This window comes from Acidovorax sp. GW821-FHT10E04, from assembly GCF_059415185.1.
Genome location: NZ_JBWKMT010000010.1, coordinates 1 through 57,671, shown reverse-complemented (window position 1 = coordinate 57,671; position 57,671 = coordinate 1). Strand labels below are relative to the sequence as shown.

48 protein-coding genes and 1 riboswitch (1 of these 49 running past the window's edge) are annotated in these 57,671 nt (G+C 68.3%); of the genes, 33 read left to right on the top strand and 15 right to left on the bottom strand.

The genetic code is table 11. The features are described from left to right. From rsmH to AC07OC_RS25050, 18 genes are all read left to right on the top strand, one after another. Positions 1-175, top strand: partial view of a 16S rRNA (cytosine(1402)-N(4))-methyltransferase RsmH gene (gene rsmH, locus AC07OC_RS25135; RefSeq protein ID WP_218293290.1) — the final stretch only. Its footprint begins 752 nt before the window's first position; the window shows 175 of its 927 coding nt (coding positions 753-927); its start codon lies beyond the left edge, outside the window; the stop codon is at positions 173-175. 132 nt (positions 176-307) lie between these two features. Continuing rightward, complete coding sequence (gene ftsL / locus AC07OC_RS25130; RefSeq protein WP_218340441.1) at positions 308-643, top strand: cell division protein FtsL; 336 nt, start codon at positions 308-310, stop codon at positions 641-643. After that, on the top strand, positions 640-2,385 hold the full coding sequence (locus tag AC07OC_RS25125) for a peptidoglycan D,D-transpeptidase FtsI family protein (protein ID WP_218293292.1): 1,746 nt from the start codon (positions 640-642) through the stop codon (positions 2,383-2,385). Before ftsL ends, AC07OC_RS25125 begins: the two co-directional genes overlap by 4 nt. After that, on the top strand, positions 2,382-3,890 hold the full coding sequence (locus tag AC07OC_RS25120; RefSeq protein WP_218340440.1) for a UDP-N-acetylmuramoyl-L-alanyl-D-glutamate--2,6-diaminopimelate ligase: 1,509 nt from the start codon (positions 2,382-2,384) through the stop codon (positions 3,888-3,890). Before AC07OC_RS25125 ends, AC07OC_RS25120 begins: the two co-directional genes overlap by 4 nt. Next, complete coding sequence (locus AC07OC_RS25115; protein WP_218340439.1) at positions 3,887-5,368, top strand: UDP-N-acetylmuramoyl-tripeptide--D-alanyl-D-alanine ligase; 1,482 nt, start codon at positions 3,887-3,889, stop codon at positions 5,366-5,368. Before AC07OC_RS25120 ends, AC07OC_RS25115 begins: the two co-directional genes overlap by 4 nt. Before the next feature lie 66 nt (positions 5,369-5,434). Beyond that, positions 5,435-6,613 carry a phospho-N-acetylmuramoyl-pentapeptide-transferase gene (mraY, locus tag AC07OC_RS25110; RefSeq protein ID WP_218293295.1) on the top strand — a complete coding sequence of 393 codons (1,179 nt, stop codon included), beginning with the start codon at positions 5,435-5,437 and terminating at the stop codon, positions 6,611-6,613. Continuing rightward, on the top strand, positions 6,610-8,607 hold the full coding sequence (murD, locus tag AC07OC_RS25105; protein ID WP_494602501.1) for a UDP-N-acetylmuramoyl-L-alanine--D-glutamate ligase: 1,998 nt from the start codon (positions 6,610-6,612) through the stop codon (positions 8,605-8,607). The genes mraY and murD overlap by 4 nt, the downstream gene beginning before the upstream one ends. Continuing rightward, a complete protein-coding gene (gene ftsW / locus AC07OC_RS25100) occupies positions 8,604-9,875 on the top strand; it encodes a putative lipid II flippase FtsW (protein ID WP_218340437.1) in 1,272 nt (423 codons plus the stop codon). Before murD ends, ftsW begins: the two co-directional genes overlap by 4 nt. Continuing rightward, positions 9,872-10,939: an undecaprenyldiphospho-muramoylpentapeptide beta-N-acetylglucosaminyltransferase gene (gene murG, locus AC07OC_RS25095; protein WP_218340436.1), complete on the top strand. Its 1,068-nt coding sequence runs from the start codon at positions 9,872-9,874 to the stop codon at positions 10,937-10,939. Before ftsW ends, murG begins: the two co-directional genes overlap by 4 nt. Next, positions 10,936-12,369, top strand: a complete 1,434-nt coding sequence (gene murC / locus AC07OC_RS25090) for a UDP-N-acetylmuramate--L-alanine ligase (RefSeq protein ID WP_218340435.1) — start codon at positions 10,936-10,938, stop codon at positions 12,367-12,369. The genes murG and murC overlap by 4 nt, the downstream gene beginning before the upstream one ends. Further along, positions 12,366-13,352, top strand: a complete 987-nt coding sequence (locus AC07OC_RS25085; protein ID WP_218293300.1) for a D-alanine--D-alanine ligase — start codon at positions 12,366-12,368, stop codon at positions 13,350-13,352. Before murC ends, AC07OC_RS25085 begins: the two co-directional genes overlap by 4 nt. Continuing rightward, on the top strand, positions 13,349-14,155 hold the full coding sequence (locus AC07OC_RS25080) for a cell division protein FtsQ/DivIB (protein ID WP_218293301.1): 807 nt from the start codon (positions 13,349-13,351) through the stop codon (positions 14,153-14,155). The genes AC07OC_RS25085 and AC07OC_RS25080 overlap by 4 nt, the downstream gene beginning before the upstream one ends. 107 nt (positions 14,156-14,262) lie before the next feature. Continuing rightward, positions 14,263-15,492, top strand: a complete 1,230-nt coding sequence (ftsA, locus tag AC07OC_RS25075) for a cell division protein FtsA (protein ID WP_008903721.1) — start codon at positions 14,263-14,265, stop codon at positions 15,490-15,492. A 175-nt stretch (positions 15,493-15,667) separates the two neighbouring features. Further along, positions 15,668-16,909, top strand: a complete 1,242-nt coding sequence (gene ftsZ, locus AC07OC_RS25070) for a cell division protein FtsZ (protein WP_218293302.1) — start codon at positions 15,668-15,670, stop codon at positions 16,907-16,909. A gap of 404 nt (positions 16,910-17,313) precedes the next feature. Then, positions 17,314-18,237, top strand: coding sequence for a UDP-3-O-acyl-N-acetylglucosamine deacetylase (gene lpxC, locus AC07OC_RS25065; RefSeq protein ID WP_218340434.1), 924 nt, complete (start codon positions 17,314-17,316; stop codon positions 18,235-18,237). Between the two features lie 82 nt (positions 18,238-18,319). Continuing rightward, positions 18,320-18,496 (top strand): hypothetical protein, encoded by a 177-nt coding sequence (locus tag AC07OC_RS25060; protein ID WP_218293304.1) that lies wholly within the window; start codon positions 18,320-18,322, stop codon positions 18,494-18,496. 44 nt (positions 18,497-18,540) lie between these two features. Continuing rightward, positions 18,541-18,664: riboswitch (TPP riboswitch) on the top strand. A gap of 141 nt (positions 18,665-18,805) precedes the next feature. After that, the gene (gene thiC / locus AC07OC_RS25055; RefSeq protein ID WP_218340604.1) at positions 18,806-20,686 is read left to right on the top strand and encodes a phosphomethylpyrimidine synthase ThiC; all 1,881 of its coding nucleotides are present in this window, start codon (positions 18,806-18,808) and stop codon (positions 20,684-20,686) included. Between the two features lie 178 nt (positions 20,687-20,864). Next, positions 20,865-22,523 carry a methyl-accepting chemotaxis protein gene (locus AC07OC_RS25050; protein WP_218293305.1) on the top strand — a complete coding sequence of 553 codons (1,659 nt, stop codon included), beginning with the start codon at positions 20,865-20,867 and terminating at the stop codon, positions 22,521-22,523. Positions 22,524-22,649: 126 nt separating this feature from the next. On the opposite strand, the gene AC07OC_RS25045 is transcribed toward AC07OC_RS25050, so the two are convergent. The 10 genes from AC07OC_RS25045 to gspG form a co-directional block, all read right to left on the bottom strand. Continuing rightward, complete coding sequence (locus AC07OC_RS25045) at positions 22,650-24,038, bottom strand: GspE/PulE family protein (protein ID WP_218340433.1); 1,389 nt, start codon at positions 24,036-24,038, stop codon at positions 22,650-22,652. Between the two features lie 13 nt (positions 24,039-24,051). Beyond that, positions 24,052-26,676: a type II secretion system secretin GspD gene (gspD, locus tag AC07OC_RS25040; protein WP_218340432.1), complete on the bottom strand. Its 2,625-nt coding sequence runs from the start codon at positions 26,674-26,676 to the stop codon at positions 24,052-24,054. 4 nt (positions 26,677-26,680) lie between these two features. Next, on the bottom strand, positions 26,681-27,490 hold the full coding sequence (gspN, locus tag AC07OC_RS25035) for a type II secretion system protein N (RefSeq protein WP_494602496.1): 810 nt from the start codon (positions 27,488-27,490) through the stop codon (positions 26,681-26,683). A gap of 78 nt (positions 27,491-27,568) precedes the next feature. Then, on the bottom strand, positions 27,569-28,117 hold the full coding sequence (locus tag AC07OC_RS25030) for a type II secretion system protein M (protein WP_218293308.1): 549 nt from the start codon (positions 28,115-28,117) through the stop codon (positions 27,569-27,571). Further along, positions 28,114-29,412 (bottom strand): type II secretion system protein GspL, encoded by a 1,299-nt coding sequence (gene gspL / locus AC07OC_RS25025; protein ID WP_218293309.1) that lies wholly within the window; start codon positions 29,410-29,412, stop codon positions 28,114-28,116. The genes AC07OC_RS25030 and gspL overlap by 4 nt, the downstream gene beginning before the upstream one ends. Positions 29,413-29,495: 83 nt before the next feature. After that, positions 29,496-30,506, bottom strand: coding sequence for a type II secretion system minor pseudopilin GspK (gspK, locus tag AC07OC_RS25020; protein ID WP_218340430.1), 1,011 nt, complete (start codon positions 30,504-30,506; stop codon positions 29,496-29,498). 80 nt (positions 30,507-30,586) lie between these two features. Beyond that, the gene (locus AC07OC_RS25015) at positions 30,587-31,213 is read right to left on the bottom strand and encodes a PulJ/GspJ family protein (protein ID WP_218293311.1); all 627 of its coding nucleotides are present in this window, start codon (positions 31,211-31,213) and stop codon (positions 30,587-30,589) included. A gap of 178 nt (positions 31,214-31,391) precedes the next feature. Then, complete coding sequence (gene gspI / locus AC07OC_RS25010) at positions 31,392-31,778, bottom strand: type II secretion system minor pseudopilin GspI (protein WP_218293312.1); 387 nt, start codon at positions 31,776-31,778, stop codon at positions 31,392-31,394. Next, positions 31,775-32,293, bottom strand: a complete 519-nt coding sequence (locus tag AC07OC_RS25005) for a prepilin-type N-terminal cleavage/methylation domain-containing protein (RefSeq protein ID WP_255591235.1) — start codon at positions 32,291-32,293, stop codon at positions 31,775-31,777. The genes gspI and AC07OC_RS25005 overlap by 4 nt, the downstream gene beginning before the upstream one ends. 31 nt (positions 32,294-32,324) lie before the next feature. After that, on the bottom strand, positions 32,325-32,816 hold the full coding sequence (gene gspG / locus AC07OC_RS25000) for a type II secretion system major pseudopilin GspG (protein ID WP_370627810.1): 492 nt from the start codon (positions 32,814-32,816) through the stop codon (positions 32,325-32,327). A 9-nt stretch (positions 32,817-32,825) separates the two neighbouring features. On the opposite strand from gspG, the gene AC07OC_RS24995 reads away from it, so the two are divergent. After that, positions 32,826-33,281: a type II secretion system protein N gene (locus AC07OC_RS24995; protein WP_218293313.1), complete on the top strand. Its 456-nt coding sequence runs from the start codon at positions 32,826-32,828 to the stop codon at positions 33,279-33,281. Between the two features lie 43 nt (positions 33,282-33,324). On the opposite strand, the gene AC07OC_RS24990 is transcribed toward AC07OC_RS24995, so the two are convergent. From AC07OC_RS24990 to ilvA, 3 genes are all read right to left on the bottom strand, one after another. Next, a complete protein-coding gene (locus tag AC07OC_RS24990; RefSeq protein ID WP_218340429.1) occupies positions 33,325-33,915 on the bottom strand; it encodes a histidine phosphatase family protein in 591 nt (196 codons plus the stop codon). Continuing rightward, the gene (gene cobS / locus AC07OC_RS24985) at positions 33,912-34,718 is read right to left on the bottom strand and encodes an adenosylcobinamide-GDP ribazoletransferase (protein WP_218340428.1); all 807 of its coding nucleotides are present in this window, start codon (positions 34,716-34,718) and stop codon (positions 33,912-33,914) included. The genes AC07OC_RS24990 and cobS overlap by 4 nt, the downstream gene beginning before the upstream one ends. 86 nt (positions 34,719-34,804) lie before the next feature. Continuing rightward, the gene (ilvA, locus tag AC07OC_RS24980) at positions 34,805-36,367 is read right to left on the bottom strand and encodes a threonine ammonia-lyase, biosynthetic (protein ID WP_494602492.1); all 1,563 of its coding nucleotides are present in this window, start codon (positions 36,365-36,367) and stop codon (positions 34,805-34,807) included. 359 nt (positions 36,368-36,726) lie between these two features. Here ilvA and AC07OC_RS24975 point away from each other — a divergent pair, with 359 nt between their 5' ends. Then, entirely contained in the window at positions 36,727-37,176 is a 450-nt protein-coding gene (locus tag AC07OC_RS24975; protein WP_218340426.1) for an OsmC family protein, read from the top strand. 70 nt (positions 37,177-37,246) lie between these two features. On the opposite strand, the gene coq7 is transcribed toward AC07OC_RS24975, so the two are convergent. After that, complete coding sequence (gene coq7, locus AC07OC_RS24970) at positions 37,247-37,864, bottom strand: 2-polyprenyl-3-methyl-6-methoxy-1,4-benzoquinone monooxygenase (RefSeq protein ID WP_218340425.1); 618 nt, start codon at positions 37,862-37,864, stop codon at positions 37,247-37,249. 316 nt (positions 37,865-38,180) lie between these two features. Between coq7 and AC07OC_RS24965 the strand changes: the two genes are divergently transcribed. From AC07OC_RS24965 to AC07OC_RS24925, 9 genes are all read left to right on the top strand, one after another. After that, on the top strand, positions 38,181-39,239 hold the full coding sequence (locus AC07OC_RS24965) for a porin (RefSeq protein ID WP_218293319.1): 1,059 nt from the start codon (positions 38,181-38,183) through the stop codon (positions 39,237-39,239). A 411-nt stretch (positions 39,240-39,650) separates the two neighbouring features. Continuing rightward, the gene (locus AC07OC_RS24960; RefSeq protein WP_218293320.1) at positions 39,651-41,231 is read left to right on the top strand and encodes an ABC transporter substrate-binding protein; all 1,581 of its coding nucleotides are present in this window, start codon (positions 39,651-39,653) and stop codon (positions 41,229-41,231) included. 141 nt (positions 41,232-41,372) lie between these two features. Further along, positions 41,373-42,353 carry an ABC transporter permease gene (locus tag AC07OC_RS24955; RefSeq protein WP_218293321.1) on the top strand — a complete coding sequence of 327 codons (981 nt, stop codon included), beginning with the start codon at positions 41,373-41,375 and terminating at the stop codon, positions 42,351-42,353. A 148-nt stretch (positions 42,354-42,501) separates the two neighbouring features. Beyond that, positions 42,502-43,719 (top strand): M20 aminoacylase family protein, encoded by a 1,218-nt coding sequence (locus AC07OC_RS24950; protein ID WP_218293322.1) that lies wholly within the window; start codon positions 42,502-42,504, stop codon positions 43,717-43,719. An 85-nt stretch (positions 43,720-43,804) separates the two neighbouring features. Continuing rightward, entirely contained in the window at positions 43,805-45,388 is a 1,584-nt protein-coding gene (locus tag AC07OC_RS24945) for an ABC transporter substrate-binding protein (RefSeq protein ID WP_218293323.1), read from the top strand. A 133-nt stretch (positions 45,389-45,521) separates the two neighbouring features. Then, entirely contained in the window at positions 45,522-46,433 is a 912-nt protein-coding gene (locus AC07OC_RS24940) for an ABC transporter permease (RefSeq protein WP_218293324.1), read from the top strand. A 26-nt stretch (positions 46,434-46,459) separates the two neighbouring features. Next, positions 46,460-47,449, top strand: coding sequence for an ABC transporter ATP-binding protein (locus AC07OC_RS24935; RefSeq protein WP_218340424.1), 990 nt, complete (start codon positions 46,460-46,462; stop codon positions 47,447-47,449). Continuing rightward, the gene (locus AC07OC_RS24930; RefSeq protein ID WP_218293326.1) at positions 47,446-48,498 is read left to right on the top strand and encodes an ABC transporter ATP-binding protein; all 1,053 of its coding nucleotides are present in this window, start codon (positions 47,446-47,448) and stop codon (positions 48,496-48,498) included. The genes AC07OC_RS24935 and AC07OC_RS24930 overlap by 4 nt, the downstream gene beginning before the upstream one ends. A gap of 356 nt (positions 48,499-48,854) precedes the next feature. Then, a complete protein-coding gene (locus AC07OC_RS24925; protein ID WP_218293327.1) occupies positions 48,855-50,711 on the top strand; it encodes a hypothetical protein in 1,857 nt (618 codons plus the stop codon). Between the two features lie 129 nt (positions 50,712-50,840). Here the strand turns inward: AC07OC_RS24925 and AC07OC_RS24920 are convergent, their stop codons facing one another. Beyond that, positions 50,841-51,686 (bottom strand): MurR/RpiR family transcriptional regulator, encoded by an 846-nt coding sequence (locus AC07OC_RS24920; protein ID WP_218293328.1) that lies wholly within the window; start codon positions 51,684-51,686, stop codon positions 50,841-50,843. 287 nt (positions 51,687-51,973) lie between these two features. Between AC07OC_RS24920 and AC07OC_RS24915 the strand changes: the two genes are divergently transcribed. Genes AC07OC_RS24915 through tal form a run of 4 tightly spaced genes read left to right on the top strand, consistent with a single transcriptional unit; the run spans position 51,974 to position 57,329 of the window. Then, positions 51,974-53,002, top strand: coding sequence for an ABC transporter substrate-binding protein (locus tag AC07OC_RS24915; protein WP_218340423.1), 1,029 nt, complete (start codon positions 51,974-51,976; stop codon positions 53,000-53,002). Positions 53,003-53,005: 3 nt separating this feature from the next. After that, positions 53,006-55,264: an ABC transporter permease gene (locus AC07OC_RS24910; protein WP_218340422.1), complete on the top strand. Its 2,259-nt coding sequence runs from the start codon at positions 53,006-53,008 to the stop codon at positions 55,262-55,264. Between the two features lie 24 nt (positions 55,265-55,288). Beyond that, positions 55,289-56,371 carry an ABC transporter ATP-binding protein gene (locus tag AC07OC_RS24905; RefSeq protein WP_218293331.1) on the top strand — a complete coding sequence of 361 codons (1,083 nt, stop codon included), beginning with the start codon at positions 55,289-55,291 and terminating at the stop codon, positions 56,369-56,371. Between the two features lie 7 nt (positions 56,372-56,378). Beyond that, positions 56,379-57,329 carry a transaldolase gene (gene tal / locus AC07OC_RS24900; RefSeq protein WP_218340421.1) on the top strand — a complete coding sequence of 317 codons (951 nt, stop codon included), beginning with the start codon at positions 56,379-56,381 and terminating at the stop codon, positions 57,327-57,329. Positions 57,330-57,671: the final 342 nt, after the last annotated feature.

Genomic DNA, 57,671 nt, shown 5'->3' with positions numbered 1-57,671 from the left:
GTTCATCGCCAAACACTCCAAGGAGGTCTACGACCGCCGTGCGCCCTTTGCCGCGCCCCAGGCCATGAAGCTCGTGGCCCTGGACCGCATCAAGCCCGGTGCCGCCGAAGTGGCGGCCAACCCCCGTTCGCGCAGCGCCATCATGCGCGTGGCCGAGCGCACCGAGGTGCAGTGATGAAGCGCCCCCTGAGCCGCCTCGCGCCTTCCCCCTCCAGGGGGACGACGCCCTCGCTGCGCAACGGCCCTGGCCCGGTGTCCCTGGGTGGGGCCGTGGCGGTTTCATGCTGCGGCATGGCAGGCAGCTGACATGACAAGGCTCAACGTCGTCTTGCTGGTGGCCGTGCTGGCCAGCGCGATCTATCTCGTGCACACCCAGTACGAGTCGCGCCGCCTGTTCACCGAACTCGACCGCGCCACCGCCGAGGCGCGCCGCCTGGAAACCGAACACCAGCGCCTGCAGGTGGAAAAGCGTGCGCAGGCCACGCCGCTGCGCGTGGAGAAGATCGCGCGCGCGCAGCTCAACATGCGCACGGCCACGCCGGCCATCACGCAGTATGTGTCCGACCCCCAAGGAGTGGCCGCCGCCACGGCCGCCGCGGCCACCAGTGCGGCGCCGTCCCGGACCGAAGGAGCGCAGCCATGAGCCGCAGCGTGCTCTACACCTCCAGCCCGCTGCTGGCGAGCAAGACGCCCGTCTGGCGCAGCAAGTTCATCGTGGCGGCGATCGCGCTGGGTTTCATGGGGCTGGCGGGGCGCGCTGCCTACGTGCAGGTGTTTGGCAACGCCTTCTTCCAGCGCCAGGGCGAAGTGCGCTTCGCGCGCACGCTGGAGCTGCCGGCCAACCGCGGCAAGATCGTGGACCGCAATGGGCTGATCCTGGCGTCCAGCGTGCCGGCGGCCAGCATCTGGGCCATTCCGGAAGACGTGGAGCAGGACAGGCCCGAGGTCCGCGCCAAGCTCAAGCAACTGGCCAAGCTGCTCGACATGCCATTGGCCGAGTTGCAGCGCAAGCTGGCCGATGAAGACAAGACCTTCGTCTGGATCAAGCGCCAGCTCGACTGGGATGTGGGCCGGGAGATCGCGGCACTGGACATCAAGGGCATCTACCAGCGCAAGGAGTACAAGCGCCAGTACCCCGAAGGGGAAGCCGCGGCCCACGTGGTGGGTTTCACCAACGTGGAAGACCACGGGCAGGAAGGCATGGAGCTGGCCTTCGACAAGGAGCTGGCGGGCAAGGCGGGCTCGCGTCGCGTGATCAAGGACCGCCTGGGCCGGGTGGTCGAGGGCGTGGGCGAGACCGTGCCTCCGGTCGATGGCAAGGACATGCAGCTGTCCATCGACAGCAAGGTGCAGTTCTTTGCCTACCAGAAGCTGCGGGACCAGGTCGCGCTGCACAAGGCCAAGGCGGGCAGCGTGGTGGTGCTCGATGCCCACACGGGCGAGCTGCTGGCGCTGGCCAACTACCCGAGCTATGTTCCCGACAAGCGCCAGAACCTCACGGGCGAGCAGCTGCGCAACCGCGCGCTCACCGACGTTTTCGAGCCCGGCTCGACCATGAAGCCGTTCACCATCGGCCTGGCGCTGGAATCGGGGCGCGTGCGGCCCGACACCATCGTGGACACCAATCCGGGCCGGATCAATATCACGGGCTCCACCATCTCCGACACCAGCAACCACGGCGTGCTCACGGTGGAAGGGGTGATCCAGAAGTCGAGCAACGTGGGCACCACCAAGATCGCCATGCAGATGCCCGCGCGCGAGATGTGGGAGACCTTCTCGGCCGCGGGCTTCGGCCAGAAGCCGCAGCTGCATTTTCCTGGCGTGGTGACGGGGCGCCTGCGCCCCTACAAGACCTGGCGCCCGGTGGAGCAGGCCACCATGTCCTACGGCTACGGCCTGTCGGCCAGCCTGTTCCAGATGGCGCGCTCGTACACGGTGTTCGCCAATGGCGGCCGCGTGATTCCGGCCACCATGTTCAAGACCTCCGAGCCCGCCCTGGGCGTGCCCGTGTTCTCCGAACGCACCGCCGACCAGGTGCGCAAGATGCTGCAGATGGCCGCGGGCCCCGGCGGCACCGGCCAGAAGGCGCAGACCCTGGGCTACTCGGTGGGCGGCAAGTCCGGCACCGCGCGCAAGCAGGTGGGCAAGAACTACGCCTCGGGCAAGTACCGGGCATGGTTCACCGGCATGGCGCCCATCGACAAGCCGCGCATCATCGTGGCCGTGATGATCGACGAGCCCAGCAACGGCGTGTTCTACGGCGGTGCCGTGGCCGCGCCCGTGTTCAGCGAAGTCGTGCAGCAGACGCTGCGCATGATGGGCGTGCAGCCGGACATGGCGGTCAAGCCGCAGATCGTGGCCAAAGAGGTGGAGGAATCGCTATGACAACGGCCTTGCCTTTGCTCGCCTCGGTGCACGACGCCGTCGCCTGGCTGCGCGAGCGGGTCACCGGCACGCTGCAGACCGACAGCCGGCAGGTGCGCCCCGGCGACGGCTTCATCGCCTGGCCCGGCGCCGCCACCGACGGCCGCGCCCACATCGCGGACGCGCTGTCGCGCGGCGCCGTGGCCTGCCTGGTGGAGCATGAAGGCGTGGAGGCATTTGCGCTCGAAGGCCTGCCGGTGGCGGCGCTCCATGGCCTGAAGGCGGCCACCGGCCTCATCGCGGCCGACTGGTTCGGGCAGCCCACGCAGCGCCTGGATGTGTTGGCCGTGACGGGTACCAATGGCAAGACCAGCACGAGCTGGTGGCTGGCCGAGGCACTTAATGTGCTATCAAAAAATGAGCTTATTCCGCAAGGTGGATGTGCGCTGGTAGGCACTTTGGGTATGGGCACACCGCCCGCACTCACCAGCACCGGCATGACCACGCCCGACCCGGTGCGGCTGCAGCGCGCGTTCCAGCAGTTCACCGATGCCGGCCGCACGGCCTGCGCCATCGAGGCCTCGTCCATCGGGCTGGCCGAGCACCGCATGGCGGGCACGCGCATCCGCGTCGCGCTGTTCACCAACTTCACGCAGGACCACCTGGACTACCACCCCGGCATGGCCGCCTACTGGCAGGCCAAGAGCATGCTGTTCGACTGGCCCGGCCTGCAGGCCGCGGTGGTCAACATCGACGACCCGCGCGGTGCCGAGCTGCATGCCTCGCTGGCGGACCGGCTGCTGGACCTGTGGAGTGTTTCCATCACCGGCCCCGCGCGGCTCGCGGCGCGCGACATCGCCATGGGCGAGGGTGGCCTCTCCTTCACGGTGGCCGAGGGCGTGCACACGCATGTGCTGCAGACGCGCGTGATCGGGCAGTACAACGTCTCCAACCTGCTGGGTGTGCTGGCCGGGCTGCGCGCCTTGGGCGTGCCGCTGGAGCACGCGCTCTACGCCTGCGCCCAGCTCTCGCCCGTGCCCGGCCGCATGGAGCGGATCCACCACCCCGGGCAACCCCTGGTGGCCGTGGACTACGCCCACACGCCCGACGCGCTGGACAAGGCCCTGCAGGCGCTGCGCCCGGTGGCCCGGGAGCGCGGCGGCAAGCTCTGGTGCGTGTTCGGCTGTGGCGGCGACCGCGATGCGGGCAAGCGCCCCCTGATGGGCGCCGTGGCGCAGCAGCAGGCCGACCTCGTGGTCGTGACCAGCGACAACCCGCGCAGCGAAGACCCCGCGGCCATCCTGCACCAGATTCTGCAAGGCACCATCGCCAGCAACGTGGTGCGTGCCGAGCCCGACCGTGCCATCGCCATCGCCCTGGCCGTGGCCGAGGCCGCGCCCGCCGATGTGGTGCTGATCGCCGGCAAGGGCCATGAAGACACCCAGGAGACGGCGGGCGTGCGCGTGCCGTTCTCCGACATGGCCCATGCGCAGAGCGCGCTGCAGGCCCGCGGAGCACGCCCATGAGCGCCACCCCGGCCGTGATGATGACCCTGCAGCAGGCGCTGGCCCTGGTGCAGCCGCGCATTCCCGCCGCGCGCCTGGTGGGCGATGGGGCCACGCCGCTGGCCCGCGTGCACACCGATACGCGCAGCTTGCAGGCGGGCGACCTTTTCGTGGCGCTCAAGGGCGAACGCTTTGACGCCAACGCTTTCCTGGCCGATGCCCGCGCCGGTGGCGCCGCCGCCGCCATCGCCCATGGCGGCCTGCAAGCCGCCGGCCTGCCCGGCATCGAGGTGCCGGACAGCCTGGCCGCGCTGGGCGCGCTGGCCGCGGGCTGGCGCGCGCAGTTTGGCCTTCCGTTGATCGGCGTGACGGGCAGCAACGGCAAGACCACGGTGACGCAGATGATCGCGTCCATCCTGCGCGCCTGGAAAGGCGAGGCCGCGTTTGCCACGCAGGGCAATTTCAACAATGACATCGGCGTGCCTTTGACACTGCTGCGCCTGCGTGCCGGCCATGCGGCGGCCGTGATCGAGATGGGCATGAACCACCCGGGCGAGATCGCCACGCTGGCCGCCATGGCGCGTCCCACGGTGGCACTGGTCAACAACGCGCAACGCGAGCACCTGGAGTTCATGCACACGGTGGAGGCGGTGGCGCGCGAGAACGGCTCCGTGTTGGCCAGCCTGCCCGCCGACGGCGTGGCGGTGTTTCCTTCGGGGGATGCCTACACCGCCCTCTGGCGCTCGATGGCGCCGGGGCGCCGCACCGTCACCTTTGGCGAAGGCGGCGATGTGGCCTGCGCACAGGCTGCGTGGGGCCAGGGTGCCTGGGCCGTCACGCTGGCCACGCCGCGGGGCGAGGTGGCCACCCAGCTGCACATTGCCGGGCGCCACAACGTGGCCAACGCGCTGGCGGCCGCGGCCTGCACGCTGGCGGCGGGCGCACCGCTGGCCGCCATTGCGCAGGGGCTGAACGATTTCGTGCCGGTCAAGGGCCGCTCGCGCGCCTTCAGCGTGCGCATCGCGGGCCGCGAGGTCACCGTGGTGGACGACACCTACAACGCCAACCCCGACTCCATGCGCGCCGCCATCGACGTGCTGGCCGAACTGCCCGGCCCGCAGCTGCTGGTGCTGGGCGATATGGGCGAGGTGGGCGACCAGGGGCCGCAGTTCCATGCGGAGGCCGGTGCGCATGCGCGCGCGGCCCGCATCCCCTGCCTCTTTGCGCTGGGAGACCAATCGGTGCACGCCACCACGTCCTTTGGCGAGGGCAACGGCGGTGTGGCCCGGCATTTCAACGATAGGGGCGCGCTGCTGGATGCGGTGCGCCAGGCCCTGCCCACGGTGGGCAGCGTGCTGGTCAAGGGATCTCGATTCATGAAGATGGAACAGGTGGTGGAGGCGATCGCCTCTGCCGCGCAAGCGCAGGACAACCAGGAACAACAAGAGCGACAACCGCCGACGCAGGCACGGGAGGGACACCATGGCGCAACGCATTGAGAGCGTGCTGGAAGCAGCAGTCGGAGCCTGCGTCCGTGCGGCGCGGCCGCCCGTGGGAGGTGCCGCATGCTGCTGATGCTGTCGCAATGGCTGCAGGGCCTGTCGCCCGAGTTCGGCTTTTTCCGCGTGTTCCAGTACCTCACGTTCCGGGCGGTGATGGCGGCCATGACGGCGCTGCTCATCGGCCTCATCGCGGGGCCCAAGGTGATCCGCGTGCTCACCTCGCTCAAGATCGGCCAGCCCATCCGGGGCTATGCCATGCAGACGCACCTGTCCAAGAGCGGCACGCCCACCATGGGCGGCGTGCTCATCCTGCTGTCGATCGCGATCTCGACCCTGTTGTGGTTCGACCTGTCCAACCGCTTCGTGTGGATCGTGCTCATCGTCACCCTGGGCTTTGGCGCCATCGGCTGGGTGGACGACTGGCGCAAGGTGGTCAACAAGGACCCCGAGGGCATGCGCTCGCGCGAGAAGTATTTCTGGCAGTCGGTCATCGGCCTGATCGCCGCGCTGTACCTCGTGTTCAGCATCTCGGAAAGCTCCAACGCCAAGGTGTGGGAGCTGTTCGTGGGCTGGGTGCAATCGGGCTTCTCGCTCGATTTGCCGCCCAAGGCGGGGCTGCAGCTGCCGTTTTTCAAGGAAATCAGCTACCCGCTCGGAGTGCTGGGCTTCGTGATCCTGACCTATCTCGTGATCGTGGGCTCCAGCAATGCCGTGAACCTGACAGACGGGCTGGACGGCCTGGCCATCATGCCCGTGGTGATGGTGGGCTCGGCGCTGGGCGTGTTCGCCTACGTCACCGGCAGCTCGGTGTATTCCAAGTACCTGTTCTTTCCGCACATCCCGGGCTCGGGGGAGCTGCTGATCTTCTGCGCGGCCATGGCGGGCGCGGGCCTGGCCTTCCTGTGGTTCAACGCGCACCCCGCGCAGGTGTTCATGGGCGACGTGGGCGCGCTGGCGCTGGGCGCGGCGCTGGGCACCATCGCCATCATCGTGCGCCAGGAGATCGTGCTGGCCATCATGGGCGGCATTTTCGTGGTCGAGGCGCTGTCCGTGATGCTGCAGGTGACCTGGTTCAAGTTCACCAAGAAGCGCTACGGCGAAGGCCGGCGCCTGCTCAAGATGGCGCCGCTGCACCACCATTTTGAAAAGAGCGGCTGGAAGGAGACCCAGGTGGTCGTGCGCTTCTGGATCATCACCATGCTGCTGTGCCTCATCGGCCTGTCCACATTGAAACTGCGATGAACCCGGACGATCCCCTCATCCCGGCGGCACCAGCCGATCCTCCCGTGGCGGCCACGGGCATGGATGCGCCTGCCGGAACGCCGGAGGTGGAGCTGCCACCAGAGCGGTCCACGGCGGATGTGGTGCCGGGCGACCCAGGCGTGACCGACGTGGCCGGGCCCGGCGCGCTGTCCGCCGCCGAACCCATGGACGCCACGGCCGGCGCGACGGAACCTGCGGCAAGCGCCGATGGCACGGCCGGGGCTCCCGGGCCCGCCACAGGCGCACGCGCAGCCAACGCGGCGGCCAATGCCTGGGACCCTGAAAAGCCGCCCGCGGTCTCCGCCGCCAAGGCCGCCGCCGATTTCGTGGCGCAGATTTTTGCCGAGGTGGCGGCCCCAGAGGCCGCGTCTGCGCTGCCGCAGGTGGCTGATGAAGAAGAAGCCACGCAGGACGCTCCAGCCGATGGGCCCGCCGAGCCCCTGGGCCGGCCCGGCGAAGGCCTGCGTCCGCTGCTGGGCCAGAAGATCCTCATCCTGGGCCTGGGCGCCTCGGGCCTGGCCATGGCGCGCTGGTGCGTGCGCTGTGGCGCCGAGGTCACCGTGGCCGACACGCGCGCCGCGCCGCCGCAGCTCGCGGTGCTGCAGCAGGAGCTGCCCCAGGTGCGTTTTGTGGCCGGTGCCTTCGACGCCAGCCTGGTCGAGGGCCAGGACCTGCATGCGGTCTACCGCTCACCGGGTTTGAGTCCCCAGACAATTGCTCCTGTTTTAGTAGCTGCCAGCGCCTGTGGAATAAGCGCTGGTGGTGAATTGAGCTTGTATTCCATGGCGCTGGGCGCGCTCAAGGCCTCGCACGGCTACGCCCCGGCGGTGCTGGCGATCACGGGCACCAACGGCAAGACCACGGTGACCTCGCTCACGGGGCAGCTCGTGGAGCGCTCGGGCCAGAGCGTCGCCGTGGCCGGCAACATCGGCCCCACGCTGCTCGACACGCTCGCCAGCCACATCGACGCGGGCACGCTGCCCGAGGTGTGGGTGCTGGAACTCTCAAGCTTCCAGCTCGACGGCGTGACCGGGTTCGAGCCCACGGCGGCCACCGTGCTCAACATCACGCAGGACCACCTGGACTGGCACGGCGACATGGCGGCCTATGCGGCGGCCAAGGCGCGCATCTTCGGCCAGGCCGGGCTCATGATCCTGAACCGCGAGGACGCGGCCGTGATGCAGATGTTGCCGCCGCCGGTCAAGGTCAAGCTGCAAAAGCCCCAGGTGCGCGAGCACCTGACGTTTGGCGCAGACATGCCCCAGCGCCCCGGCGACTTCGGCATCGAGGTGGTGAGCGGCATGCCCTGGCTGGTGCGCGCCATGGATGCGGACGAAACCCGCAAGCGCGGCCGCAACGAGGCCGCAGAGGACCTGCACATCCAGCGCCTGATGCCCGCTGACGCGCTGCGCATCCGGGGCCGCCACAACGCCGTGAACGCGCTGGCCGCACTGGCGCTGGCATCGGCGGCAGGCTGCACGCTGGCGCCCCTGCTGTACGGGCTGCGCGAGTACCGGGGCGAGCCGCACCGCGTGGAGCCCGTGGCCATCATCCACGGCGTCGAGTACTTCGACGACAGCAAGGGCACGAACGTGGGCGCCACGGTGGCGGCCCTCACCGGCCTGGGCGCGGAGCGCCGCATCGTGGTCATCCTGGGCGGCGATGGCAAGGGCCAGGATTTTTCTCCGCTGGCCGCGCCCGTGGCGCGCCATGCGCGCGCGGTGGTGCTGATCGGGCGCGATGCGCCGCAGATCCGCGCCGCGCTGCAGGACAGCGGCGTGGCACTGGTCGACGCCGAGACCCTGCCGCAGGCCGTGGAACTGGCCTCGCAGCGCGCCCATGCGGGCGATGCGGTGCTGATGTCGCCCGCCTGCGCGAGCTTTGACATGTTCAGAGGCTACGAGCACCGCGCCCAGGTCTTCTGCGACACGGTGCATGCCCTGGCGGACGATGCGACAGGAGGCGCGGCATGAGTGCACCGGCCAGCAGCTTCCTGCAGCGCGTGGCGGGCTGGTTCGGCGGCCTGCCCGGCAAGGCCGTGGACGTGCTGCCGGTGCGCGTGGGCGGCACCGACTACCGGCCCCGCACCACCAGCACGCCGGCAAGCGTGCTCGGGTTCGACCAGGCGCTGCTGTGGGTGGTGGTGGCGCTGCTCGCCTGGGGGCTGGTGATGGTGTATTCGGCCTCCATCGCGATGCCGGACAACCCGCGTTTTGCCAACTACGCCTCCACCCATTTCCTCACCCGCCATGTGATGTACCTCGTGGTCGGGTTCGTCGCGGCGCTGCTGGCCTTCCAGGTGCCCATGGCGCTGTGGGAGCGCATGGCGCCCTGGCTCTTCGTGGTGGCGCTGCTGCTGCTGGTGGCCGTGCTGATTCCCGGCGTGGGCAAGGTGGTCAATGGCGCGCGGCGCTGGCTGTCGCTCGGGCCCATCGGCTTTCAGCCCTCCGAGGTGGCCAAGTTCGCCGTGCTCATCTACGCGGCCGACTACATGGTGCGCAAGATGGACGTGAAGGAGCGGTTCTTCCGCGCCGTGCTGCCCATGGGGGCGGCCGTGGCCATCGTGGGCGTGCTGCTGCTGGCCGAACCGGACATGGGGGCCTTCATGGTGGTGGCGGTGATCGCCATGGGCATCCTGTTCCTGGGCGGCGTGAACGCCCGCATGTTCTTCCTGATCGCGGGCGTGCTGGTGGCGGCCTTCGGCATCATGATCGCCAGCTCCCCCTGGCGGCGCGAGCGCGTGTTCGCCTACCTGGATCCGTTCAGCGAGGAGCACGCCCTGGGCAAGGGCTACCAGCTCTCGCACTCGCTGATCGCCATCGGGCGCGGCGAGATCTTTGGCGTGGGCCTGGGCGGCAGCGTGGAAAAGCTGCACTGGCTGCCCGAGGCCCACACCGACTTCCTGCTGGCCGTGATCGGCGAGGAGTTCGGCCTGGTGGGCGTGGTCACGCTCATCGTGCTGTTCCTGTGGATGACGCGCCGCATCATGCACATCGGCCGCCAGGCCATCGCCCTCGACCGCGTGTTCGCGGGCCTCGTGGCGCAGGGCGTGGCGATCTGGATCGGCTTCCAGGCCTTCATCAACATGGGCGTGAACCTGGGCGCGCTGCCCACCAAGGGGCTCACGCTGCCGCTGATGAGCTTCGGCGGATCCGCCATCTTGATGAATCTGGTGGCATTGGCCGTGGTCTTGCGTGTGGACTATGAAAACAAATTGTTGATGAGGGGAGGGCGCGTATGACGCAAAAGACCGCCCTCATCATGGCCGGCGGCACCGGCGGCCACATCTTCCCCGGACTGGCCGTCGCCGAGGAACTGCGTGCACGCGGCTGGCGCGTGCACTGGCTGGGCGCGCCGGGCAGCATGGAGTCGCGCATCGTGCCGCAGCACGGCTTCGCGCTGGAGCTCATCGACTTCTCGGGCGTGCGCGGCAAGGGACTCGTCACGCTGGCTTTGCTGCCGCTGCGCCTGCTGCGCGCGTTCTGGCAGGCGCTGGCCGTGGTGCGGCGCGTGAAGCCGGATGTGGTGGTGGGCCTGGGCGGCTACATCACCTTTCCGGGCGGCATGATGGGCGTGCTGGCCGGCAAGCCCCTGGTGCTGCACGAACAGAACTCCGTGGCCGGCATGGCCAACAAGGTGCTGGCGGGCGTCGCGGACCGCGTGTTCACGGCCTTCCCCGATGTGTTCAAGAAGGGCCAGTGGGTGGGCAACCCGCTGCGCACCGCCTTCACCCGGCAACCCGGCCCGGCCGAACGTTTTGCGGGCCGCTCCGGCCCGCTGCGCCTGCTGGTGGTGGGGGGCAGCCTGGGCGCACGGGCCCTCAACGAGATCGTGCCGCAGGCCGTCGCGCTGATGCCCGCCGAACAACGCCCCACCGTGGTTCACCAAAGCGGCGCGACGCAGATCGACGCGCTGCGCGCCCACTATGCGGCCGCCGGGGTCGATGCGGAGCTGACGCCATTCATCGACGACACCGCCAGCGCGTTTGCGGAGGCCGACATCATCGTCTGCCGCGCGGGGGCGAGCACCGTGACCGAAATCGCGGCCGTGGGCGCGGCGGCCGTGTTCGTGCCATTCCCTTCCGCCGTGGACGACCACCAGACCACCAACGCCCAGTTCCTGGTGAACGCCGGCGGCGGCTGGCTGGTGCAGCAACGCGACCTGACGCCCGAGGGGCTGTCCGGGATGCTATTGAATATGCAGCGTTCCACCCTGGTGGGTGTGGCGCTTAAAGCTAAAGACATGCAAAAAACCAACGCCACCCGCGAGGTGGTGACTGCCTGCGAGGAGCTTGCAACACCATGAAGCACGCCATTCGCCATATCCATTTCGTCGGCCTGGGCGGCGCCGGCATGAGCGGCATCGCCGAGGTTCTGTTCAACCTGGGCTACCGCATCTCCGGCTCCGACCTGGCCGACAGCGCCACGCTGCGCCGCCTGGAGGGCCTGGGCATCAAGACCTGCCTGGGCCACGCGGCGGCGCACATCGAAGGCGCCGATGCCGTGGTCACGTCCACGGCCGTCACGCCCGACAACCCCGAGGTGCTCGCAGCCCGGGAAAAGAAGATCCCGGTCGTACCCCGCGCGCTCATGCTGGCCGAGCTGATGCGCCTGAAGCAGGGCATCGCCATTGCCGGCACGCACGGCAAGACCACCACCACCAGCCTCGTGACCAGCGTGCTGGCCGAGGCGGGCCTGGACCCCACCTTCGTGATCGGCGGGCGACTGAACAGCGCGGGGGCCAACGCCAAGCTGGGCAGCGGCGACTACATCGTGGTCGAGGCCGACGAGTCGGATGCCTCGTTCCTGAACCTGCTGCCCGTGATGGCCGTGGTGACCAACATCGACGCCGACCACATGGACACCTACGGGCACGACTTCGGCCGGCTCAAGGGCGCGTTCGTCGACTTCCTGCACCGCATGCCGTTCTACGGCACGGCCGTGCTGTGCGTGGACAGCCCGGCCGTGCGCGACATCCTGCAAAGCGTGACCTGCCCGATCACGAGCTACGGCTTTTCCGAAGATGCCCAGGTGCGTGCCATCAATGTGCGCGCCGAGGCGGGGCAGATGCGCTTCACCGTGCAGCGGCGCAACGGCGTCACCTTGCCGGACCTGGACATCGTGCTCAACCTCGCGGGCGAGCACAACGTGCTCAACGCGCTGTCGGCCATCGCCATCGCCGTGGAGCTGAACATCCCCGACGAGGCCGTGCAGCGCGCGCTCGCCGGCTTCAAGGGGGTGGGGCGGCGCTTCCAGAGCTACGGCAACCTTCCCGCCCGGGATGGCGGCCAGTTCACCGTGATCGACGACTACGGCCACCACCCGGTGGAGATGGCCGCCACGTTGGCAGCGGCGCGCGGCGCCTTCCCGGGCCGCCGCCTGGTGCTGGCCTTCCAGCCCCACCGCTACAGCCGCACGCGCGACTGTTTCGAGGATTTCGTGAAGGTCATCGGCCATGCCGACACCGTGCTGCTGACCGAGGTGTACGCCGCCGGCGAGGCGCCCGTGGTGGCGGCCGACGGCCGTTCACTGGCGCGCGCGCTGCGCGTGGCCGGCCGCGTGGAGCCGGTGTTCATCGACAACGTGGCCGACCTGCCGCAGGCCATCGCCGACAACGCGAAGGACGGCGACGTGGTGATGTGCATGGGCGCGGGCTCCATCGGCGCCGTGCCCGGCAAGGTGGTTGATTTGCTACAAAATAATGAGCTTAAGGCGCTGGAGGGGAGCGCGCTATGACCCTTTTTGATTCGAATTTTGATGTGAAGTCCCTGGGCAAGGTGGCCGTGCTGATGGGCGGCGACTCGGCCGAGCGCGAGGTGTCGCTGATGTCCGGCAGCGGCGTGCTGCAGGCCCTGCGCTCGCGCGGCGTGGACGCGCATGCGTTCGACCCCGCGCAGAACCCGCTGGGCGATCTCAAGCGCGACGGCTATGCCCGCTGCTTCATCGCGCTGCACGGCCGCCATGGCGAAGACGGCACGGTGCAGGGCGCGCTCGAACTGCTGGGCATCCCCTACACGGGCCCGGGCGTGATGGCCTCGGCCATCGCGATGGACAAGGTCATGACCAAGCGGGTGTGGCTGGCCGAGGGCCTGCCCACGCCGCGCTACGTGTGGCTGGCGCCCGACCGCCAGCAGCGCGAGGTGGTGCGCACCGTGCCCGACGAGCTGGGCCTGCCGCTCATCGTCAAGCCGCCGCGCGAGGGCTCGTCCATCGGCGTGACCAAGGTGCGCGGCTATTCGGACATGCAGGAGGCCGTGCAGCTCTCCGCGAAATACGACCCCGATGTGCTCTGCGAGGAATTCATCGACGGCGAGGAAGTCACCTGCGCCGTGCTGGGCCAGGGCGCCGGCGCGCGCGCGCTGCCCGTGATCCGCATCGTGGCGCCCGACGGTGCCTACGACTACCAGAACAAGTATTTCACCGACGACGTGAAATACCAGTGCCCGAGCGGCCTGCCCGAAGCGGAAGAGCGCGAGATCCAGCGCATCGTGCTGGACGCCTACCGCAGCCTGGGCTGCCGGGGCTGGAGCCGCGCCGACCTGATGCTGCGCGCCAGCGACCGCAAGCCCTTTCTGCTGGAGATGAACACCTCGCCGGGCATGACGGGCCACTCCCTCGTGCCCATGGCCGCGCGCGCTGCGGGCATCAGCTACGAGGAGCTGTGCCTGCGCATCCTGGCCGATGCCGTGCTCGACACGCAAGGAGCCGCCGCCAAATGAACTCCGCGCTGCCCGCACCGCTGGACGTCAAGCTCATGAACCTGACCGCGTCGGTCCTGTTCGTGGGCTGCGCCCTGCTCGTGCTGGCGGCGGGTGCCTGGTGGATGCTGCGCTATCCGGGCTTCGCGATCGCGCGCATCGTGGTGCAGGGGGAGCTGGTGCACAACAACGCCGTCACCCTGCGGGCCAATGTGGCGCCGCACCTCGCGGGCAACTTCTTCACGGTGGACCTGCGCGCCGCGCGCGCGGCGTTCGAGCAAGTGCCCTGGGTGCGCCGCGCCGAGGTGCGGCGGGTCTACCCCGGCAGCCTGCAGGTGGAGCTGCAGGAACACGAGGCCGTGGCGTACTGGGGACCGGAGAGCGGCTCGGCCATGGTCAACCGGCAGGGCGAGGTGTTCGAGGCCAACGTGGGCGATGTGGAGCAGGACGGCCTGCCCCGCCTGCTGGGCCCCGCGGGCAGTTCCCCCGAGGTGCTGCAGATGTTTGGGCTGCTGCAGCCGGTGTTCAAGCCCCTGGGGCTGGAGGTCGAGTCCCTGGAACTGACCGGCCGGGGCGGCTGGCGCGCCAGGCTCGACAGCGACGCGGTGGTGGAGCTGGGGGGCGGGGCACCGCAGGAGGTGGTGCAGCGCACGCAGCGCTTCACGCGCACCTTGACCCAGGTGGCGGCGCAGTACGGCCGGCGCGTGGAGTCCCTGGAATCCGCGGACCTGCGGCACGCCGGGGGGTATGCGCTGCGCATGCGCGGCGTGAGCACCGTGATCCCCGATGCCATGGGCGCCGCGGGTGGCGTGCGCAGGAGGTGACGGCATGCAACAGCAGCAGCAACAGCGGTGCGTGGCGTGGAGAGCGGGGCGGTTCGTGAATGAGGCCGGGGTGCGGCGGGACAGAACAGAGAAGGGCAGAGACTGATATGGCAAGAGAATACAAAGACGTCGTGGTGGGGCTGGACATCGGCACGGCCAAGGTCATGGCCGTGGTGGCCGAGGTTCTGCCCAATGGCGAGCTCAAGCTCGCAGGCCTGGGCGTGGCCCCGAGCAATGGCTTGAAGCGCGGCGTGGTGGTGAACATCGACGCCACCGTGCAGAGCATCCAGCAGGCGCTGAAGGAAGCCGAGCTGATGGCCGACTGCAAGATCCAGCGCGTGTACACCGGCATCACGGGCAGCCATATCCGCGGCCTCAATTCCAGCGGCATGGTGGCCGTGAAGGACAAGGAGGTCACCTCGGCCGACGTGGCGCGTGTGGTGGAAACGGCCAAGGCCATCAACATCAGCAGCGACCAGCGCCTGCTGCTGGTGGAGCCGCAGGAGTTCGTGATCGACGGGCAGGATGTGAAGGAGCCCATCGGCATGAGCGGCATCCGCCTGGAGGCCAAGATCCACATCGTGACCGGTGCGCAGAGCGCGGCCGAGAACATCATCAAGTGCGTGCGCCGCTGCGGCCTGGAGGTCGAGCAGCTCATGCTCAACCCCCTGGCCAGCAGCCAGGCGGTGCTGACGGATGACGAGCGCGAGCTGGGCGTGGTGGTGGTCGACATCGGCGCGGGCACGACCGACGTGGCCATCTTCACCGGCGGCGCGATCCGCCACACGGCGGTGATCCCGATCGCGGGCGACCTCATCACCAGCGACATCGCCATGGCGCTGCGCACGCCCACGAAGGACGCCGAGGACATCAAGGTCGAGAGCGGCTACGCCAAGCAGCTGCTGGCCGACCCCGAGGCGCAGGTGGAAGTGCCGGGCCTGGGCGACCGCAGCCCCCGCATGCTCAGCAAGCAGGCGCTGGCCGGCGTGATCGAGCCGCGCGTGGAAGAGATCTTCTCGCTCGTGCAGCAGGTGGTGCGCGAGTCGGGGTATGAAGAAGTGCTGTCGTCGGGCATCGTGCTCACGGGCGGCAGCTCGGTCATGCCCGGGATGATCGAGCTGGGCGAGGACATCTTCCTGAAGCCCGTGCGGCGCGGCATTCCGAAGTATTCCAGCGCCTTGTCTGACATGGTGGCACAGCCCCGGGCTGCTACCGTCATGGGCCTACTGGAAGAGGCGCGCCTGGCGCGGCTGCGCGGCTTCAAGGTGGCACAGAAAAGCGGTTCCATGAAGACGGCGTTTGGCCGTTTCAAGGACTTCATCGTGGGGAATTTCTGACCATGAAATTTCCTCTTTGGCTGGCGAGAGGCAGTCCGCACCGAATACCGCGTGGGCGATGGCGACGATGTACCGGACCGCCATCCCCGCTGCGCACGATGACATACCGAACAACCCATTGGCAGTTGCACACGAGATTGCAAACGAATTCAGTGAAAGAAACAGGAGCTCCAACATGACCATCGAAATGATCGAAGCCGAAGAATTCAACCAGGGCACCCAGATCAAGGTGATCGGCGTGGGCGGCGGCGGCAGCAACGCCGTCGAGCACATGATTGCCCGCAGCGTGCAGGGCGTGGAGTTTGTCTGCGCCAACACCGACGCGCAGGCATTGACCCGCAGCTCGGCCCATCGCCACATCCAGCTGGGCGGCAGCGGCCTGGGCGCCGGCAGCAAGCCCGACAAGGGCCGTGAAGCCGCCGAGGCCGCGGTGGACGACATCCGCCTGGCCATCGACGGCGCGCACATGCTGTTCATCACGGCCGGCATGGGCGGCGGCACGGGCACGGGCGCCGCACCCGTGATCGCCCGCGTGGCCAAGGAAATGGGCATCCTGACCGTGGGCGTGGTCACCAAGCCCTTCGACTGGGAAGGCGGCCGCCGCATGACCAACGCCGACAACGGCCTGGCCGAGCTCGAAGCCAACGTGGATTCGCTGATCGTGGTGCTCAACGAGAAGCTGCTGGAAGTGCTGGGCGATGACATCACCCAGGACGAAGCCTTCGCCCATGCCAACGACGTGCTCAAGAACGCCGTGGGCGGCATTGCCGAAATCATCAATGAATACGGCCACGTGAACGTCGACTTCGAAGACGTGCGCACCGTGATGGGCGAGCCCGGCAAGGCCATGATGGGCACGGCCACCGCCAGCGGCCCGGACCGCGCCCGCATCGCCGCCGAACAGGCCGTGGCCTGCCCGCTGCTGGAAGGCATCGACCTGTCGGGCGCCAAGGGCGTGCTGGTGCTGGTGACGGCCGCCAAGGGCAGCCTGAAGCTGTCCGAATCGCGCCTGGCCATGAGCACCATCAATGCCTACGCCTCGCCCGACGCGCACGTGATCTACGGCGCTGCCTATGACGACAGCCTGGGCGACGAGATCCGCGTGACCGTGGTGGCCACCGGCCTGTCGCGCCCCAACGCGCGCCGCCAGCCGATTTCGGTGGTGCAGGGCGGCCTGCGCACCGGCACGGACAACGTGGCCTACCAGATGCCCATCGCGGGCACGGGGGCCCTGGGCTCGGCCATGGGCGTGCAGGGCGGCCATGCCGGCAGCGCGCAGGCCGACTACGGCAGCATGTCGGTGCCCAGCGTGTGGCGTACCAACCGCACCCAGGCCGCGGCGCGCGTGGACGCGCTGTCCTCGGGCGGCATGGACGACCTGGAGATTCCGGCCTTCCTGCGCAAGCAGGCGGATTGATTCGGTACTCCCCCTGAGCGGCTACGCCGCTTCACCCCCTCTCTCGCTGCGCGGGAGGGGGCGAGGTCTGCGGCTCCCAGCCCGCCTGCGCGGGCTGGGACAGACCGAGCGCCCCTTGACTCTGGCAAGGGGTTTCTCGACATGCGCGGTGGGGCGGCCCTTGCGCGGTGTCTCTGGCATTGGGCCGTGACGGTTTCCACCACCGCGCTTCCTATTTGGCTCGTATGCTCCTCAGCTGCGCAGTCACCGTCGTCTGGTGGCGCGTGGCGCGTATGCAGTCGCTGCGGGGCGCTACCCACGCGTCTCCGGCAGCTTGTAAGCCGCCCCTGCGACTCTCCGTTTTCTATCAGGGTCATAGGAAGCGGCGGATGGTTTTTGCGGGGTCCCCCCACTAAAATCCCCGGATGCTCCAGCAACGCACCCTCAAGACGATCACCCGCGCCGTGGGCGTGGGCCTGCACAGTGGCCAGCGGGTCGAGCTGACCCTGCGGCCTGCGCAGCCGGACACCGGGATCGTGTTCCGCAGGGTGGACCTGCCGCAGCCGGTGGACATCCCCATCCGGGCGGAGGCCGTGACCGACACCCGCCTGGCGTCCACCATCGCCGTGGGCAATGCCAAGGTACACACCGTGGAGCACCTCATGTCGGCCTGCGCGGGGCTGGGCATCGACAACCTCTATGTGGACATCACCGCCGAAGAGGTGCCCATCCTGGATGGCTCTTCGGCATCGTTCGTGTTCCTGCTGCAAAGCGCGGGCATCGAGCTGCAGAACGCCCCCAAGCGATTCATCCGCGTCACCCGCCCGGTGGAAGTGCGCGAAGGCGAGGGCGCCGCGGCCAAGTGGGCTCGGCTTGCGCCCTACCACGGCTACAAGCTCAGTTTCGAGATCGACTTCGACCACCCCGCCGTGGATTCCACGGGCCAGCGCGTGGAGTTCGACATGGGGCAAGGCAACTACAGCCGCGACATCGCCCGCGCGCGCACCTTCGGCTTCACGCGCGATGTGGAGATGATGCGCTCCAACGGCCTGGCGCTGGGCGGCGGCCTCGACAACGCCATCGTGATGGACGACTACAAGGTGCTCAACAGCGACGGGCTGCGCTACGACGACGAGTTCGTCAAGCACAAGATCCTGGACGCGATGGGCGACCTGTACCTGATCGGCAAGCCCCTGCTCGCGGCCTACAGCGCCTTCCGCTCGGGCCACGCCATGAACAACCTGCTGCTGCGCGAGCTGCTGGCCCAGCGCGATGCCTGGGAGGTCGTCACGTTCGAGGACGAGCGCCAGGCGCCCGGCGGGTTTGCCCAGCCGGCGCGCGCCTGGTGAGCATGAAGCACCATTCCCGGGCCGCAGCCCGGAGCCTCCTGCCAGTGCCGCGCCCGTTTTCACGGCGCCGGGAGTCCCTGACATGCTGATCTTTCGCTGGCTGGCCATGCTGCTGCTCCTGGCGGCGGCCGTGTCGTTTGCCTTCTATGCCGGCACGGGGCAGGCGCGCTACAAGCGCCTGGGGCTCGTCATCCTCAAGTGGACGGTGATCGCGGCCGTCTTCTTCTTTGCGGTGGTCCTCATCGGGCGCCTCGCCTGACCGAGAGGCTCCGCGGCGCGGTTTTTTCTCTCTGGCCTATACTCGCGCCTGCTCCGGGGTGTGCGTAAGCGCTGAGATGCGAGGTGGCTGAAGAAATTCGGCAGGCCTTGCGAACCCGACGAACTTGATCCGGTTCATACCGGCGGAAGAAGAGCCGACCTCCTTGTCTCCGTGCCCGCAGTCCCTGCTGGCACGCCATGCCTCAGGTGCAGCCGCACCCGAGGGGCGCACAGGTCCATTCCGGAGCAGCACCCACCGCCACCGGAACCAGGAGACCTGCCCATGAACGCCCCCGACCCCCACGCCAAGCTGGCCACCCCCGAGAAGTTCGCCGAGTTGCTCGCACGCACGCGCGAACCCTTTCCTGCCTCACGCAAGGCCTACCTCCCCGGCCACCTGCACACCGATCTGCGCGTGCCCGTGCGCGACATTGCGCTGACCAACGGCGAACTGGTCAGCGTGTACGACACCTCCGGCCCGTATACCGACCCCGAGGCTGCGATCGATGTGCGCAAGGGCCTGGCGGGAGTGCGCGGCGGCTGGATCACCGGCCGTGGCGACGTGGAGCACTACGAAGGCCGCGCGCCCGTGGCGCTGGACGATGGCCAGAAAAGCGAAGACGCCACCCGTCTGGCCCAACTGCGCGCCGAGGCCGCGGCCCTGCAGCGCAAGCCCTTGCGCGCCAAGGCGGGTGCCAACGTCACGCAGATGCACTATGCGAAGAAGGGCATCGTCACGCCCGAGATGGAATACGTGGCCATCCGCGAGAACGGCAAGCGCGAGTGGATGGAGCAGTACATGGCCGACGCTGGCCGTGAGAAGCGCCTGATGGGCAACCCCATGGGCGCGAGCATCCCCAAGATCATCACCCCCGAATTCGTGCGCGACGAAGTGGCCCGGGGCCGCGCCATCATTCCCGCCAACATCAACCACCCCGAGGTGGAGCCCATGGCCATCGGGCGCAACTTCAAGGTCAAGATCAACGCCAACATCGGCAACTCGGCCGTCACGTCGAGCATCGAGGAAGAGGTCGAGAAGCTCGTGTGGGCGATCCGCTGGGGTGCCGACAACGTGATGGACCTCTCGACCGGCAAGAACATCCACACCACGCGCGACTGGATCGTGCGCAACTCGCCCGTGCCGATTGGCACCGTGCCGATCTACCAGGCGCTGGAGAAGGTGGGCGGTGTGGCCGAGGACCTGACCTGGGCGATCTTCCGCGACACGCTGATCGAACAGGCCGAGCAGGGCGTGGACTACTTCACCATCCACGCCGGCGTGCGCCTGGCCTATATCCACCTCACCGCGCAGCGGCGCACGGGCATCGTCTCGCGCGGCGGCTCCATCATGGCCAAGTGGTGCATGGCGCACCACCGCGAGAGCTTCCTGTACGAGCACTTCGAGGACATCTGCGACATCATGAAGGCGTACGACGTGTCGTTCAGCCTGGGCGACGGCCTGCGCCCCGGCTGCGCATCGGACGCCAATGACGAGGCGCAGTTCGCCGAGCTGCACACGCTGGGCGAGCTGACCCAGGTGGCCTGGAAGCACGACGTGCAGACCATGATCGAAGGCCCCGGCCACGTGCCCATGCACATGATCCAGGCCAACATGACCGAGCAGCTCAAGACCTGCCACGAGGCGCCGTTCTACACCCTGGGCCCGCTGACCATCGACATCGCACCGGGCTACGACCACATCGCATCGGCCATCGGCGCGGCCATGATCGGCTGGATGGGCACCGCCATGCTGTGCTACGTGACGCCCAAGGAGCACCTGGGCCTGCCCGACCGCGACGACGTCAAGCAGGGCATCATCGCGTACAAGATCGCCGCGCACGCGGCCGACGTGGCCAAGGGCCACCCGGGGGCCCGCGCGCGCGACGACGCGCTTTCCCAGGCGCGTTTCGACTTCCGCTGGCAGGACCAGTTCAACCTGGGCCTGGACCCCGACACGGCCAAGGAATACCACGACGAAACGCTGCCCAAGGACAGCGCCAAGGTGGCGCACTTCTGCTCCATGTGCGGCCCCAAGTTTTGCTCCATGAAGATCACGCAGGAAGTGCGCGAATTTGCCGCCCAGAAGGGCGTGGCGGAGGCCGAGGCGCTGGCCCAGGGCATGCAGACCAAGGCGGCGGAATTCCAGCAGCGCGGCGGGCAGTTCTACATTCCCGTGACACCGGTGGCATAAGCCCGCCTACTGACCCCGGGGATTCCCTGCAAAGGGCCCCGGGGCGGTGCTTACCCTGTGCGGCGGGGGCGGCAGCCCGGCATATAGTCCGGCCACACTCGGTTCAGAAGACCGGGGGGAGGGCGTGGCACCAAATTTGCTATGCTGGATTGTCTGTTAAAAATTGTAAGGAAGAGCCATGAATGCTCTGGGCCGCTTCTCCATCCGCACGCGCCTTTACTTCGGAACCGTCTTTTCCCTGATCCTGCTTGTTGTCATCGGCGCCATGGGCTACGTGGCGCTGGACCGCACGCGCGGCACGCTGCAGGTGCTGTTCTCGCAGCGCGTACAGACCCTCACCGACATGTCGGAGCTGCGCACCACGCTGGGCGACCTGCGCCGTACCGAAAAAGACATCATCATCAACTTCAACAACTCGGTCGAGGTCTCCGCGCTGCGCGAGACCTGGGCCAAGACACTGGCCGCGCTGCGCAAGAGCCTGGCCGACGTGCGCCAGGTGCAGTCGGGCGATGCGGCCTTCGTCGAGTCCATCGACAAGTCGCTGGCCGAGATCAAGCAGTACGAAACCGGCATTTCCCCCATCTTCGAGAAGATCGAGGGCGCGCAGCTCGATGGTGCCGGCGGCGGCGCCTATGCCGACCGGCTCAAGGTCCACATGGAGGCCACCGACAAGCTGTTCTCCAGCCTGGCCACCACGGCCCGCGCGCAGATGGACGAGGCCCGCGCGGGCGTGGAGTCGCGCACCTCCACCATGTCGGCCTTCATCGGCATCGGCCTGCTGCTGGGGCTGGCCGTGCTGATCCCGCTCACGTTCTTCAGCGTGCGCTCCATCACCGGATCGCTGCGCCAGGCGCAGGAGCTGGCCGACCGCATCGCCAGCGGCGACCTGTCGCGCGATGTGGAGGCCATGAACCAGGATGAGGTGGGCCAGCTGGTGGCCGCCATGGGGCGCATGCAGGATGCGCTGCGCGGCCTGGTGCGCCAGGTGCAGGACACGGCGGGCAACATCTCCACCGCCAGCTCCGAGATCGCCAGCGGCAACCACGACCTGAGCCACCGCACCGAGCAGACGGCGGCCAATCTGGAGGAAACCGCTTCGTCCATGGAGATGCTGACCAGCACCGTGCAGCAAAGCGCGCAGTCCTCGCGCCAGGCCAGCGACTTCGCCTCCACGGCCGCCGAGGTGGCCGCGCGCGGCGGCACCGTGGTGTCGCAGGTGGTGACCACCATGGACCAGATCACCACCAGCTCGCGCAAGATCGCCGACATCACGGGTGTGATCGACTCCATCGCCTTCCAGACGAACATCCTGGCGCTCAATGCCGCGGTCGAGGCCGCGCGCGCGGGCGAACAGGGCCGCGGCTTTGCCGTGGTGGCGAGCGAGGTGCGCAGCCTCGCGCAGCGCAGCGCGGAGGCGGCCAAGGAGATCAAGGGCCTCATCAGCTCCTCGGTGGAGCGGGTCGAGGACGGCTCGCGCCTCGTGAGCCAGGCCGGCCAGACCATGACCGAGATCGTGAGCAGCGTGCGCCGCGTGTCCGACATCATTGGCGAGATCACCGCTTCGTCGGCCGAGCAGAGCGACAACATCGGCCAGATCAGCCAGGCCGTCTCGCAGCTCGACCAGATGACGCAGCAGAACGCGGCCCTGGTGGAGCAGTCCACCGCAGCCTCGGAATCGCTGCGCGAACAGGCGGTGCAGCTGACCAGCGCGGTCCGCCAGTTCAAGCTGCAAGGGGGGGGCTCGGAGCTGCCCTCCTCGCCTTCATCGGCGCCGCTGGCCTCGCCCGCGCCCGCCGTTTCACCGGCGGGCCGGCGCCCCGCGCTGCAGATCCGCTGATCCCAAGCGTTTTGGGCCTCTAGCGCTTGCTTGTTAAACGCGGATTGCTATTAAAAAAGTAGCAAAATGATCCCGGTGGCGCACCGCCACCGAGAGGGCCTGTGGCGCGGCCGCCGGCCCGTGGGATCAGTCCCGCGTCACGCGCAGCACTTCCTCGCGGCTGGTGATGCCCGCCGCGATGAGCCGCTCGCCATCCTCCCGCATCAGCGCCATGCCATCGGCCAGCGCGGCGGTGCGGATGTCGGCCTCGGAGGCCTGGTTGTGGATCTGGGCGCGGATCGCGTCCGTGGTCACCAGCAGCTCGAACACGCCGGTGCGGCCGGTGTAGCCCGTCTGGCCGCAGTGCTCGCAGCCTGCCCCATGGCAATGGCTGCAGTATTTGCGCACCAGGCGCTGGGCCAGCACGCCCAGCAGCGAGGACGACAGCAGGAACGGCTCCACGCCCATGTCGGTCAGGCGCGTCACGGCGCTGGCCGCGTCGTTGGTGTGCAGCGTGGCCAGCACCAAATGGCCTGTCAGCGAGGCCTGGATGGCGATCTGCGCGGTCTCGAAGTCGCGGATTTCGCCGATCATGATGATGTCCGGGTCCTGGCGCAGGATGGCGCGCAGGGCCTTGGCGAAGGTCAGCTCGATCTTGCTGTTGACCTGGGTCTGGCCCACGCCGGGCAGCTCGTACTCGATGGGGTCTTCCACCGTCATGATGTTGTTGCGCGTGGCATCGAGCCGGCCCAGCGCCGCATACAGCGTGGTGGTCTTGCCCGAGCCCGTGGGGCCCGTCACCAGGATGATGCCGTGTGGCTGGCTGATGAGGCCCTCAAAGCGGCGCAGGGTGTCGCCCTGCATGCCCACGGCTTCCAGGCTCAGCTTGCTCTCGCTCTTGTCCAGCAGACGCAGCACGGCGCGCTCGCCGTGGGCGCTGGGCAGGGTGGACACGCGCACGTCGATGGCGCGGGTGCCCAGGCGCAGGCTGATGCGGCCGTCCTGCGGCAGGCGTTTCTCAGAGATGTCCAGGTCGGCCATGATCTTCAGGCGCGAGATCAGGGCGGCGTGCAGCGCGCGGTTGGGCTGCACCACCTCGCGCAGCGTGCCGTCCACGCGAAAACGCACGCTGGAATGGCGCTCGTAGGGCTCGATGTGGATGTCGCTCGCGCCGTCGCGCGCGGCCTGCGTGAGCAGGGCGTTGAGCATGCGGATGATGGGCGCGTCGCCAGCCGATTCCAGCAGATCTTCCACGGCGGGCAGTTCCTGCATCATGCGCGAGAGGTCGGCGTCGCTCTCGACCTCGCTCACCACCGTGGCGGCGCTCGATTCGCTGTGCGAATACACGGCACTGATGCGCTGGGCCAGGGCCGGGGCGTCCAGCGGCAGCAGCTGCTGCACAGGGTGCTTGCGCAGCACTTCGGACAGCGCTCCCGCGTCGGGGCTGGGGCCGTGCCACAGCACCAGCTGGTGGCCGTCGTCCTCCAGCAGCAGCTGGGCCGTGCGGGCAAAGGCGTAGGGTAGGGGGTGGCGCATGGGGGCTCGGTCCTCAGAGCGCCTGGGCCGCCACCGTGGCGTTCAAGGCCGTCTGGCTGCGCACCGTGGCCGCAGCCGCCTGGGCGGCGTCTTCCGTGGCGAACGGGCCTACGCGCACGCGGGTGGCTTTGCCCCGGTTGGTTTCCACCGCCTGCAGGGACAGCGGCAGCGCGGAGTCGCGCAGCTTGGCCATCGCGCTCCTGGATTGGGCGTCCTGGCCCATCACGCCGACGTTCACGTAGTACAGGGGCACCGGCACCTTGGCCATGGGCGTGGCGGCGGTGCCGGGCTGGGCCGGGGCGCTGCTTTGTGGGGCCGTGGCGGGGTTGACTGGCTGGGGCGCGGGCACCGGGGTCAGCTGCTGCTGCTGTTGCTGCTGCAGGGGCGCCGGCATGGCGGCGGGGGCGGTGCGTTCGGGTGCCACGGGCAGTGCGGGCAGCACCGGGGCCCCCGATACCGTACCCATCATCAGGCTAGGGGCGGGCTGGGTGGCGTGCTGCAGCGCCCGGATGGCTTCGTAGCGGTCCACCACCAGGGCGTCGCTGGTCGCGTTGTCGCGCACCACGATGGGGCGCAGGAAGATCATCAGGTTGGTCTTGCGGCGCGAGCGGTTCTCGCTCTTGAACAGGTTGCCCACCACGGGCAGGTCGCCCATCACGGGCACCTTGTCTTCGCCCTGCGAGTAGGTGTCCTCCAGCAGGCCGCCGATGACGATGATGCTGCCGTCGTCCACCACCACGTTCGATTCGACCGCACGCTTGCTGGTGGTGGGGCCGGTGGCGTTGGACAGGGTGGAGCGGTCGATCTTGGAGATCTCCTGGTAGATCGCCATTTTCACGGTGCCGTTCTCGCCGATCTGCGGGCGCACCTTGAGCATCAGGCCCACGTCCTTGCGCTCCACGGTGTTGAACGGGTTCACGGTGCCGCTGTTGCCGGTGTTCGCATACGAGCCCGTGACGAAGGGCACGTTGTCGCCGATGAGGATGCGCGCCTCCTCGTTGTCCAGCGTCATCAGGTTGGGGGTGGACAACACGTTGGCGTCGCCGCTGTTCTGCAGGAAGTTGGCCAGCGCGCCCAGGTAGTACTGGCCGTTGATGCGCGGCGCGAGCGCCAGGTTCAGGCCCCCGCCCAGGCCGCCCGCGGCGGTGGCGATGCTGCTGGCACTGCCCGAGGCCAGCGCGGCGGTCAGCCCCAGGATGTTGGCGCCGGCCGCGCCGGAGTTGGTGCCGATCACACCCACGGTGCCATCGCCCTGCTTGCCCAGGATGCCCTGCCACTGGATGCCGAACTGCGCCACTTTGTTGGCCGACACCTCCACGATCAGACTTTCCACCAGCACCTGCGCGCGGCGGCCGTCGAGCTTGTCGATGACGGTGCGCAGCTGGCGGTACAGCGGCTCGGGCGCCGTGATGATGAGCGAGTTGGTTGTCGGGTCGGCCTGGATCTGGCCGCCGGTGGAGGGCTGGTTGTTGTTGGTGCTGCTGGTGCCCATGCTGGAGCTGCCAGAGCCCAGGCCGGAGTTGCCGCCGCCCCCGGACAGGCTGCTGCCCGTGGACAGCATGCTGCCGCTGTTGTTGCCACCGCCCACGCCTGCGCTGGGCGCCGCCGGTGCGGCGCTTGCGCCCGCGCCGCCACCGCCCGTGTTGCCGCTGCCGCCCATCGCCGCCATGGCGGCGCGCAGGGTGGTGGCCAGCTTGGTGGCGTCGGCATTCTTCAGGTAAACCACGTGGATGTTGCCGGTGGCCGCACTGCTGCCGGGCGCGGGCGCCTGGTCGAGCTGCGCCACCAGCGCGCGCACCTGGGCCACGCGGGCCGGGTTGGCCGCGCGCAGGATCAGCGCGTTGCTGCGCGGCTCGGCGATCAGCGTGGTCTTGAACGAGGTGTCGGTCTGGCCCTGTGCGCCTGGCGCGCCAGGGGTGGCGCCGCTGCCGCCGTCGATCAGGCGCGCCACCAGCGGCGCGAGGTCGGTGGCGACGGCGTTGCGCAGCGGGATCACCTCCACGTCGCTGGCGTTGGAGACATCCATGGCCGCCACGATGCGCGCCAGGCGCTGCAGGTTGTCGGCGTAGTCGGTGATCACCAGCGAGTTGTTGCCAGGGTTCACGTTGATGGTGTTGTTGGGGCTGATCAGCGGGCGCAGCACGGGCACGAGGTTGGCCGCGTTCTCGAAGTTGAGCTTGAAGATCTGCGTGACGATCTGCCCGCCCCCGGGCGCGCTGCCGGCGTTGCCCTGCACCACGCTCACGCTGCCGCCCTGCAGCTTGGCGTCGGCCTCGGGCACCACCTTGTACAGGCCTGCGGCCTCCACCACCGTGAAGCCCTGCAGGCGCAGCGCGGCCAGGAACTGCTGGAAGGCGGCGGCGGGTGTCACGGCCCGTTCGGTGACCAGGTTGAGCTGGCCCTTGACGCGGGGATCGACCACCACGTTGCGGCCGGTGATGGTGGCCATGGTGCGCGCCACCGCCTCGATCTCGGCATTGGCGAAGTTCAGCGTGACCGGTTCGCCAGAGCGCACGCTGCCGGTGCTGGTGTCAATGGCGGTCTGCGCAATGATCTGGCCGCCAGCGCAGGTCAGTAAAGCGCTGAAAGCTATTGTTTTGAGAGCAAAACCCGGGCGGTGCGAAAACAAGGAAGTCATAGGTTCAACCCACGGTGATGATGGAGCGCGCGCCGCTGCGCCGTCCGATGATGTTCAGGAGATTGGACAGGGCGGCCTCGCGCTCGGGGGTGGCGCTGGCCTCGCCCGCAAACCGCAGGCGCTGGCCCACCCACTGGCCGGTGCCGCTGAGCTGCAGGTGGCCGTCGAGCGTGCTGAGCGTGAGCGCGGGCACCTCGCCGCCCGCCAGCAGCAGCCGGTAGCTGCCCATGGGCCGCAGGGTGGACAGGCGCGAGGACATGGCCCGCGCATCCATCTGGGCCTGGCCCTCCAGCACCATGCGGCCCGCGGTCCAACTGAAGGCCAGGCCGCGCGTCTGCAGCGTGAGCTGGCCTTGGGGCTGCAAGGTGTTCCAGGGAGTCCCGAGCCCGGCCAGGATGGCGGCGGGCCACTGGCTTTGGCCATCGGACAGGGTCAGCCGGGGGCCGGCCCAGCGGGCCTGTGCGTGCAGCTGCAGGGGCTCGGGCGTGCAGCAGCTCGCATGCAGCTGGGCGCGCAGGCCGGCGAGGCCGGGGCGCAACCGCCACTCCACCCTGCCAGGCAGGGCCGCACGGTCCTGGCTCGCCGCGCCGCCGGTCAGCACCAGCTGGGCCGAGCCGGTCCAGACCGTGCCGCGCGCCTGCAGCAGTTGCACCTGGCCATTGGTGGCGCGGGCCAGGCCCCGCGCCAGCCAGTGCGCTGGCGCGAAGGCCAGCACGGCGGGCAGCACGCCGGCCACGGCGCCCGCCAGCGCCCAGCCCCAGGCGGAGCGCGGGGCACGGACGGGAGGCTTGCGGGTGCGGGTGCTGGTGGCCACGGTAAGGGAATATCTGTCTGTCTGTCTGTCTGTCTGTCTGTCTGTCTGTCTGTCGGCTGGTCTGTCTGGCGGGCCGTGTCAGCGCTGGGCTGGCAGGGCGAGGACCAGCGTGCCGTCCCAGCGTGGCATGGCCGAGGCCGGAGCGCCCAGGACGGCGGGTGCCGCGGTGCCCGGGGGAGGGGCGGCCGGGGCGCTGCGGGCCAGCCGCGCCTCCACCGGCGTGGCCCGTGCGTTGCTGCGCGCCTGGGCCAGCCACTGGCCCAGGGCGTCGGCGGGCGCGCCCTTGAGCGTCACCGTGGCGCGGTCGCCCACCACATTGAGCTGGGCGGTGTTGCCCAGGCGCTGGGTCAGGGCGGTGCGCAGCGCGCCCACCGCGTCGCCGGTGCTGGTGCGCGGGGCGGATTGCAGCTGCTGGGCCTCGGCCTGCAGGCCCTGCATGTGCTGAAGCTGCGTGTCGAGCGCGGCATGGCGGGCGGGCGCGGTCCGCAGCGTGGACAGGGCGGGGGCCACGGCCACCCACCACAGCAGGGCGAGGGCGATCAGGCCGCCCGCGGCCAGGACCAGTGTTTGTTCGCGGGGTGCCAGCGCCTGCCAGCGGTCCCGCAGCGCGGTGGTGTTGCGTGTCATGGGGTACCTTGCGCATGGGGCCGTGGGCCGCCTTCGGCGGCGCTCATCAGCAGGCTGCCGTCTTCCAGCCGCACCCGGTAGCCCGCGGCTTCCAGGCGGGCGCTGAGCGCGGGTTCCTCGTCGGGGGCCAGCGCCACGCCGCGCAGGCGCAGCTCGCCGGGGGTGTATTCGATGCCGGTGGGCTGTCGGCCGCTGGGCAGGGCGGTGCCCGCGGCGGCCAGCAGGGGCTCCAGGTCGCGCGCCGAGACGCTGCCGGCGGCCTGCCGCAACTGCGCCAGCTCGCGCTCCATCTGCACGGGGGCATCCACCACCACCTGCACCTTGGGGAAGGTCTGGGTCAGCGTGGCGCGCACCGCGGCCTGCTTGGCCGCCAGCGCCTGGCGCTCCTGCCAGGCCCAGGCGTTGAGTCCCACCAGATGGGCCGCGGCAAGCAGCCCGGCACCCCACCGCGCCGCGCGCCACTGGGGGGCGTACAGCAGTGCGCTGGCCACGCTGCCCGCCTTGCGCAGCGCGCGCGTGCGTCCCGTGCTGGCCAGATCGAACTGGGCCAGGTCCCAGTCGCCGCGCGCGGCTTCCAGCGCCCGCTGGCTGGCCGTGTGCAGCGCCGCGCGCTGGCCCAGGGTGCGTTCCGCGAGGGCCGCCACGGCGGGCTCGGCGCGCACGACGGGAGCGTCGCCGTCCTCGCCGGAAGCCGCCTGGGCGGGCATGCCCGCGCGGGCCAGCGCCATGGCCATGTTCGACAGGGGCAGCACGGCCACGCCGTGGTCCGCGCCCTGGCCCGTCAGGACCACGCAGGCGTCCTCGGGCGTGCCCAGCACGCACAGTTCGGGGCGGCCGCTGGCGGTCGGGCCGGGGGCGAACTCGGGCACCACGCGCGCCACGCGGCGGCCCGCGGCCTCCAGCGCCTGCAGGTTCTCGCGCAGCCAGGCGCGGTCGCACACGGCCACCCACACGGGTTCGCCGGGGTGCGCCGCGGGCTGGATCGCGAAGTGCAGCTGGGAGGCATCGTCAAGCACGCGGTCTTCGAGCAGCCCCTCCAGAACGGACCGCAGGCGCGGTGTCTGCTGCCCGGCGCCCAGGGGCAGGCCGGGGGGCAGTTGCACCTTCTGCCACGACAGCGCTCGCGCGGGCACCACGGCCACGACCTCGCCGCCAGGGCGCGTGGGCTCGGGCAGCAGCGCCGCCGGGGCGCTGGCATGTCGGATGGCGGTGTGGCCGTCCGCCGTCAGCGTGTAGCTGTACTCGGTGGCGGGGCCCGGGCGGGCGGGCGGCAGGAAAAGGATGAGGGTGCTCATGGACGGGTTTTGCGGGCCATTTTAGGGGGCGGGCTTGACAGTGCAGGGCCCAACCCGCGGATGTGTTGCGGATGTGTTGCGTCTCAGCGCGGAGGCTGCGGCGCGGCCCCGGTGTTTTCGCGGTCAAAAGCGCCGCGTTCGCGCCACAGCGTGGTCACCTCGATACCCTGTTTGCGCACCAGCGACCGCTCGTCCACCATCGCATCGCCCAGGCGCAGGCGGCCCCGCACCTCGAAGTAGGAGGAGGCCACCGCATGGGCGCCTTCATTGATGTCGATGTTCGCGCCCAGCAGGTCGCGCACTTCGCTCAGGGTGCGGAAATGCCGTGCCTCGCGGACCTGCAGGATCTTCTGGGCGCTGGCCATGTCCAGGCCGTCGATGGCGGCCAGCAGCACGTCGATGTCGGCGGTGTTGATGTTGACCGGGGTGCGCACGGGCAGCAACGCCACGTGCGGGGTCAGGCGGACGACGGTGGCGGGCGCCAGGCCCAGCCAGCCCAGCTGGGACACGGTGGGTGGCATCAGTGGCGCCGTACTGCTGTCGCTGCCCGTCGTGGCCTGTGCCTGCCGCAGGGCCTGCGCGAGCAGGCCGAGCTCCTGCTGCGGCAGCCCCAGGCGTTCGAACAGCCGCGTGAACTGGCGCATCGCCACGGCCTGCTCGGGCCCGGTGGCCGCCAGGTTCATGAGGTTCATGCGGCCTTGCATGTCCGAGATCTGCCCCGACAGGAAGGCTTCGGTGGTGTCGGTGCTGGCGTCGTCCACCTGGCTCACGTTCTTGTCCGCCGCGAGAAAGGTCGACAGCCGCGCCTCCTGCAGCGGCACGGCCCAGGGCTCGGCCAGGTGGTCGGCGCCGCCCGAGCGGCCATCCTCGCGCAGGATCAGGCGCGACCAGTCGAGCGCGCCGACCAGGATCCAGGTGGACTGCACGCGGCCGCGCTCGGCCGTCTCGACCTCCACCGCGCGCCACTGCTGCCACATGGCCGCGGCCGCGAAGGTGGCCACCAGCGTGACGGTGAGCATGGCCAGCAGCAAAGCGGCCCCCCGTGAGGCGCTGCGCGCCTTCCCTCTCTCTCGCTGCGCGGGAGGGAGACGCATCCGGTGGCCCGGCAAAGCCGGTTCCACGGGGGCACTGGCGTTGGCCGTGCCAGCGTCATGGGTGCGTGGTGCGCGGCGACTCACGATCTGCCTCCGCCCAGCACCGGGTTCACCCAGTCGCGCGTGAGGCGCCCGACCAGGGCCTGGCCTGGCGGCAGGGTGATCTGCAGGCGCACGCCGTCGGGGATGGCCGCCGCGCCGCTCGCGCTGGCGCCGCTGCTGGAGAGCGGGTTGGACCAGGCGCCGCCCCGGTAGTAGAAGATCTGCCAGTCCGCCAGCGGCAGCAGCGTCATCTCGTGGCGCCGCTCGGCCTCGCCCGGCGTGCGCGCCCATTGCGCCGCCAGCTGCCAGGCCTCCTGCCATTGGGCGCGCGTGCGCACCGGGGGAGACTGCCAGCGCATCCACTGGCCCTCGCCCTGGGCGCCCCGGCGTGTCCAGGCCACCACCAGGGCGCCTTCGTCGGGCACGGCGCTGCTGCGCCGCGTCAGGCGCAGCACCTGGCCGTCCCAGTCGAGCGGCGTGGTGTTGGCGATCGGCGTGAGCGCATCCAGGTCCGTGCCCCATTGGCCCAGCGCCGCCTGCAGCACCAGCATTTCATCCGCCCGCTGGCGCGTGATCTCCTGCGCCCGCACCATGCCGTCCAGCCCGCGCCAGCTCAGGATGGCCAGCAGGCTCATCACCGCAATCGCCAGCAGCAGTTCGACCAAGGTGAAGCCACCGTGAGTGCGACGTGACGGGTTCCTTCTGACATGCGGCCGCGCATCGCCGGAGGCCGTGGAACCTGGCGCGCCCCAACGCCAGTGCCACCGTGGAACTGGCTTTGCCAGGCCACGGGTGGCATCCCCCTGGGGGGAAGGCGCGAAGCGACTCAGGGGGGGCATCTGGTCAATACCTTCCAATGATGGTCGAGATGCGCAGGATGGAGTTGTCGCCATCCAGCACCTGCGCGTCCACGCGGCGAAAGCTCGGGTTGGGCGTGGGGCGCACGCTCACGGCGACGGTGAGCGTGCGCCCCGCCTGTTCGCAGGCGAGCGTGCTGTCGCCCACGCTGGGCATCTGGCGCGACAGGCGGGTGTACACGAGCTCGTTCTCGGCGCACAGCTGGGCCAGCACGATGTCCGACTGGCGCAGCGCGTTGCGGGTGAGCGCGGTGGTGGCCTGCAGGCCCGCCATGAGGGCGATCGCGACGATGCCCAGCGCCACCAGCACTTCCACCAGCGTGAAGCCGCGCTGCGGCGCGCTGCGTCGATCCGGGCGCGGACGGCTGCTCACTGGACCGGCTCGACGGTGAAGGGGCGCACGCCATCGGTGGCGACGCGCAGCGCGCGTTCGGGATGGGCGTGGTGGGTGATCAGCACCTGCTGCGGGCCGATGAGCGGCTCCGGTCCCAGCACCAGCACGGTGGGGGCGCGCGCCGTGGTGCCCGCATCCAGCCACTGGCTGGGCAGCGCCTGCTGCGCGCTGGGCGGCAGCCCTTCGAAGCGGAACCCGCGTGCCTCGGTGCGCCAGCGCACGGGCATGCCGCCGGCGCGCGACTGCGCGCGCGCGGATTCCAGCAATGCCGCCAGCCGGGCCGCCTCGCGCTCGATCAGCGTCTGCCCGCTGTCGCGCATCGCCACGCCCACGCCCGCCGTGGCGAGCGCGATGATGCTGATGACCACCAGCAGCTCCAGCAGCGTGAAGCCCCCCTGGGCCGCTGCGCGGCGTCCCCGCAGAGGGGCCGGGCCACCGGTGGCCCGGCCAGGCCGGTTCCACGGCATCCCCGGCCTGGGGCGCGCCAGTGTCATGGGGCGGGGGTGCACGGCGAAGGGCCGGCCCTCATTGCCAACTGCCAATATCGGCATCCTTGCCTTCGCCGCCGGACTGGCCATCGGCGCCGAACGACATCACGTCGATCTCGCCCTTGATGCCGGGGTTCAGGTACTGGTACGGGCGGCCCCAGGGGTCGTTGGGCAGTTTTTCGAGGTACAGCTTCCAGTTGTTGGGCACCGGGCCCGAGGTGGGCTTGACGATCAGCGACGGCAGGCCCTGCTCGGCCGTGGGGTAGCGCTGGTTGTCCAGGCGGTACAGCTTGAGCGCCTGCATGATGTTGGTGATGTCGGTGCGGGCTGCCGTCACGCGGGCGTCGTCGGCACGCTCGAGCACATTGGGCACGATGAGGGCGGCCAGCACGCCGATGATGACGAGCACCACCATCAGCTCGATGAGGGTGAAGCCCCGGGAGAGGCTGCGGCGGGCGGAGCGCAAGAGGAAGGGGAGGGAAGTGTTCACTGCTGGCGGTCTCTCGGATGGTCGGATCGCGTGAATCATAATCCCCGCATGGTGACCAATTCACACAGCAAATGGGGCGTGCGCCTGGGGACCCTGGCGCTCTGGGCCGCGGCGGGCGCCAGCGTGGTCTTCTGGGGCCTGCGCCTGTCGGCGCCGGCGGGCGGCATCGCCGCGCCCGCGGTGTTGCCAGCGCCGGTGGCGCCCGACGCGCAGGCGCTGGCCCGCCTCCTCGGGGCGGTGGCGTCCCCGGCGGGCGCTGCGCCCGCGCCCGCTGCGCCCACGCTGGCCAGCCGGTTCGCGCTGATCGGGGTGCTCTCGGGCCGCAGCAGCGGCGGCGGTGCCGCGCTGATCGCGGTGGACGGCAAGCCGGCCAGGCCCTTCCGCGTGGGCGCGGCGGTGGACGAGGGGCTGGTGCTGCAGGCGCTGGGCCCGCGCCAGGCGCAACTGGGCGCCGAGGTGGGAGGCGCCGCCACGCTCACGCTGGACATGCCCCTGAAGCGCTGACCCGGCGCGTGGCGGGCGCAGTCGCCCGCCAGGGCCTCCGCTCTCAGATGCCCCGGTGGGCGATGTCCCACTCGCCCCAGCCCGGCGCGGCAAGGGGCCATTCTTCGGAGCGCGGCAGCTCGCCCCCACGTGCCTGCAGCCAGGCCACGCAGCGGATCACGCCGGCATGGGTGATCCAGGCCACATCCCGTGCGGTTTCTTCTGCGGGCGGGAGGGAATGCAGCGCGGCTGCCACGCGCTCCAGCATGGCCGCCAGGCTTTCACCATTCCCGGGGCGGTAGCTGGCGAACGCGGCCGTCCAGGCGTCGATGTCGGAGCGGGCGATGGCATCCCAGGCCAGCCCTTCCCAGCTGCCAAAGTCCATTTCGCGCAGGCGGGCGTCGGGTTTGGGTATCAAATCAGGCCGCAGCGCTTGCAATTCCATCGCAAGCTGCTCACATCTTTGTAGCGTGGAGTGGAACACCTGGATCCCGGGTGGCAGGGTGGCGGCCAGGCGTTCCGCGGCGGCGCGGGTGGCGGCGGGGTCGGCGGGGACGTCCAGCGCGCCGTAGCAGATGCCGGGCGCCACCCGCGGCTGGGCATGGCGCACCAGCCAGAGGCGGGCGCCGCGCTGCGGTCGGGCCACAGGCTTCACATCCAGCGCAGGGCCAGCGCCGCGCCCAGGTAGAAGCCGATTTCGCTGACCTGCTGCGTGGCGCCCAGGCAATCCCCCGTGAACCCCCGCAGCCGGCGCGCAAACCAGCGGGCCATCCAGGCGGCGGCGAGTGCGCTCAGCACAATGGCTGCTATTAAATATGTAGCTGATTGCGCTTTCCAGACAAGCGCCAGCGGCACAAAACACCATGAAAATGCCGTCGCCAGCGCAGTGCCCGAGATCTGGTCGGCCAGCGGCTTGCTTTTGGAGCGGGCGGTGTCCCCCACATGCGGCAGACTGCGCACGATGAGCAGGGGCCAGAAACGCGACACCACATGCGCCCCCGCCAGCGCGGCCACGGCGGCCAGCAGGCTGTGGGAGCCCAGCAGCGCCAGCACGCTGAGCTTGGCCAGCAGCGCCAGCACCAGGGCCATGGCACCGAACGCACCGATGCGCGAGTCCTTCATGATGTCCAGCGCCCGCTCGCGGTCGGCACTGCCGCCCAGGCCGTCGGCCACATCGGCCAGGCCGTCCTCGTGGAAGCCGCCGGTCATCAGCACCGTGGCGATGGTGCAGAACACGGCGGCCACGGCCGGTGCCAGCGGATTGGGCGCCAGCGCCCAGTGCAGCGCGGCATAGACGCCCGCCGCGAGCAGCGCCGCCAACCAGCCAATGCCCGGAAAGTGCGCCGCGCTGGCGCGCAGCATTGCGGGGCTGTAGCCCACCCACTGCGCCAGCCGCCCGGTCACCGGGATGCGCGTGAAGAACTGCACGGCCAGCAGGTAGTGGCGCAGGGCTTGCATGGACGGGCGGAGGAGGCTATGTCAGATTTGATAGCTGCCAGCGCTGGTTGGATAAGCGCTGGAGGCCGGTTCGACCCATATTCTGGTCACTTGGAACGCAGGAACAGCCGGTAGGCCGGGTTCAGCGTCTCTTCCACGTACGGGTAGCCCAGCGTGGCCAGGAAGGCGTCGAACGTGGCGGTGTCCTCGGGCGGCACCTGCATGCCCACGAGGATGCGGCCGTAGTCGGCGCCCTGGTTGCGGTAGTGGAACAGGCTGATGTTCCAGGTCGGCTGCATCAGGCTCAGGAACTTGAGCAGCGCGCCCGGCCGCTCGGGGAAGGTGAAGCGCATCAGCCGCTCGTCCTGCGCCAGCGCCGAATGGCCGCCCACCAGGTGGCGCAGGTGTTCCTTGGCCAGTTCGTCGTGGGTCAGGTCCAGCGCCTCGAAGCCGTGGCGGCCGAAGTTCCGGGCGATCTTGTCCGATTCGCCCTTGCCGTTGGTGGTCAGGCCCACGAACACATGGGCCTGGGCGGCGTCGCTGATGCGGTAGTTGAACTCGGTCACGTTGCGCGCGCCGCCGGGCAGGTCGCCCACCACCTCGCAAAAGTGCCGGAAGCTGCCGCGTTCCTCGGGGATGGTCACGGCGAACAGCGCCTCGCGCTCCTCGCCCACCTCGGCGCGCTCGGCCACGAAGCGCAGGCGGTCGAAGTTCATGTTGGCGCCGCACAGGATGGCGGCGTAGGTCTCGCCCCGGGTCTTATTTTCGGCCACGTACTGTTTGATGGCGGCCACGGCCAGGGCCCCCGCGGGCTCGACGATGCTGCGCGTGTCCACGAAGATGTCCTTGATGGCGGCGCAGACGGCGTCGGTGTCCACGGTGATGAAGCCGTCCACCAGGCCGCTGTGGGTGATGCGGAAGGTTTCCTCGCCCACGAGCTTGACGGCCGTGCCGTCCGAGAACAGGCCCACATCGGGCAGCGTGACGCGCTGGTGCGCGTTGACCGACTGGATCATTGCGTCCGAGTCGTTCATCTGCACCCCGATCACCTTGATCTCGGGCCGCACGGCCTTGATGTAGTTGGCCACGCCAGAGATGAGCCCGCCGCCGCCGATGGCCACGAACACGGCATCGAGCTGGTTGCTGCCCAGGCTTTGCAGCTGGCGCAGGATCTCCATGGCGATGGTGCCCTGGCCCGCGATCACGTCCGGGTCGTCGAACGGGTGCACGAAGGTCAGGCCCTGTTCCTTTTCAAGCGTCACCGAGTGGCCGTAGGCGTCGGAATAGCTCTCGCCAAACAGCACGACCTCGCCACCCAGCGTCTTCACGGCATCGATCTTGAGCTGCGGCGTGGTGGTCGGCATCACGATGACCGCGCGGGCGCCCAGCTTGTGGGCGCTCATGGCCACGCCCTGCGCGTGGTTGCCGGCCGAGGCGCAGATCACTCCGCGCGCGAGCTGCTCGGGCGTGAGGTGCGCCATCTTGTTGTAGGCGCCGCGCAGCTTGAAGCTGAACACCGCCTGCTGGTCCTCGCGCTTCAAGAGCACCTTGTTGTGCAGGCGGCGGCTGAGGTTCTTGGCGGGCTCCAGGGCCGACTCCACCGCCACGTCGTACACGCGGGCGGTCAGGATTTTCTTCAGGTAGTCGGCGGGGGTGAGGTGCAGGGTCATGGCGGGAGCTGGTGGGGCCGCCGCTGGACAGCGGCGGGGGCCACATCATAGGGCGTCGGTTTCCGGCCTGGCCCGGACGCCACACGGGCGGCAGGCGGCCGGACCGGCCAAAAAAAAGCCCCGGGCCGTAAGGCCTGGGGCTAATCCATCCTTTGAGGAGATGGAGGAGACAATCGGTGCGGGGCAAGTACCGGATTCCGGACTTCTTGCCGCCTGCCGTTTCCTTTTTGTTCGAAACCGGCAGCGCATGGGCGAAGTTTAGCGCGAGTCTTGTTGCGATGCAGCAAAATTCGCATCAAATTCTTTTCGTTTCGGTTTTCCGTGCGAAAAAAACCACGTGTCACACAGGAGAAACACAAATGGAATGCACAGTCAGTTGGACAGGAGGGGCAGGAACACGCTCCGGCATGGGCTTTGTGGCCGAAACCGGCAGCGGCCATGTCCTGGCCATGGATGGCGCCCCCGATGCCGCCAACCCCGCCAATGGCGGGCAGAACCTGGCGCCCCGGCCCATGGAGACAGTGCTGGCAGGAACGGGTGGCTGCACCGCCTATGACGTGGTCCTGATCCTCAAGCGGGGCCGCCACGACGTGCGCGGCTGCAGCGTCAAGCTCACCACCGAGCGGGCCCAGACCGACCCCAAGGTGTTCACCAGGATCCACATGCATTTCACCGTGACGGGCAAGGGGATTCCCGCCGCGGCGGTGGAGCGCGCCATTGCCATGAGCCACGACAAATACTGCTCGGCCAGCATCATGCTCGGCAAGACCGCCGAGATCACCACCGGCTTCGAGGTGATCGAGGCCTGACGGCCGCCCCGAACCGCGGCGGGCGCCCGGGCCGCACGCACTTTCCCGGTGCAGGGCTCCGGGGGAACGGTCAGATGTAGTGCGCCGTGGTGGTCATCACCTTGGCGGCCGCCCTCATCGCGGCGCGGGCGGGTGCCGGCAGCTGCAGCGCGCCGGAGGCCCGCGCCTGCGCCGCGTGGCGCTCCTCGTCGTCCTTCATCCGGGCCACCACGGCCCGTGAGGCCCGGTCCTGCTCGGGAAGCCGCGCAAGGTGGCCCTGCAAATGCGCCGCCACCTGGTTTTCCGTCTCCGCCACGAACCCCAGGCTGGCCCGGTCGCTCACCTTGGCCGCTACCAGGCCCAGCGCGAAGGCGCCCGCGAACCACAGCGGATTGAGCAGGCTGGGGCGTGCTCCCAGGGCCTCCAGGCGCCCGCGCGTCCAGGCCAGATGGTCTGTTTCTTCCCGGGCGGCCTCCAGCAAGTGCACGCGCAACCCTGCATCGCGTGTGACTGCGGCCTGCGCCGTGTAGAGGGCTTGCGCACAGACTTCACCCACGTGATTGACCCGCATCAATGCCCCCGCCAGCTTCTTCTGGGCGGGGTCGAGGTCGGCTTCCGCGATGCCCAGAGCGGGCGTGGGCTCGCAGGCCCGGGGGGGCGCGAAAAGCGTGCGCAGGGCGTTGTCAGCGGCGGTCAGCAAGGGGTCCATGGCAGCTTTCAGGATGGCAAGGGGCAGGAAACACAATTTTCACTTGGATACAAATATTCGGCAGGTGCCGACGGGGGCCGCAAGGGTGCCGAAACCGATTTTGCTGGCGCTCCGTGAAATGTTGCAACACTGCAACGATTTTCCCCTTTCGGGTCGATTGTGGGTGAATTCCTTTGCGAAACCCGGCCGGGTCTGGTGCAATAAGAGCAACTTCCCCACCAGGAGGTTGGCCCGGGGAACCGGCGGGACTGTGCAGGTGCTTTCACCATAGACCCCCCGTACCGGCGCCCTATGTTTAACCTTGGAGTAACTCGCAATGAAAAAATCCCTGATTGCCCTGGCTGTGCTGGCTGCTTCCGGCGCTGCAATGGCTCAATCGTCCGTGACCCTGTTCGGCGTGGTTGATGCAACCTACGCTTACGGTTCCGGCAGCGTCGCTAACAAGTCCCAACTGACGAACTCCGGCTACAACAGCAGCCGTCTGGGTTTCCGCGGCGTTGAAGATCTGGGTGGCGGCATGTCCGCTTCGTTCTGGCTGGAAGCTGGTCTGAACAACGACAACGGCCAAGGCGCTGCTACCAACGCTACCAACCAAGGCGCTGCTGCTGCCCTGGGCAACGGCCAACAAGGTCTGACGTTCAACCGTCGTTCGACGGTCAGCCTGAACGGCGGCTTCGGTGAAGTGCGTCTGGGCCGTGACTACACGCCCCAATTCTGGAACCTGACCGTGTTCGATCCGTTCGGCACGAACGGTGTTGGCACGACCCAAACCCTGAACTCCAGCCTGGGTGGCCCAACCACCATCCGCGCTTCGAACGCCATCGGCTACTTCCTGCCTGGCAACCTGGGCGGCTTCTACGGCCAAGCACAGTACTACATGGGTGAAAACCTGAGCAACGCTGCCAACAAGAAGGACGGCAACGGCCTGGCTCTGCGTGCTGGTTACGCCAACGGCCCCATCAACGTGGCTCTGGCTTTCTCTGACACCAAGTTCCTGAGCGGCAACATCAAGGCTGTGAACGTGGGCGGTCAATACGATCTGGGCGTGGCCAAGATCATGGCTCACTACAACCAAGACGACATCAAGAACGGCAACGAAGGCAAGGGCTTCCTGATCGGTGGTCTGGTGCCAGTCGGCGCAGGCGAAATCCGTCTGTCTTACTCCACCTACAAGATCGAAACCCCCGGTGCTGATCCCCGCGCCAACAAGCTGGCTCTGGGCTACGTGCACAACCTGTCCAAGCGCACGGCTCTGTACGCAACGTACGCTCACGTGAGCAACAAGAACGGCTCCGCTCAGTCCCTGAACGGTTCCGTGACTGCTGCTGGCGAAAACTCCAACGGCTACGACTTCGGTATCCGTCACAGCTTCTAATATCAAGACTGGCCTTGGCCAGTTGACGATATCAAAGCTAAAAAGCCGCCTTCGGGCGGCTTTTTTTTTGACCGACCGACTGACTGTTTGTCTACGGTTGATTGCGGGAGTTGAATTGTGGATTGTCCGAGTGAACAATCCAGTCTGCATGGCATGTAACTCCGGGTACATGCCTTCTGCCGCTGCAATGCCTGACACCTTCCGGAGGGCCTTGTTGGCCCTGTCTCCGTGGTTTCTTTCCCTTCTTTGCCCCGGTGCAGATTCTTGGCACCATCCTTGCGTGCTGGAACGACGCAAAAGCAACGTCAATCCACCCTCAGAGGCCCTTCTCGGCGCTGGAGATTCAGGGATTTCCCGTTGGCTATAGAGCAACCTTTACTGCATAGTAAAACTTTTAATCAAGAGGGTTCCATGAAACTCAAATACAGTCTTTTGTCGGTAGCTGCCATGGCTGCACTGCTTGCAGCGCCAGCGCTGCATGCCAAGCCCTTCAAATGGGCGAGCCAGGGGGAGATTGCGACCTGGGATATCCATTCCCAAAACAATGCACTGCAAAACGGCATTCATGCCAATGTGTATGAGAGCCTGGTCTACTACAACAGCAAGACATTTGACGTGGAGCCCGTCCTGGCGACCTCCTGGAAAGAGGTCAGCCCCACACAGGTGCGCTTCACGCTGCGCCAGGGAGTGAAGTTCCATGATGGGTCGGCGTTCACCGCCGATGACGCCGTGTACTCGCTGCAGCGCGCGATGGCGAAGACGTCGAACTTCACGCCCTACATCCAGGGCATCAGCAAGGTCAACAAGGTCGACGCGCAAACCATCGACGTCATCCTGACGGCCCCCAATCCCGTGCTGCTGCGCCAGATGACCGAACTGCGCATGATGAGCAAGGCCTGGGCGGAAAAGAACAAGTCCGTGGAGCCCAAGGACATCAAGGGCAGCGATGAGAACTTTGCCCACCGCAATGCCATGGGCACCGGCCCCTACACGCTGGAGTCGTGGCAGCCCGATGTGAAGATGGTCTTCAAGCGCAACCCCAACTGGTGGGGCAAGATGGACGGCAACGTCACGGAAATCGTCTACACCCCGATCAAGTCCGCCGCCACGCGCATCGCTGCGCTGCTGTCGGGCGAAGTGGACATGGTGCTGGACCCCACGCCCCAGGATCTGGGTCGCCTGCGCGCCAGCCCCGACCTGAAGGTGATCGACGGTGTGGAGAACCGCACCATCTTCCTGGGCATGGACCAGTTCCGCGATGAGCTGCCAGGCTCCAACATCAAGGGCAAGAACCCGCTCAAGGACGTGCGCGTGCGCAAGGCCCTGTACCAGGCCATCGATGCCGACACGATTTCGCGCAACATCATGCGCGGCCTGGGCAAGCCTACGGGCACCATCGTGGCGCCCCAGGTTGCCGGATACACCGAAGCCGTGGGCAAGCGTTTCCCCTACAGTGTCGAAGCCTCCAAGAAGCTGCTGGCCGAAGCGGGTTATCCCGATGGCTTCGAAGTGGATTTCGCCTGCCCGAACAACCGCTACATCAACGACGAGGCCATCTGCCAGGCCGTGACGGCCATGTGGTCGCGTGTGGGCGTGAAGGCCAAGCTGCGCACGCTGCCGCTGGTGAACTATTTCCCCATGATCCAGCGCTACGAAGCCAGCATCTACATGCTGGGCTGGGGCGTGCCGACGTTCGATGCGTTGTACAGCCTGCAGTCGCTGGTACGCACCGTGGGCCAGGGGGGTGACGGCAACTACAACGTGGGCCGGTACAGCAACCAGCGCATGGACTACCTGGTGGACCGGATCAAGGCCGAGACGGACGCTCCCGTGCGCGCGCGCATGCTGACGGAGGCGCTGCAGCTGTCCAATGACACCGTATCCCACCTTCCTCTGCATGACCAGGTGATACCCTGGGCCATGAAGAAGAACGTGGAGCTGGTCCACCGCGCCGACAACCGCGTGGACATGCGCACGGTCAAGGTGAACTGATCGATTGTCGATACGCTGAGAGCAAGGGCCTCGAGGCCCTTGCTCTCCTTGATTCAGTTTGACGACGACGTATTGCCAGTCAGTGCCCCTGCCATCAAAAGTGGCCGCGGTGCTTTTATCGAACACTCACTCGACTTCCCGATGCTTGCCTTTATATTGCGCCGCCTGATACAGGCTGTGATTGTCATGGTCACGGTGGCCTTCATCTCCTTCATGCTGTTCCAGTACGTGGGAGATCCCGTGGTGTTTCTGCTCGGACAGGATGCCACCCCTGAACAGATCCGGGAGCTGCGTGCCTCCCTCGGCCTGGACAAACCCTTCTTCGTGCAGTTCTGGCACTTTCTCGTGAATGCGGCGCAAGGCGAATTCGGCCTGAGCCTGCGCCAGGGTGCCAAGGTCTCGCGCCTCATTGCCGAGCGTTTCCCCGCCACGCTGGAGCTGGCGCTGGTCGCCGCGGTGCTGGCGCTGGTGATCGGCGTGCCCATGGGCGTGTATGCGGCGCTCAAGCGCGGCACCTTCACCAGCCAGATGTTCATGACGCTTTCGCTGCTCGGCGTGTCGCTGCCCACCTTCCTGATCGGCATCCTGCTGATCCTGGTGTTTGCGGTGACCCTGGGCTGGTTCCCGAGCTTTGGCCGCGGGGAAGTGGTGCAGCTGGGATGGTGGAGCACCGGCCTGCTCAAGGCCAAGGGCTGGCACCACATCACGCTACCCGCCATCACGCTGGCCATCTTCCAGCTCACGCTGATCATGCGGCTGGTGCGCGCGGAGATGCTGGAGGTGCTGCGCACGGACTACATCAAGTTCGCGCGAGCCCGGGGCCTGTCCAATCGCGCCATCCATTTTGGGCACGCGCTCAAGAACACGCTGGTGCCCGTGATGACCATCACCGGCCTGCAACTGGGCGGCCTGATCGCGTTTGCGATCATCACCGAGACCGTGTTCCAGTGGCCCGGCATGGGCCTGCTGTTCATCCAGGCCGTGACCTTTGCGGACATTCCTGTGATGGCGGCGTACCTCTGCCTGATCGCGCTGATCTTCGTGGTGATCAACCTGGTGGTGGATCTGCTGTACTTCGCGGTGGACCCCCGTCTGCGCGTGGGCAAGGCAGGAGGCCATTGAATGAGCTCCCCCCTGAGTCGCTTCGCGCCATCCCCCCGGAGGGGGGATGCTCCCAGCGCGGCGGGGCGGCCCTTGCGCGGCAGCACTGGCCTGGGCCGCGCCGGTTTTGCCGGCTGCTGGCGCTGCACGAGCTTTCCGGGCGTCTGACATGCAGTCGCTCCGATACAAAGCGGGTGGCCGGGCGTTTGCGCACATCGCGCAGTTCCATCCGGAGCTGACCGCCCTGCGCCGCGATCTGCACGCCCATCCCGAGCTGGGCTTTGAAGAAATCTATACAGGCAACCGCGTGAAAGAGGCGCTCAAGGTGTGCGGCGTGGACGAGATCCACGACGGCATCGGCCGCACGGGCATCGTTGCGGTGATCCGCGGCCGCAGCACCTCCAGCGGCTCCATGGTGGGCCTGCGTGCCGACATGGATGCACTGCCTTTGGCAGAGCACAACGACTTCTCCTGGAAGTCGTGCAAGCCCGGCCTCATGCACGGCTGTGGCCACGACGGCCACACCGCCATGCTGGTGGGCGCGGCGCGCTACCTGGCCGAGACCCGCAATTTCGACGGCACGGCCGTGCTCGTGTTCCAGCCAGGCGAGGAGGGCTTGGCGGGCGCCCGCGTGATGATGGAAGACGGCCTGTTCGACCGGTTCCCGGTGCAGTCCATCTATGCCATGCACAACTGGCCGGCCATGAAGCCCGGCACCGTGGGCATCAACCCGGGCCCCATGATGGCGGCGGCCGACCGATTCACCATCGAGATCACGGGGCGCGGCGGCCACGGCGCGCATGCCTACCAGACGGTGGACGTGCTGGTGGTGGCCGCGCACATCATCACGGCGGCGCAGAGCATCGTGTCGCGCAACGTGCGCCCCATCGAAAGTGCCGTGGTCAGCATCTGCGCCGCGCAGGCAGGCGATCTGGGCGCCTTCAGCGTGCTGCCCGGCTCCGCCACCCTGGTGGGCACCGTGCGCACGTTCGACCCCGTGGTGCAGGAGATGGTGGAAAAGCGCCTCAAGGAACTGTGCAACGCGATTGCTCTGGGCTTTGGGGCCAATGCCACGGTGCACTACGAGCGCATCTACCCGGCCACGATCAACAGCGAGAGCGAGGCCGTCTTCGCGGGCGACGTGGCCGAATCCCTGCTGGGCGCGGACCACGTGGTGCGCGACCTGGAGCCCAGCATGGGCGCTGAGGACTTTGCCTTCATGCTCCAGACCCGCCCGGGCGCCTACCTGCGCATCGGCCAGGGTACCGGCGCCAGCGGCAGTGCGCTGCACAACAGCCGCTACGACTTCAACGACGACATCCTGCCGCTGGGCTCTGCATTGCATGCGAGCCTGATCGAGCAGTCCATGCCCCTGGCGGTGCCCTGAGGGCTGCGTCCCCGTCGCGCAACGCCAGCATCCAATCCCTGGATCCACCACCTTTCGCACCCCTTTTCACTACGAGGAGATTTCCATGAAATTCCAGAAAAAAGCCGCCCTTGCCGCACTGTTTGCCGCGATGGCCGCAACCAGCATGGTCGCCAATGCGCAGACCATCCGAATTGCCAACCAGGGCGATGCGCTCTCCATGGATCCGCACTCGCTCAACGAATCGCTCCAGCTGAGCGTGACCAGCAACGTGTACGAACCGCTGGTCGGCCGCAACAAGGACCTGAGCCTGGCGCCGGCGCTGGCCACGGCCTGGAAGCAAACCGCACCCACCGTGTGGCGGTTCGAGCTGCGCAAGGGCGTGCAATTCCATGACGGCACCCCCTTCACGGCAGACGACGTGGTGTTCAGCTTTGGCCGCATGAAGGGCGAGGGCTCGGACATGAAGGCCACCAACAGCGACATCAAGCAGGTGCGCAAGATCGACGATCACACTGTCGAGATCGAAACCATGGCGCCGCAGCCCATCCTGCCCGACGTGATCACGACCTCCTACATCATGAGCAAGAAGTGGTGCGAGACCAACCAGGCCGTGATGCCCGTCGACCGCCGCAAGGGCATCGAGAACGCTGCCTCGTTCCGCGCCAACGGCACAGGCCCCTTCCGCCTGCGCGAGCGCCAGCCCAACGTGCGCTCGGTGTTCGTGCGCAACGGCTCCTACTGGGGCAAGATCGAGGGCAACGTGACCGAAGTGGTGTTCACGCCCATCGCCAACGATGCCACGCGCGTGGCGGCGCTGCTGTCGGGCGAAGTGGATGTGATGGAGCCCGTGCCGGTGCAGGACATCGACCGTGTCAACAACAGCCCCAACACGCGTGCGGTGACCGGCCCCGAGCTGCGCACCATCTTCCTGGGCATGGACCAGAAGCGCGACGAGCTGCTGTACTCCAACGTGAAGGGCAAGAACCCCTTCAAGGACAAGCGCGTCCGCCAGGCCTTCTACCAGGCCATCGACATCGACGGCATCAAGAAGACCGTGATGCGCGGCGCCTCCAACCCTTCCGCGCTGATGGTGGGCCCTGGCATCAACGGCTTCCAGCCCGAGACCAAGCGCCTGCCGTACGACGTCGAAGCCGCCAAGAAGCTGATGGTGGAAGCCGGCTACCCCAATGGCTTCGAAGTGTCCATGAACTGCCCGAACGACCGCTACGTGAACGACGGCCGCATCTGCCAGACCGTGGCCGCCAACCTCTCGCGCATCAACGTCAAGATCAACCTGCAGGCCGAGACCAAGGGTACCTACTTCCCCAAGGTGCTGCGCCGCGACACCAGCTTCTACATGCTGGGCTGGACGCCCACGACCTACGACGCGCACAACGCGCTCAACGCGCTCATGATCTGCCCGGACGACAAGGGCGGTGCCGGCCAGTTCAACCTGGGCGCCTATTGCAACCCCAAGCTCGATGAACTGACGAAGAAGGTGCTGGTCGAGACCGACAAGGCCAAGCGCGACGCGATGATCAAGGAAGCCTTCGACCTGCACAGCGCCGACATCGGCCACCTGCCGCTGCACCAGCAGGCGCTGGCCTGGGGCGTGAACAAGAACGTGAAACTCGTGCAGATGGCCGACAACTTCATGTACTTCAAGTGGATGACCATCGGCAAGTAAGCGGTCAGAAGATTTCGTACCTAGATCGTCGCAAAAGAATCAAGAGAAACGACAACCGGTTCTTTTGAAAGTCCACACCACCGCGAGGCCGCTACCCGGGCCTGGCGGTGGTGCCTGTTTACTGGTTCCCACAATGAAAACTACCCTTGCCCGCTGGCTCGACAGCGATGTTGGCTACAGCTTCCGCACATCGCCGGTGGCCATGCTGGCCGCAGCGATCGCGCTGGTCTGCGTGTTCTGTTCGGTGTTCGCCGGATGGGTCGCGCCCCACAACCCGTTTGACCTGGCCACGCTCGAACTCAGCGATGCGCGGCTGCCCCCGGCCTGGAGCGCCGAAGGCTCCATGAAATACCCGCTGGGCACCGATGACCAGGGCCGCGACATCCTTTCCGCGCTGATCTACGGCGCGCGCATCTCCCTCGTCGTGGGCATCGCGTCGGTGCTGCTCTCGGTGGTGGTGGGCGTGGCGTTTGGCCTGCTGGCGGGATTTCGCGGCGGCTGGATCGACGCGGTGCTCATGCGCCTGTGCGACGTGATGCTGTCGTTTCCGGCCATCCTGGTCGCCCTGCTGATTGCCGGTGTGGGCCGCGCGCTGTTTCCCAACGCGCACGAGTCGCTGGCCTTTGGCGTGCTCATCATCTCGATCTCGCTGACGGGCTGGGTGCAGTACGCACGCACCGTGCGCGGCTCCACGCTGGTGGAGCGCAACAAGGAGTACGTGCAGGCCGCGCGCGTGACGGGCGTCTCGTCGCTGCGCATCATGCGCAAGCACGTGCTGCCCAATGTGATGGGCCCGGTGCTCGTGCTGGCCACCATCCAGGTCGCCACCGCCATCATCACCGAGGCCACGCTGTCCTTCCTGGGCGTGGGCGCGCCGCCCACATCGCCGTCGCTGGGCACGCTGATCCGCATCGGCAACGACTACCTGTTCTCGGGCGAATGGTGGATCACCGTGTTCCCCGGTGCCATGCTGGTGCTGATTGCTCTTTCCGTGAATCTATTGGGCGACTGGTTGCGTGATGCCCTCAATCCGCGCCTGCGCTGAACAAGAACAAGAAAAGCGATATCCCCATGAGCCTTCTAGAAGTCAAAAACCTCGTTGTCGAATTCCCGGGCCGCCGCGGTACCCTGCGCGCCCTGGACGACATTTCCTTCTCCATTGCACCCGGCGAGATCCTGGGTGTGGTGGGTGAATCAGGCGCGGGCAAGTCGCTCACCGGCGCTGCCATCATCGGCCTGCTGGAGCCTCCGGGCCGCGTGGCATCCGGCCAGATCCTGCTGGAGGGCCAGCGCATCGACAACCTCAGCAACGAGGAAATGCGCCACATCCGCGGCCGCCGGATCGGCGCCATCTTCCAGGACCCGCTGACCTCGCTGAACCCGCTGTACACCGTGGGCCGCCAGCTCACCGAGACCATCCTGGCCCACCTGCCGGTCACGCCCGCCGAGGCCCGCCAGCGCGCCATCGCGCTGCTGCAGGACACCGGCATTCCGGCGGCGGCGGAGCGCATCGACCACTACCCGCACCAGTTCTCCGGCGGCATGCGCCAGCGCGTGGTGATCGCCCTGGCCCTGGCGGCCGAGCCCAAGCTCATCGTGGCCGACGAGCCCACCACGGCGCTCGACGTGTCCATCCAGGCGCAGATCATCACGCTGCTGAAAAACATCTGCAAATCGCGCGGCGCCGCCGTGATGCTGATCACCCATGACATGGGCGTGATCGCCGAGACCTGCGACCGCGTGGCCGTGCTGTATGCCGGCCGCGTGGCCGAGATCGGCCCCGTGCACGACGTCATCAACAAGCCATCGCACCCCTACACCAGCGGCCTGATGGCCTCCATCCCCGACATGGCGGTGGACCGCGAGCGCCTGAACCAGATCGACGGGGCCATGCCCCGCTTGAATGCCATCCCCAAGGGCTGTGCCTACAACCCGCGCTGCCCCAAGACCTTTGACCGCTGCATGACCGAACGTCCCGACCTGATGGATGCGGGCTCCACCCGCGCCGCCTGCTGGCTGCACGCCGGCGCCACGACGAAAAACGCCGAGGTGGCCGCATGAGCACTACGACCACCGCCACCACCGCCGCCGCAGGCAAGGCCCCCGTCGCCGCCCAAGGCCGGCCCCTCGTGCAGGCGCACGATCTGGCCAAGACTTTCGATGTCTCCGCCCCCTGGCTCAACCGCGTCATCGAGCGCAAGCCCCGCACGCTGCTGCATGCGGTCGACGGCGTGAGCTTCGAGATCGAACGGGGCAAGACACTCGCCCTGGTGGGCGAATCGGGCTGCGGCAAGAGCACGGTGGCCCGTTTGCTGGTGGGCCTGTACGAGCCGACACGCGGCGGCCTCACCTTCGACGGCCAGGACGCGCACGCCGCCTTCAAGGGCAACGATGCCCAGGCCATGCGCCGGCGCATCCAGATGATCTTCCAGGACCCCTATGCCAGCCTGAACCCGCGCTGGCTGGTCGAGGACATCATCGGCGAGCCGCTGCGCGAGCACGGCCTCATCACCGACAAGGTCGAGCTCAAGGCCCGCGTGGGCGAGCTGCTCAAGTCCGTGGGCCTGTCCCCGCTGGACATGGTCAAGTACCCGCACCAGTTCTCCGGCGGCCAGCGCCAGCGCATCTCCATCGCGCGCGCCCTGGCCACCGAGCCCGAGTTCCTGGTGTGCGACGAGCCCACCTCGGCGCTCGACGTGTCGGTGCAGGCGCAGGTGCTCAACATCATGAAGGACCTGCAGCGCGAGCGGCAGCTCACGTACCTGTTCATCAGCCACAACCTGGCCGTGGTGCGCCACGTGAGCGACCAGGTCGGCGTGATGTACCTGGGCCGCCTGGTGGAACTGGCCGACAAGCACACGCTGTTCGATACGCCACGCCACCCCTACACGCGCATGCTGCTCGATGCCATCCCCAAGATGCACGACACCGGCAAGGCGCGCACGCCGGTGCAGGGCGAGGTGCCCAACCCGCTGAACCCGCCCCCCGGCTGCGCCTTCAATCCGCGCTGCCCGCACGTGAACGACCGCTGCCGCGCCGAACGGCCCCAGCTGCTCAGCATTGGCGGCATCCGGATCGCCTGCCATGCGGTGGAAGAGGGGCGGATCTGAGAGTTTGCTCCTGAATTTATAGCTGCTTGCGCTTGATGGGAAAGCGCTGAGGGCCTGTCTGGCTGTCAAACTGGCTGGTGTGCGCCTTGCCGGGAGTACCTGGCTTGGCGCCATGGAACACCCCCGACGCCGGCTGCCGGGGCCTGGGCCCCGCAGCGACCCGTGGGCGGCACCCGCGGTCGCCCCGGCGGTGCGCACCAGGCGTCGGTGGCTGCGGGCTCCGCGCTTGCCAAATTGCGCTTGGTGGGTTGGCAAGTGGTTCGTATGATGTCTTATTACCAGATGTTGCAGAGCCGGATCGCTACCGCGTCCCTTTGGGGAATCCGGCCTCGTCCACCCCTTTCTTTTCTGAATCCATGCTCGCTCTCATGCTTGCGACGCGCCTGCGCTCTGCGCGCCGCATTGTTTTCCAACAATTGACCGTGCTCTGGCGGTCGCCCTGGTTGCGCGGCGGCCGGGGACTTCTCCATGCCGTGGTTGCTGTGCTGGCCGTTGCCTCCCTGGCGCATGCAGTGCCCGCCCATGCCGCCACGGAGATCCGCACGCTGATCGACAGCGACAACAACCCCGCGACCGGCTGTACCGTCGCCACTCCGGGCGGGGCCTTCGGGGGCGTGGAGCAGGCTGCCATCACCCGCATCGACCTGCTGGCGGCCGAGCCGGTGGGGGATGTCGCGCGAGAGGTCTGCCAGAGCGGAGTGCTGGTGGCCGACCCCAGCTTCGTGCCCAGCGCGCCCTTGCACTGGCCTCTGGGTGTCGCTGCCGCCGGCATGCACACGGACGTTGTCGAAAGTTATGCGCAACTGGTGAGTGCGGCGGCGTCCGGCGTGCGGCTAGGATTCGTCGCCAGCACCACCGACGGCAGCGCGCCGCCCAGCGCCCTGTTGTCGGCTGATGGCAGCGGCGGTTCGCCGATCCATCTGGCCGCGGCGGCGGCAGCTGCCGTGGCCGTGCCCGCACTGGGTGGGGCCGGCCTGCTGCTGGTGGCCTGTGCGCTGGTCTTTGCCACTTACCGCTTTGCCCGCGTTCGCCGCTACGCGGCCACCGGTGCCACCTTGTGCCTGTTGCTCGTGGTGAGCCTGGCCTGGGCCGCGATCGTGCGCGACGGGTCGCCGTCGGACTGGGGCGGTACGCCGCCCGTGGCGACGGCTTCCACCACCGGCCCGCACCAGATCGCGGCCGTCTACGCGCGGCTGGAAGGCAGCACCCTGCAGCTGCGCTATGACCTGGACCTCGGCGTGCGGGACGGCGCGCCGCTGGACGATGGGCCGTTCGCCGCCACCGTGGGTGCCCCGCTGTCCGTGCCCGCACCGGGCCTGCTGTCCAACGATGCGCCTGGTTCCCCGCCGTTGCAGGTCCGCGAGTTCCGCGTGCAAGGCGCGGTCTCCAACACGCCGGCGGGCGGGGTGGTCGCGTTCGCGGGCAACTCGCTGACGGTGGCGGCGGATGGTGGATTCACCGTGGGGCCGCCCACGCTCCCCGGCACCTACCGCTTCGAGTACCGCGCGCACAACCGGCTGACCCCCGGAGGGTGGGGCGTGGCGACGGTCGAGGTGGCGGCTGCCAACGTCTGCGGCGACGGGGTGCGCACCGGCGCCGAGGTCTGCGATGACGGCAATGCCGTCACGGAGACCAGCTGTCCCTATGGCACCGTGTCCTGCACCACCTGCAACGCCACCTGCACGGCAACGCTGAGCCTGACCGGCCAGTTTTGTGGCGACGGCGCTCGCAACGGCGCCGAGGTCTGCGACGACGGCAACAACGTGACGGAGACCAGCTGCCCGGACGGCACGGCCACCTGCCAGGCATGCAACGCCACCTGCACGGCGACGCTGAACCTCACGGGCGCCTTCTGCGGCGACGGCATACGCAACGGCGCCGAGGTCTGCGACGACGGCAACAACGTGACGGAAACCAGCTGTCCGGACGGCACCGCCACCTGCATGAGGTGCAACGCCACCTGCACGGCGACGCTGAGCCTCACGGGCGCCTTCTGCGGCGACGGCATACGCAACGGCGCCGAGGTCTGCGACGACGGCAACAACGTGACGGAGACCAGCTGCCCCTATGGCAGCGCTTCCTGCATGGCCTGCAACGCCTCCTGCACGGCGCCGTTGAGCCTGACGGGCGGGTACTGTGGTGACGGGGTCGTCAACGGCGGGGAGGTCTGTGATGGCACTCCGGGCTGTTCGGCCATGTGCACGCCGCTGTAGGGGCAGCCATCCGGGCACCGGCCGGCAGAGGGTGTGCCGTCGGCGCCGCCGGGCCGGCGGTGGTCGGCGGTTCTGGGCACGCAGGGGCCGATGTCCCGAGGGTGGCGGATCCTGCGGGCGGCAGGGCGCCTACGCGTAGCGCTTGGCGCGGAGGTTTTCCTTCATCTGCTGCAGGATGGGCTGCAGCGAGCTGCCGATGCGCAGCGCCACGCAGGTCGCCAACACGTCGATGATCAGCAGGTGCATCAGGCGCGACACCATCGGGCTGTAGCGGTCGTAGCCCTCGGGGTGGTCGGCGGCCAGGTGGATCTGGCAGGTGCTGGCCAGGGGCGAGCCGCTGGCCGTGATGACGATGGTGGTCGCGCCGTTCCTGCGCGCGATGTCCGCCGCGTCCATCAGGTCGCGCGTGCGGCCCGAGTTGGAGATGATCACCGCGCAGTCGCCCGGGCCCAGCAAGGTGGCGCTCATCACCTGCATGTGGCCGTCGCTGCTGGCGATGGAGGTGACGCCCAGGCGGAAGAACTTGTGCTGCGCGTCCTGCGCAACGATGCCCGAATTGCCCACGCCGTAGAACTCGATGCGCTTGCCCGTCTTCCAGGTCGCGGCAATCGCCTCGGCCGCGCGTTCGATGGCCACGGTGCTGGCCGCGTTGCGGTACTGCAGGAAGGCGGCCACCGCGTTGTCGACGACCTTCACCAGCACGTCGCCCGTCTTGTCATCCGCATCCACGCTGCGGTGGATGAAGGGCACGCCCTCGCTCACGCTGCCCGCGAGCTTGAGCTTGAAATCGGCCAGCCCGTCATAGCCCATGCTGCGGCAAAAGCGCACCACCGTGGGCTTGCTCACGTGGGCGCGCTCGGCCAGCTCGCGCACGGGCAGCCGTGCGAACGCGCGGGGGTCGGTGAGCACCAGCTTGGCCACCCGCTGTTCGGCGGGGGCCAGCGAGGGCAGGGAGGCGGTGATGCGGTCGAGCATGTCGGTGAAGGCGTGTCAGTGGCGCCGGCAGCCGGGCGGGCCAAGGCGGCGCATCGACGGGGAGCAAGACAGGGCGGGCATGGGCGGGCTCGTGGTCGGCGGCGCCGCCGGGGATGGCGGTGCCGCATGTTCGCCTAATGTAACTTGGTTCCAAACGCCACGGGGAGGGGGGCTGGCCCTGCCTTTCATCCTGCTTGCACCATGCCTGCGGGGTTCCCCCCTGACCCGGCCAGGGCCGCGGCAATAGCATCCTTGCATCACGTAATCCCGATACCTAGGAGCCTTTCATGCGCAAACCTCTGCTGAAGAACCTGCTGGCCGGAGCGGCCCTTGCGACCGCGGCCTGCGGCAGCTGGGCCCAGGGCCAGGTCAACATCATCTGTTCGGTGCAGGCCGAGTGGTGCAACCTGATGTCCACGGTGTACGCCAAGACCACCGGCACCAAGGTCAACATGACGGCCAAGGGATCGGGCGAGGCGCTGGCCCAGCTCAATGCCGAGAAGGCCAACCCCAAGACAGACATCTGGTTCGGCGGCACGGGCGACCCGCACCTGCAGGCGGCCGAGCAGGGCCTCACGCTCGAATACAAATCGCCGCAGCTCGCTCAGCTCTACCCCTGGGCGCAGAAGCAGGCCACCGATTCCAAATACCGCACCGTGGGCGTGTACCTGGGCCCGCTGGGCTTTGGCTACAACAAGGAGCTGCTGGCCAAGCGCAAGCTCAACCCGCCGCAGTCGTGGGCCGACCTGCTCAAGCCCGAGTTCAAGGGCGAGGTGCAGATGGCCAACCCGGCCTCCAGCGGCACGGCCTACACCATGATCGCCACGCTGGTGCAGATCATGGGCGAGGAAAAGGCGTTCGAGTACCTCAAGGCCCTGCACCCCAACGTGAGCACCTACACGCGCTCGGGCACTGCGCCGGTCAAGGCCGCGGCGCGGGGCGAGACCACGGTCTCCATCAGCTTCGTGCACGACGTGACCACCGAGGCGGTCAACGGCTTTCCCGTCGGGTCCATCACGCCCTCGGAAGGGACGGGCGCCGAGGTGGGCTCGATGAGCATCGTCAAGAACGGCCCGAACACCGAGGCGGCCAAGAAGTTCTACGAATGGGCGCTCACGCCCGGGGGGCAGCAGTTCGGCCTGGCGGCCAAGCAGTTCCAGCTGCCCAGCAACACGCAGGTGCCCAAGGACCCGCGCATGACCGACCCGGCCAAGATGAAGCTCATCAACTACGACTACGCCAAGTACGGCGCGAGCGCCGAGCGCCGCCGCCTGATCGCGCGCTGGGAAAAAGACGTGCAGAACGCTGCGCGCTGAGGGATGGTGGTGTCGGCAGCAGCCGCGGCGGCGCACGCAACTTTTCGAACCTCAGCGCGAAGCGCCTCGGTCAACCGGCCCCTATGGGTCTGGTGGGTCGTGGGCGTGCTGGGCTATCTGGCATTTCCCTGGTATGCGCAGCAGGATGCCAACGGCCTGCTCGCGGTGGGACAGGTCTTCAGCAGCGAGCAGGCGGCCAACGGGCTGATGCAGGCGGCGCTGTTTGGCCGGTCGTGGCTCTGGCTGGGCCTGGTCGGCTTGGCCGTGGCCGGGCTGGGCGCCTGCCTTCCCGCCGGCCGCACCCAGGGTGCGGTGCTGGCCGCAGGGGGCGCGCTGGGGTTGCTGGCGCTGTTGCTCAGCGGTTTTGCGATTGGCGCACGCGGCTGGGCCTTTGAGTGGATGAACACCACCCTGGGCGAGCTGGGCGCGCGCCAGCCCGGCATGGGCTGGGGCGGGTTCGTGGTGCTCTCTGCGCTGCTGGTGCTGCTGGCATTTGGCGTCGCGCGGCGTGGGTTCTTCAAGGGCGACCTGTTCGTGGCGGCGGCCGTGCTCACCTGCGGCAGCCTGCTGGCGCTGTTCATCGTGTTCCCGGTGCTCAAGGCGCTGTCGGCCGCGTTCTTCCTCGAAGACGGGCCGTTCTCGCTGGCCGTGGTGTGGGAGCGCATCGCGCACGAGCGCAACTTCGGCCTCGCGTGCCTCGCCGGTGGCCAGCGCTGCGGCGTGGCCTGGAACACGCTGTTCCTGGGCCTGATGACGGCCACCAGCACCACGCTCTTGGGCACCTTCATGGCGCTGATGGCCGAGCGCGCCTCGCGCCGCACCGCGCGGCCGCTCAACATCGTGGCGCTGCTGCCCATCATCACGCCGCCGTTCGTGGTGGGGCTGGGCCTCATCCTGCTGTTCGGCCGCGCGGGGGTGTTCAACCAGTTTCTCGAATACGCGTTCGGCATCACCCCGTCGCGCTGGTTCTATGGCTGGCTCGGCGTGTGGGTGGCGCAGACTTTTGCCTTCACGCCCATCGCCTTCATGATCATGCGCGGCGTGGTGCAGGGCGTGGCGCCCAGCCTGGAGGAGGCCGCGCAGACCCTGCGCGCCAGCCCGCACCGCACCTTCATGACCGTGACCCTGCCGCTGCTCAAGCCCGGCCTGGCCAACGCATTCCTGGTGGGCTTCATCGAAAGCATGGCCGACTTCGGCAACCCCATCGTGGTGGGCGGGCAGTTCTCGGTGCTCTCCACCGAGATCTTCTTCGCCATCGTGGGCGCGCAGTACGACCAGGGGCGTGCGGCGTCGCTGGCCTGGATCCTCACGTTCTTCGCGCTCACCGTGTTCGCCATCCAGCGCGGCCTGCTGGGCAAGCAGAACTTCACCACCGTGTCGGGCAAGGGCGACGCGGGCATCGCCATGCCGCTGCCCGCCGGCGTGCGCCGCGTGGTGCATTCCATCGCGCTGCCGTGGATGGCCTTCACGCTCATCGTCTACCTGTTCGCGCTGGCCGGCGGCTTCGTGCAGACCTGGGGGCGCGACTACACCATCACGCTGGCGCACTTTCGCACCGCGTTCAGCGTGGAGTGGGGCCAGTTCGGCGTGGTGTGGGCGGGCACGGCGTGGAACTCCTTCTTCACCACCGTCAAGCTCGCGGCCATCTCGGCGCCGCTCACGGCCACGCTGGGCATCGGCATCGCCTGGCTGCTGGCGCGCACCGAGTTCCGGGGGCAGGGCGCGTTCGAGTTCGCGGCGCTGCTGGCCTTCGCCATCCCGGGCACGGTGCTGGGCGTGAGCTACATCCTGGCGTTCAACGTGCCGCCGTTCGAGCTCACGGGCACGGCGCTCATCATCGTGCTGTGCTTCATGTTCCGCAACCTGCCGGTGGGCGTGCGGGCGGGCACGGCGGCCTTCAAGCAGCTGGACCGCTCGCTGGACGAGGCCTCCGTCATGCTGCGCGCGGGCAGCGTGCAGACGCTGCGCCACGTGGTGCTGCCGCTGCTCAAGCCCGCGCTGGTCGCGGCGCTGGTGTACAGCTTCGTGCGCGCCATCACCACGGTGAGCGCGGTGATCTTCCTGGTCACGGCCGAAAACGAGCTGGCCACCACCTACATCATCGGCCGCGTGGGCAATGGCGACTATGGCGTGGCACTCGCGTACTGCACGGTGCTCATCCTGCTCATGTCCGCCTCCATCGGCCTGATCCAACTGCTCGTCGGCGAGCGCAAGCTGGGCCGCCGGGGCGCTGCACGCACGGCACCCGCCGCCGCGCACTGACACCTTTCAAAAAGAAGATACGCCATGAACAACAGCGATGCGGGCATCGTGTTCCGCAACATCACCAAACGCTACGGCAGCGACCCGTCCGCGGGCCTGGCGGTCAAAGGCATCAGCTTTGAGGTGCCGCGCGGCACGCTCACCACCATCCTGGGGCCCTCGGGCTGCGGCAAGACCACCACCTTGCGCATGATCGCGGGGCTGGAGTCGCCCACCGCGGGCGAGATCCTCATCGGCGGCAAGGACGTGACCACGCTCGGCCCCGCGCAGCGCAATGTGAGCATGATGTTCCAGAGCTATGCGCTATTCCCGCACATGAACGTGGCCGAGAACGTGATGTACGGCCTGCGCATGTCGGGGTTCTCCAAGGACGTGGCCCGCGCCAAGGCCGTGGAGGCCCTGCGTGGCGTGGGCCTGGTGGGCTATGACGACCGCCTGCCCAGCGAGCTGTCGGGTGGCCAGCAGCAGCGCGTGGCCCTGGCGCGCGCGCTGGTGCTGGAGCCCGAGGTGCTGCTGTTCGACGAACCCCTGTCCAACCTGGACGCCCGTCTGCGCCGCGAGATGCGCGAGGAAATCCGCGCGCTGCAGCAGCGCCTGTCGCTCACGGTGGCGTATGTCACCCACGACCAGGCCGAGGCCATGGCCGTGAGCGACCAGATCATCGTGATGAACCAGGGGCTGATTGCGCAGAAGGGCTCGCCGCGCGCGCTGTACGAAACGCCGCACAGCGAATTCGTGGCGGGCTTCATGGGCGAGGCGATGTTGTTCCCGGCTACTGCGCAAGCCGATGGCTCGGTCTTGCTCGGGCCGCTGGCGCTGCGCCCGCGCATGGCGGTGCACGGCGGTTCGGTGAAGGTGGCGGTGCGCCCCGAGGCCTGGCGCATCCACCGCCAGGGCGATGGCCTGTTGCCGGCGCGGCTCGCCAAGTCGGCCTACCTGGGGGCAGTGCACGAATACACCTTCGAGACGGCGCTGGGCGGCATCTTCGTGGTGTCGTCCGACCTGGACGACGTGCTCGCCGTGGGCGAGGACGTGTTGCTGAGCCTGGGCACCCACGGCGTATCGGTGGTTGGTAGTACCGATGGCGCCCTGGCCAATGCGGAATAATGACACCATGACGAACCAACTCGACGCCCTCAAACAGTTCACCACCGTGGTTGCCGACACCGGCGACTTCAAGCAACTGGCGCAGTTCCAGCCCCAGGATGCGACCACCAACCCCTCGCTGATCCTGAAGGCCGTGCAAAAGCCGGAGTACGCACCGCTGCTGCAGGACACCGTGGCGCAGTTCCGGGGCCGGCCGATTCATGAAATCATCGACCGCCTGCTGGTGCGCTTCGGCCGCGAGATCCTGGCCACGATTCCGGGCCGCGTCTCCACCGAGGTGGATGCGCGCCTGAGCTTCGACACCGGCGCCACCGTCGCGCGCGCCGAGCGCATCATCGAGCTGTACCAGGCCGAAGGCATCCACATCGACCGGGTGCTCATCAAGATCGCCTCGACCTGGGAAGGCATCCAGGCCGCCGAGCAGCTCGAGCGCAAGGGCATCCATACCAACCTCACGCTGCTGTTCTCGTTCGCCCAGGCCGTGGCCTGCGGCCAGGCCAAGGTGCAGCTGATCTCGCCGTTCGTGGGCCGCATCTACGACTGGTACAAGAAGCAGGCCGGCGCCAGCTGGGACGAGGCCGCGCGTGCGGGGGCCAACGACCCGGGCGTGCAGTCGGTCACGCAGATCTACAACCACTACAAGCACTTCGGCATCGCCACCGAGGTGATGGGCGCGAGCTTTCGCAACGTGGGCCAGATCACGGCGCTGGCGGGTTGCGACCTGCTCACCATCGCGCCCGACCTGCTGGCCCAGCTGGCGGCCAGCGATGCGCCGCTGCAGCGCGCGCTCGATGCGGACGCAGCGAAGGGGCTGGACCTGCCCGCGGTGAACTATGACGAGGCGGGGTTCCGGTTTGCGCTCAATGAAGATGCCATGGCGACGGAGAAACTGGCGGAAGGCATCCGGGCGTTTGCGGCGGATGCGGTGAAGCTGGAGAAGCTGATCCTGGCGGCTTGAAGTCGGCTTTGAGTGTTTTTGGCGACCGGCGCTTGTGTGGCAAGTGCCGGCCGCTATGGTTTTTGTGGCTCTGTAGCTTTTGCTCGTTCGGGCTGCGCTTGTAGGCGCCTGGGTTTGTGTGTTGATCTGACTGTGTGCCTGGTTTGAGGGCGGAGGCCGGGATGTCGCCCCGGCGGGCGAGGTACTTGTGCTTTGCTTCGCCAAAGAAAAGTACCCAAAAGAAAGGCGACCCACAGTCTGCGACCCCTGCGCTGCGCTACGGGGAAAACCTGCGTCGGTGCGGTTGCGGGGTGCGCCGTGGAACTCGCTGTGCGCTGGCGCGCGCCGCTCGGACAACCACGG

Bases quoted from the DNA above. Each gene is read 5' to 3' on its own strand.
- AC07OC_RS24905 (WP_218293331.1), top strand. From the start codon at position 55,289: ATGAACAACAGCGATGCGGGCATCGTGTTCCGCAACATCACCAAACGC.
- AC07OC_RS25080 (WP_218293301.1), top strand. From the start codon at position 13,349: ATGAACTCCGCGCTGCCCGCACCGCTGGACGTCAAGCTCATGAACCTG.
- AC07OC_RS25045 (WP_218340433.1), bottom strand. From the start codon at position 24,038: ATGCGCCACCCCCTACCCTACGCCTTTGCCCGCACGGCCCAGCTGCTG.
- AC07OC_RS24950 (WP_218293322.1), top strand. From the start codon at position 42,502: ATGCAGTCGCTCCGATACAAAGCGGGTGGCCGGGCGTTTGCGCACATC.
- murD (WP_494602501.1), top strand. From the start codon at position 6,610: ATGAACCCGGACGATCCCCTCATCCCGGCGGCACCAGCCGATCCTCCC.
- gspK (WP_218340430.1), bottom strand. From the start codon at position 30,506: ATGCGTCTCCCTCCCGCGCAGCGAGAGAGAGGGAAGGCGCGCAGCGCC.
- lpxC (WP_218340434.1), top strand. From the start codon at position 17,314: ATGCTCCAGCAACGCACCCTCAAGACGATCACCCGCGCCGTGGGCGTG.
- gspL (WP_218293309.1), bottom strand. From the start codon at position 29,412: ATGAGCACCCTCATCCTTTTCCTGCCGCCCGCCCGCCCGGGCCCCGCC.
- AC07OC_RS24945 (WP_218293323.1), top strand. From the start codon at position 43,805: ATGAAATTCCAGAAAAAAGCCGCCCTTGCCGCACTGTTTGCCGCGATG.
- ftsA (WP_008903721.1), top strand. From the start codon at position 14,263: ATGGCAAGAGAATACAAAGACGTCGTGGTGGGGCTGGACATCGGCACG.
- ftsW (WP_218340437.1), top strand. From the start codon at position 8,604: ATGAGTGCACCGGCCAGCAGCTTCCTGCAGCGCGTGGCGGGCTGGTTC.
- AC07OC_RS24995 (WP_218293313.1), top strand. From the start codon at position 32,826: ATGGTGACCAATTCACACAGCAAATGGGGCGTGCGCCTGGGGACCCTG.
- ftsL (WP_218340441.1), top strand. From the start codon at position 308: ATGACAAGGCTCAACGTCGTCTTGCTGGTGGCCGTGCTGGCCAGCGCG.
- AC07OC_RS24940 (WP_218293324.1), top strand. From the start codon at position 45,522: ATGAAAACTACCCTTGCCCGCTGGCTCGACAGCGATGTTGGCTACAGC.
- AC07OC_RS24955 (WP_218293321.1), top strand. From the start codon at position 41,373: ATGCTTGCCTTTATATTGCGCCGCCTGATACAGGCTGTGATTGTCATG.
- AC07OC_RS25005 (WP_255591235.1), bottom strand. From the start codon at position 32,293: ATGACACTGGCGCGCCCCAGGCCGGGGATGCCGTGGAACCGGCCTGGC.
- AC07OC_RS25125 (WP_218293292.1), top strand. From the start codon at position 640: ATGAGCCGCAGCGTGCTCTACACCTCCAGCCCGCTGCTGGCGAGCAAG.
- AC07OC_RS25120 (WP_218340440.1), top strand. From the start codon at position 2,382: ATGACAACGGCCTTGCCTTTGCTCGCCTCGGTGCACGACGCCGTCGCC.
- AC07OC_RS25085 (WP_218293300.1), top strand. From the start codon at position 12,366: ATGACCCTTTTTGATTCGAATTTTGATGTGAAGTCCCTGGGCAAGGTG.
- AC07OC_RS24960 (WP_218293320.1), top strand. From the start codon at position 39,651: ATGAAACTCAAATACAGTCTTTTGTCGGTAGCTGCCATGGCTGCACTG.
- AC07OC_RS25115 (WP_218340439.1), top strand. From the start codon at position 3,887: ATGAGCGCCACCCCGGCCGTGATGATGACCCTGCAGCAGGCGCTGGCC.
- AC07OC_RS24920 (WP_218293328.1), bottom strand. From the start codon at position 51,686: ATGCTCGACCGCATCACCGCCTCCCTGCCCTCGCTGGCCCCCGCCGAA.
- tal (WP_218340421.1), top strand. From the start codon at position 56,379: ATGACGAACCAACTCGACGCCCTCAAACAGTTCACCACCGTGGTTGCC.
- murC (WP_218340435.1), top strand. From the start codon at position 10,936: ATGAAGCACGCCATTCGCCATATCCATTTCGTCGGCCTGGGCGGCGCC.
- AC07OC_RS24910 (WP_218340422.1), top strand. From the start codon at position 53,006: ATGGTGGTGTCGGCAGCAGCCGCGGCGGCGCACGCAACTTTTCGAACC.
- coq7 (WP_218340425.1), bottom strand. From the start codon at position 37,864: ATGGACCCCTTGCTGACCGCCGCTGACAACGCCCTGCGCACGCTTTTC.
- AC07OC_RS24975 (WP_218340426.1), top strand. From the start codon at position 36,727: ATGGAATGCACAGTCAGTTGGACAGGAGGGGCAGGAACACGCTCCGGC.
- ilvA (WP_494602492.1), bottom strand. From the start codon at position 36,367: ATGACCCTGCACCTCACCCCCGCCGACTACCTGAAGAAAATCCTGACC.
- AC07OC_RS24925 (WP_218293327.1), top strand. From the start codon at position 48,855: ATGCTCGCTCTCATGCTTGCGACGCGCCTGCGCTCTGCGCGCCGCATT.
- mraY (WP_218293295.1), top strand. From the start codon at position 5,435: ATGCTGCTGATGCTGTCGCAATGGCTGCAGGGCCTGTCGCCCGAGTTC.
- cobS (WP_218340428.1), bottom strand. From the start codon at position 34,718: ATGCAAGCCCTGCGCCACTACCTGCTGGCCGTGCAGTTCTTCACGCGC.
- AC07OC_RS24935 (WP_218340424.1), top strand. From the start codon at position 46,460: ATGAGCCTTCTAGAAGTCAAAAACCTCGTTGTCGAATTCCCGGGCCGC.
- AC07OC_RS24915 (WP_218340423.1), top strand. From the start codon at position 51,974: ATGCGCAAACCTCTGCTGAAGAACCTGCTGGCCGGAGCGGCCCTTGCG.
- gspD (WP_218340432.1), bottom strand. From the start codon at position 26,676: ATGACTTCCTTGTTTTCGCACCGCCCGGGTTTTGCTCTCAAAACAATA.
- AC07OC_RS25060 (WP_218293304.1), top strand. From the start codon at position 18,320: ATGCTGATCTTTCGCTGGCTGGCCATGCTGCTGCTCCTGGCGGCGGCC.
- ftsZ (WP_218293302.1), top strand. From the start codon at position 15,668: ATGACCATCGAAATGATCGAAGCCGAAGAATTCAACCAGGGCACCCAG.
- AC07OC_RS24930 (WP_218293326.1), top strand. From the start codon at position 47,446: ATGAGCACTACGACCACCGCCACCACCGCCGCCGCAGGCAAGGCCCCC.
- AC07OC_RS24965 (WP_218293319.1), top strand. From the start codon at position 38,181: ATGAAAAAATCCCTGATTGCCCTGGCTGTGCTGGCTGCTTCCGGCGCT.
- gspG (WP_370627810.1), bottom strand. From the start codon at position 32,816: ATGATTCACGCGATCCGACCATCCGAGAGACCGCCAGCAGTGAACACT.
- murG (WP_218340436.1), top strand. From the start codon at position 9,872: ATGACGCAAAAGACCGCCCTCATCATGGCCGGCGGCACCGGCGGCCAC.
- AC07OC_RS25050 (WP_218293305.1), top strand. From the start codon at position 20,865: ATGAATGCTCTGGGCCGCTTCTCCATCCGCACGCGCCTTTACTTCGGA.
- AC07OC_RS25030 (WP_218293308.1), bottom strand. From the start codon at position 28,117: ATGACACGCAACACCACCGCGCTGCGGGACCGCTGGCAGGCGCTGGCA.